We start from the raw sequence: 55,195 nt of genomic DNA on the forward strand, positions 1-55,195 counted from the left end.
GACCTGGGCAAGATCAAGACGCAGGACGACACCCCGGGTCTGGCTGTCTACGACCCCGGCTTCGTCAACACTGCGTCGTGTCGGAGTGCGATCACGTACATCGACGGCGAGAAGGGGATCCTGGAGTACCGCGGGTACCCGATCGAGCAGTTGGCTGAGAAGTCCAACTTCCTCGAGGTCGCCTACCTCCTCATCCATGGCGCACTCCCCTCCAAGGAGGAGTACGACAACTGGGTGCACGAGATCACGTACCACACGTTCGTCCACGAGAACGTGAAGAGCTTCATGCAGGGGTTCCGCTATGACGCGCACCCGATGGGCATGCTGATGGCCTCGGTCGGCGCACTGTCGACCTTCTACCCGGACGCGCGCGACATCAACAACCCCGAGAACCGGCACATGCAGATGGTCCGGATGATCGCCAAGATGCCGACCCTGGGGGCCTGGGCCTTCCGGCACGCGCAGGGCAAGCCCTACGTGTACCCGGACAACGACCTCGGCTACACCGCGAACTTCCTCTCGATGCTCTTCAAGATGAGCGAGCAGAAGTTCGAGGCGGACCCCCGCCTGGTCAAGGCTCTCGACGTGCTCTTCATCCTGCACGCCGACCACGAGCAGAACTGCTCGACCAACGCCGTGCGCTCGGTGGGCTCGTCGCAGGTCGACCCCTACTCCGCGGTCGCCGCCGGCGTCGGCGCCCTCTTCGGCCCGCTGCACGGCGGCGCCAACGAGGCCGTCCTGCGGATGCTGCGCCGCATCGGCTCCAAGTCGAACATCCCCGCCTTCATCGAGGGCGTGAAGAACGGCAACGAGCGCCTGATGGGCTTCGGTCACCGGGTCTACAAGAGCCACGACCCGCGCGCCCGGATCATCAAGAAGGCCTGCGACGACGTGTTCGAGGTGACCGGGGTCAACCCGCTCCTCGAGATCGCCCAGGAGCTCGAGAAGATCGCGCTGGAGGACGAGTACTTCGTCAAGCGGAAGCTCTACCCCAACGTGGACTTCTACTCCGGCCTGATCTACGAGGCCTTCCAGTTCCCGCCGGAGATGTTCACCGTGCTGTTCGCGATCGGCCGCACCCCCGGCTGGCTGGCCCAGTGGCTCGAGCTGGTCCAGGACAAGGAGCAGAAGATCGCGCGTCCCAAGCAGATCTACACCGGCGACCGGACCCTGGACTTCGTCCCGGCCTCCGAGCGTTGGGCGTGACTCGCCGCCCTGCGGCTTTCACGAGTTAACTCGTGAAACCCCCGCTTCCCACACGAAGGAACACGTGGGAAGCGGGGGTTTTGCGTGGGGAGTACGGCGCGGCCGGGCGCCGCGCCGTACGACCTCAGGCGGTGTCGTTGCCCGACGCGGCCGAGCGTCCGGCCTCCAGCAGGGCGACCGGGACGCGGTACGGCGAGCAGGACACGTAGTCCAGGCCCACCTCGTCGAAGAAGTGGATCGAGGCCGGGTCTCCCCCGTGCTCGCCACAGACCCCCAGGTGCAGGTCGGGCCGGGTCGCCCGGCCCCGCTCCACCGACATCCGCACCAGCTGCCCCACACCCTCGACGTCGAGGCTCTCGAAGGGCGAGACCCCGAAGATGCCCTTGTCGAGGTAGGTCCCGAAGAACGACGCCTCGACGTCGTCGCGTGAGAAGCCCCAGGTCATCTGGGTGAGGTCGTTGGTGCCGAAGGAGAAGAACTCCGCCGCCTTCGCGATCTCGCCGGAGGCCAGCGCCGCGCGCGGCAGCTCGATCATCGTGCCGACCTTGTAGTCCGGCGCGATCCCGGTCTCGGCGGCGATGTCCTCGGCCACCTTGACGATCTCCGCCTTGACCAGCTCCAGCTCCTGGGCGGTGGCCACCAGCGGGATCATGATCTCCGGGCGCGGGTCCCCGCCGGCCTTCCGGCGCAGCGCCGCGGCCTCCAGGATCGCCCGCGCCTGCATGGTGAACAGGCCCGGGATCACGATGCCCAGGCGCACCCCGCGCAGACCGAGCATCGGGTTCTGCTCGTGCAGGCGCCGGACGGCGTCGAGCAGCTTGTGGTGCTTGGTGTTCTGCTTGCCGTGGTCGTCCTCGATCGCCACCTGGACCGACAGGTCGGTGATGTCGGGGAGGAACTCGTGCAGCGGCGGGTCGATGAGGCGGATCGTCACCGGCAGCCCGTCCATCGCCTCGAGGATGCCGACGAAGTCGTCGCGCTGCATCGGCAGCAGGGCGTTCAGCGCGACGGCCTGCTCCTCGTCGTTCTCGGCGATGATGAGGTGCTCGACCAGCTCACGGCGATCCCCGAGGAACATGTGCTCGGTACGGCACAGCCCGATCCCCTGGGCGCCGAAGCGGCGGGCACGGGCGGCGTCCTCGGGGGTGTCGGCGTTCGCGCGCACCTGGAGGCGGCGCAGCCCGTCGGCCTGCTTCATGATCCGGTCGACCGCGCGGACGATGACGTCGTCGGCGCCGGAGGGATCGCCCTCGAAGTGGCGCACCACGAGCGAGTCCACCACCGGCACGGCGCCGGCGAAGACCTCCCCGGTCGACCCGTCGATCGAGATCACGTCCCCCTCCCGGACCACCACGTCGTCACGGCCGGTGAACTGGCGCCGCACCGGGTCCACCAGCAGCTCGTCGGCACCGCACACGCAGGTGCGGCCCATGCCGCGCGCCACGACCGCGGCGTGCGAGGTCTTGCCGCCGCGGCTGGTCAGGATGCCCTTGGCGGCGACCATGCCGACCAGGTCGTCGGGGTTGGTCTCGCGACGGACCAGGATGACGTCCTCGCCGCGCTCGGCCCACTCGGCGGCCCGGCGCGAGTCGAAGACCACCTTGCCCACGGCCGCCCCGGGCGAGGCGTTCATGCCCCTGCCGATCAGCTGCCGCTCGGCGTCGGCATCGAAGCGGGGGAACATCAGCTGGGCCAGCTGCGCGCCGGTGACCCTCTCGACAGCCTCGTCGAGGGTGATCAGGCCCTGGTCCACCAGCTCGCACGCGATCCGGAACGCCGCCTCCGCGGTGCGCTTGCCGACCCGGGTCTGCAGCATCCACAGCTTGCCCTGCTCGACGGTGAACTCGATGTCGCACAGGTCGCGGTAGTGCCCCTCCAGACGCTTCATGATCTCGAGCAGCTCGTCGAAGGCGCCCTTGTCGATCCGCTCGAGGTCGGCCAGGCCGATGGTGTTGCGGATGCCCGCGACCACGTCCTCGCCCTGCGCGTTCTCGAGGTAGTCGCCGTACACGCCCTGTGCCCCGGTGGCGGGGTCGCGGGTGAAGGCGACCCCGGTCCCGGAGTCGTCGCCGCCGTTGCCGAAGACCATCGAGCAGATGTTCACCGCAGTGCCCAGGTCGTGCGGGATCTGCTCCTGGCGCCGGTAGAGCGCGGCGCGCTCGGTGTTCCAGGACTCGAAGACGGCCAGCACGGCCATGTCGAGCTGGGTGCGCGGGTCCTGGGGGAACTCCCGGCCGCTGTGCTCGAGGACCAGGCCCTTGAAGGTCTCCACCAGTCCGCGCAGGTCCGCGGCGGTGAGCCCGAGGTCGTCGGTGGTGCCCCGCTCAGCCTTGAGGGCGTCCAGCGCGTCGTGGAAGACCGCCGCCTCGATGCCCAGGACCGTGCTGCCGAACATCTGCAGCAGCCGGCGGTAGGAGTCGTAGGCGAAGCGCTCGTCGCCCCCGGCCGTCGCGGCCAGGCCCTCGACCGAGCGGTCGTTGAGCCCGACGTTGAGGACCGTCTCCATCATCCCGGGCATGGAGAACTTCGCCCCCGAGCGCACCGAGACCAGCAGCGGGTCCTCCGGGTCGCCCAGACGCTTGCCGCGCAGCGCCTCCAGCATGGCCAGGTGCTCGCTCACCTCCTCGGCGAGCCCGTCGGGCGAGCGACCCTGCTTGAGGAAGGCGCGGCACGCGTCGGTGCTGATGATGAACCCCGGAGGCACCGGCAGACCGAGCCTCGTCATCTCCGCGAGGTTCGCCCCCTTGCCACCGAGCAGGTCCTTCTGGTCCTTGCCGCCCTCCGCGAAGGCGTACACGTACTTGGTCATGGCGTCATCCTGTCCCGCAGCGTGTTCGGTCCAACAGGGTCTGTGGTCCCCACCACAGCTCAGACGATCTTGCGGTCCCGGCCCTCCCAGTACGGCGCGCGCAGGTCGCGCTTGAGGATCTTCCCGGTGGGGTTGCGCGGCAGCGCCTCGAGGACGTCGACGGACTTGGGGCACTTGTAGTGCGCGAGCCGTCCGCGGCAGTAGTCGATCAGCTCGGCCTCGTCGGCGGCGGCTCCCGGCTTCAGCGCCACGACCGCCTTGACCGACTCCCCCCAGGTCTCGTCGGGGATGCCGATGATCGCCACCTCCATCACCGCCGGGTGCTCGGCCAGGACCCGCTCGATCTCGGGCGAGTAGATGTTCTCCCCGCCGGAGATGATCATGTCCTTGATCCGGTCCTGGACGTAGACGTAGCCGTCCTCGTCGACCTTGCCCATGTCGCCGGTGCGGAACCACCCGTCGGCGGTGATCACCTTGGCCGTCTCCTCGGGCTTGCCCAGGTAGCCCTTCATCAGCTGCGGGGTGCGCAGCCAGATCTCCCCGTGCTCGTCCGCGGGCAGGTCACGGAGGGTGGCCGGGTCGACGACGCGCACCTCGCACTGCGGCAGCGGCACGCCCGCCGAGACCAGCCGCTCGGGGTGCTCGGCGTCGCGGTGAGCCTCGGCGAGCAGGTGGGTGGCCACACCGGCCACCTCGGTGAGCCCGTAGACCTGGATGAAGTCGGTCTCGGGCCAGGCCTCCATCGCCGCGCGCAGCAGCGGCAGCGGCATCGGGGCGGCGCCGTAGGTGTAGGTCTTCAGGGCCCCGAAGAGGCGCACCGCGTCCGGTCCGGACTGGAGCACCTGGGCGAGCACCGCCGGCACCAGGAACGTGCGGTTGGCTCCGGCCATGATCGCGCCCGCCAGCGAGGCGGCGTCGGGCTCGCGGGTCATCACGCTGGCGATCCCGTCGTGGATCCCGAACAGCACGTAGGACGACCCCCCGACGTGGAACAGCGGCATCGCCACCATCGACTTGTCACCGGGCTCGAAGTCCCAGCCGTCGTGAGCCAGGACGGTGTGCGAGACCATGTTGGCGTGGGTGAGCATCACCCCCTTGGGCAGCCCGGTGGTACCCGAGGAGTACATCACCAGGCAGACGTCGCCCGGCTCGGTCTCGCCCGGACGGGCCAGCGGCTGCGAGTCGGCCAGCCACGCCTCGTACTCGTCGCCCTCCTCGCCCTCGGGGGTGACCTCGATGATCCTCTCCACCCCCGGGATGCGGTCGCGGATCGCCTCGATCGTCGCCCTCAGCTCGGAGCCGACCACCAGCACCTTCGCGCCCGAGTCGTTGACCGCGTAGTCGACCTCCTCCCCCGCCAGGCGCCAGTTCACGATCGCGTTCGCCGCGCCCAGCGAGCCGGCCGCGAGGCTGATCTCGACGCAGGCGGGGTGGTTCTTGTCGAGGAACCCGACCACGTCGCCACGCCGTACGCCGAGCGCGTGCAGGCCGCCCGCGGCGCGGCGCACCCGGTCGTCCCACTGCGCCCAGGTCCAGGTCCGCCCGCCGTAGGTCATCGCCTCCCCCTCGGGCAGGTGCTCGGCCCACCAGGAGAGGCGGTCGTCGATGAAGACCGGAGCAGGAGGCGTTGAGGTGGCGGCGGTCGGCGTGGTGGCGGTCATGGGGGTCCCTCCCTGGGAGCGGCGCGCTGGTGCGGTGATTGTGACCTAGGCCACACCGTCCGGCAAGGCGCCGATCCCGGGGACGGGACCCGGCGGACTCACCGGGGGCGGCGCACCCGCTCCTCGTCCCAGACCGGGCCGTCGGACTCGTAGACCTCGCCGTCGGCGCCGTAGACCAGGAACCGGTCGAAGCCGCGCGCGAACCACCGGTCGTGGGTCACCGCGACGACCGTGCCCTCGAACGCCTCCAGGGCCTCCTCCAGCGCCTCGGCCGACTGCACGTCGAGGTTGTCGGTGGGCTCGTCCAGCAGCAGCAGCGTCGCGCCGGAGAGCTCCAGGAGCAGGATCTGGAAGCGGGCCTGCTGACCGCCGGAGAGGGTCTCGAAGCGCTGCTCCCCGGCGTGCGCGAGCTCGTAGCGGTCCAGCACCCGGGCCGCCTGCTCGCGCCCCATCCCGCGCCGGTGCTCGTCGCCGCGGTGCAGGATCTCCAGCAGGGTCCGCCCGACCAGCTCGGGGTGCTCGTGGGTCTGCACGAACCAGCCCGGCCGCACCCGCGCCCCGAGCCGGGCCCGACCGAGGTGGCGCACCGGCTCCGGCGGCACCTCGCCGACCGGGCGGTGCTCGACGTCCGGGTCGCTGCCACCGGCGGCGAGCAGCCGCAGGAAGTGCGACTTGCCCGAGCCGTTCGACCCGAGCACCGCCACCCGCTCGCCGTACCAGACCTCGAGGTCGAAGGGCCGCATCAGCCCGCTCAGCTCGAGCTGTTCGCAGACCACCGCCCGCTTGCCGGTGCGCCCGCCGCGCAGCCGCATCGTCACCTGCTGCTCGCGTGGCTGCTCGGTGGGCGGGCCCGCCTCCTCGAACTTGCGCAGCCGGGTCTGCGCGGCGCGGTACTGCGAGGCCATGCCGTCGTTGAACTCCGACTTGATCCGGTAGCGCAGCACCAGCGCCTTGAGCTTGGCGTGCTCCTCGTCCCAGCGCCGACGCAGCTCCTCGAGCCGCGCGAAGCGGTCCCGGCGCGCCTGGTGGTACGACGTGAAGCCGCCGACGTGCGTCCAGACCGAGTTGCCGGCCGCGCCCAGCTCGAGGGTGACCACCCGCGTCGCGGTGTTGTCGAGGAGCTCGCGGTCGTGGGAGATGAACAGGATCGTCTTGGCCGACTCGCGGATCCGCTGCTCCAGCCAGATCTTGCCGGGCACGTCGAGGTAGTTGTCGGGCTCGTCGAGCAGCAGGACCTCGTCCGGGCCGCGCAGCAGGTACTCCAGCACGAGCCGCTTCTGCTCGCCCCCGGACAGCGAGCTCAGCTCGCGGTACTTCGCCCGGTCGAAGGAGGTGCCCATCGCCGCGGTCGTGCAGACGTCCCACAGCACCTCGACGTCGTACCCGCCGGCGTCGGCGAACTCGGCCAGCGCCGTGGCGTAGCGCATCTGGGTCGCCTCGTCGTCGGAGTCCATCAGCGCCCGCTCGCAGCGGTCCACCGCGGCGGCCGCCGCCCGGACCCGCTGCGGGGCCACCGAGAGGAGCAGGTCGGCGACCGTCGGCGCCTCGTCCGCGCCCTCCTCGGGCCGCGCCGCGGCCGGGTCCACGATCCCGTGGCCGACGAACTGTCGCATCACGCCGAGGCCCCCCGAGCGGGTGACCGCGCCGGCGTGCGGGACCAGGTCGCCGACGACGATGCGCAGCAGCGTCGTCTTCCCGGCCCCGTTGGCCCCGACCAGGGCCACCTTGGCCCCCTCGCCGACCCGGAACGAGACGTCGTCGAGCAGCACCCGCCCGTCCGGCAGCTCGTAGCGCACCCCGGCGACATCCACATGACCCACGCGGCGATTCTCGCGCACGGCGCGCGCGCCGCGAAACCGATAAGCCCATAGACTCGCCCCCGATGACCAGCGCCCCCGAAGAGCTCTCCCTGTCCCGACCCGACGCGGAGGCGAGCCCCCAGACGCGGCCCTGGGCCCGCGCCCTGGCGCTGGGTGTCTACGCGGTCGCGCTGCTGCTGTGGACGTTCGCCTTCGGCATCCCCAGCGACACCGTCCAGGTGTTCGGGTGGCTGTGGCTGGGCACCATCGCCTGGCAGATCGAGGCCCCGCCCCGCCAGCACCTCGGCTTCCTGCGCGACTGGTGGGTCCCGCTGGTGGGACTGATCGTCTACTTCTACAGCCGCGGCCTCGCCGACGAGCTGGGGTTCGCCCCGCACATCCAGATGCCCATCGACGTCGACCTGTGGCTGGGCGGCGGAACCCTGCCCACCGAGCGGCTCCAGGACGTGCTGTGCGGCGACCCGTGCCTCGCCTCGAGCGACCCGCGCTGGTACGACCTGCTGTTCACCAGCGTCTACACCTCGCACTTCGTGGTGGGGCTCACCCTCGCGGTGGTGCTCTGGCTGCGCAACCGCGGCGAGTGGCTGATGTGGATGCGGCGCTACCTGGCCATCAACTTCGGCGCCCTGGTCATCTACATCCTCTACCCGATGGCGCCGCCGTGGATGGCCGCGCGCGACGGCTACATCGCCGTCGACCTCCCGCGCCTCACCGGGCGGGGCTGGGCCGACGTCGGGCTGGAGCGCTTCCACCTGGTGCTGCAGGGGGTCGGCAACCCGGTGGCGGCGATGCCCTCACTGCACGCGGGCATCGCCTTCCTGGTCGCCCTCTACGCGATCCAGCGGCTGCGCAGCCCGCTGCGGTGGCTGGTGCTGGCCTACCCGCTGGTGATGTCGCTGGCGCTGGTGTACTACGCCGAGCACTACGTGATCGACATCGTGGCCGGGGCCGCGCTCGCGCTCGCGACGTTGGCGGCGTGCCGCCGCTGGGAGCTGAGCCGCGGCCGCTGAGCCGCGTCGTCGTCCGCGCCGTTGCGCGCGCGGATGTGCAGCTGCTCCATCCGGGCGTCGAGGTCCGCCGCGCTCTCGGCGGCCTCCCGCAGCTGGCGCGCCAGCTCGCCGGGGACCGCGGCCCGGTACTTGTAGTAGATCTTGTGCTCGAGGCTGGCCCAGAAGTCCATCGCGACCGTGCGGAACTGCACCTCGACCACCACCGGCACCACGCGGTCGGAGAGGTGCACGGGCACCTCGACCAGCACGTGCAGGCTGCGGTAGCCGTTGGGCTTCGGCTCGATGATGTAGTCCTCGACCTGGACGATGCGCAGGTCCGACTGGCTGCCAAGCAGGTCGAAGACCTGGTAGACGTCGGAGGTGAAGCTGCACGTCACCCGGATCCCGGCGATGTCGGTGATCTCGGCGCGGATGGCCTCCAGGGTCGGCTCGACCCCCCGCCGGCGCACCTTGGCCAGCAGGCTCTGCGGCGTCTTCAGCCGCTGCTGGACGTGCTCGATGGGGTTGTAGTCGTGCAGGTGGGCGAACTCCTCCTGCAGGATCGAGATCTTGGTCGCGACCTCCTCCATGCCGAACTTGAACTCCATCATGAAGCGGGTGAACTCTCCACGCAGCTCGAGCATCTCCTCGAGGTCGAAGTCGTCGGTCGCCAGGTCGGGCACCGATCCACCGTTCTGCGTCAATGCGTCCACCCGTCCACCGTACGTACCGATCCTTCACGTTGGCTGAGGGCCCGGCTCTCGACGAGACCTGACCCGGCCCCGACCCCGACCCAGATGTGTACCCCCGCCGCGCCTGCGGCATGCGCGACGCCGGCCCGCGCGGCGCCGGCTCAGCCGCGGTCCAGGCGCTCGGCGAGCCGGCGCGCGGCCACCTGCACGATCTCCCAGGCGGTGGCGAAGGGAGGCGCGTAGGACAGGTCCATCCAGGCGAGGTCGTCCACGCTCATCTCACCCCACAGCGCCGACGCCGCGGAGTCGATGCGCTTGCCCGCGCCGGGGCCGCCGACGATCTGAACCCCGAGCAGCCGGCGGCTGCCCGTCTCGGCGAGCACCTTGACCGCGATCGGGGCGGCCTCGGGCATGTAGCCGCTGGCGGTGCTGCCCTCGGTGACGAGACCACACGTGGGCAGCCCGGCGCTGTGCGCCTGGGCCTCGCTCAGCCCGGTGCGCGAGATCTCGACGTGCTGGTCCGCGTGCAGGAACCGGGTGATCGCGGTGCCGAGCACGCCGGCGAACTCCGCGCGCCCGCCACCGATGTTCGTGCCGGCGACCCGGCCCTGCTTGTTGGCATGGGTCCCCAGCGGCAGGTAGGTCCGCTCGCCGGTCAGGCGGTGCACCTGCTCGCAGCAGTCGCCGGCCGCCCAGACCCCGTCGGCGACGGACCCCGAGGGGTCCGGGAGCAGCCCTCCGGCGGCGCCCACCGCCAGGCCGGCGGCATTCACGAAGCCGGTCGCCGGGGCGACCCCGAAGGCGACCACCAGCAGATCGCACGGGACGCACCTGCCGTCGACGGTCTCGGCCTGGCGCACCCAGCCGTCCTCGCCCACGTGCACGCCCTCCACGGCGTCGTCCTCCACCACCTCCACCCCGCAGGCACGCAGCCGCTCCGCGATCCGCGCGCCCATGTCGGGGTCGAGGCTGCTCATCACCGTGGAGCGGGTCAGCACGGTGACGTGGAAGCCTCGGCGCAGGGCCGCCTCGGCCATCTCCACCCCGATGTAGCCCGCGCCGGCCACGACCACCGAGCCACGTGACCCGCCGGTCGCCGTGCGGTGCTCGCGCGCCATCCGGTCCAGCCAGAGCTGGCCGTCGTCGAGGTCCTTGACCGGCCCGATCCCGCCGTACGCCGCTCCGCTCTCGTCGCTGGCCCACGCCGGCAGCACCGGGCGCGCTCCGGTGGCGAGCATCAGCTGGTCGAACTCGAGCCTCGACTCCACCCCGTCGGCCGATCGACAGTCGACGGTGCGGGCGTCGAGGTCGAGCCCGTGGGCGCTCACCCCGGTGCGCAGGTCGATGCCCGCGGCGCGGTGCTGCTCGGGGGTGCGGGCCACCAGGTCGGCGCGCCGGCGTACGTCACCGGCGAGCCAGTACGGGAGGCCGCACGCCGAGTACGACGTGTCGCGGGTCCGCTCGAGCGCCACCACCTCGAGCCGGGTGTCCCGGCTGCGTGCGGTGCGCAGCGCCTGGTGTGCCGCGCTCATTCCGGCGGCGTCGGCTCCGATGACGACGAGTCGTTGGCGTTCCATCTCCCCACCCTGCCCCCCTGGGGCCAGCCGAAGCCTCCGGCGCGGGCTCTGCTCAGCCGGCAGCGTGCTCGTCGCCGGCGCGCCGGGACTCCAGCACGCGGAACCCCTTGGCGCTGGCCAGCCGCACGGTCGGGAAGCCCTGCTCGCCGAGCCAGCGCTGCAGGGAGTCGGCGCCCAGGTTCTTGCCGACCACCATCACCGCGCGCCCCCCGGGGGCCAGCCGCGGCAGCCAGGTCAGCAGCAGCTCGTGCAGGGCAGCCTTGCCGATCCGGATCGGCGGGTTCGACCAGATCTCGTCGTACGTCGCCGCGTCGTCCACCGCGTCCGGGGTGGCCGCGCGGTAGCGGTCGGCGACACCGAGCGCAGCGGCGTTCTCCCGGGCGAGCAGGAGCGCGCGCTCGTTGACGTCGACGGCGGTCACCACCGCCTCGGGCACGCAGGCCGCCACGGCCAGCCCGATCACGCCGTACCCGCAGCCGAGGTCGAGGATCCGGCCGGCCGAGGGCGGAGCGGTCTCCCGGAAGAGGATGGCGGTGCCGATGTCGAGACGGCCCTGGGCGAAGACCCCGGAGCCGCTGGTCAGCTCCAGGTCGACTCCCCAGACGTGGGCGCGCACCGGCATCCGCTTGAACGGGACCGAGGGGTCCGCGGAGAAGTAGTGCTCCTCGGGCTGGTCCGCCTGGACCGGGTCAGACGGCGGGATCAAGGGTCCGGATCCTCCTCGCATCGGTGGCCTGACGGGCCAGCTGGCCCTCGGCCGGGTAGCCGACCTCCTCGAGCGTGAGGCCGTGCGGGCGCACCACCGTCACACCGGAGTCGCGCACACCCGCCCGCAGGACGGCGTGGGCCCACGCGGGCTCGTGGCGGCGCTCCCCCACCGCGACCATCGCACCGACCAGCGCGCGCACCATGTTGTGGCAGAAGGCGTCGGCGCGCACGGTCGCGACGAGCAGCCCGGAGGCCTCACGCCGCCAGTGCAGGTCCAGCAGCGTCCGGATCGTGGTGGCACCCTCGCGCTTCTTGCAGAAGGCCGCGAAGTCGTGCTCGCCGAGCAGCAGGGCCGCCGCCTCGTTCATCGCCTCCACGTCGAGGGGCCGCGACCAGGCCAGCACGTGCGCGCGGGTCAGCGGGTCGACCGCCTCGGGGAGGTCGGCGATCCGGTAGGCGTAGCGGCGCCAGATCGCGGAGAAGCGCGCGTCGAAGCCGTCCGGGGCCGCCTCGACCCGGCGCACCCGGACGTCGGGCGGCAGGATCCCGTTGAGCCGCCGGCGCAGGGCGGGCAGCGGCGGGTCGCTCGAGCGGCCGGTGGAGGCCTCCAGCAGCGCCGGCGCGACGTCGAGGTGGACCACCTGGCCGCGGGCGTGGACACCAGCGTCGGTGCGCCCGGCGCAGGTCACCGCGGTGCCGGGAACCCTCAGCACGGTGGCCAGCGCCTGCTCCAGCTCCCCCTGGACCGTGCGCAGCCCGGGCTGGGTGGCCCAACCCTTGAAGTCGGTCCCGTCGTAGCCGAGGTCGATCCGTAGCCGGACCGTCGTTCGGGCCTCGGGCACGCTCACTGCGCGCTCACCTGCTGCCTCCTGCTCGGGGTCGATCGGCACGCCAGTCTACGGCGCGGGCCGCGGCGCGACGGCTGGGGCTAGGGTCCTCCCATGCACCTGCAGCCCCCCGACCCTGCCTCGGCGGTGCCACCCTTCGAGCAGCTGCGCACCCAGATCGCCCGGCGGGTTCGCGAGGGCGACCTGGCGCCGGGCACCCGGCTGCCCCCGGTCCGCTCGCTCGCCCAGGAGCTGGGTCTGGCCGCCAACACGGTCGCCCGGGTCTACCGGGAGCTGGAGGCCGACGGCGTCGTGGTCACCGAGGGGCGACGCGGCACGTTCGTTCGCTCCAGCCCGGCGGCCGACTCCCGGGACGTTCAGGACGCCTGCGCAGACTTCGTGCGGACCGCCCGGGGCGCCGGGCTCGCGATGACCGAGGCCGTCCGGCTGGTCGAGGAGGGCTGGGGCGCCTGACGAGCGGCGCCCGCCTGTGCAGGAGCGGGCCGTTGCCACGTCGCACTGTCCCCGGCGGCTGTCACGCTGGTCCCCGACGCCACCCCCCGCCCCCGGAGAGCCCATGACCGAGCCCCGCACCCCCACCGGCCAGGACCCGATGCTCGCGAAGGTCCGCAAGCTGCTCGCCAAGGCCGAGGACCCGGCCGCCACCGCGCACGAGTCGGAGATCTACACCGCCAAGGCCGCCCAGCTGATCGCCGACTACGGCATCGACCGGGCCCTGCTCGCGCAGGGCGACCCGGCCACGGACCCGGTCGGCGACTGCGTGGTGCTCGTGGACAACCCCTACGCGAGCGACAAGGTCGACCTGGTCGCGGCGGTGGCGCAGCAGATGCGCTGCACCGCGATCGCGCGGACCCGGTGGGTGGCCGGAGCCAAGGAGCGCTCGGTGCACCTGTTCGGGCACTCCAGCGACCTCGCTCGGGTGGAGGTCCTCTACACCAGCCTCCTGCTGCAGGCCGGCACCCAGCTGCTGCGCACGCCGGTGCCGCCCGGCGAGCACAAGGCGGCGTTCCGCCGCTCCTGGCTGGCCGGGTTCCGGATGGCGGTGACCCGCCGGCTCAGCGCGGCCGAGCACCGGGCCGAGCAGGACGCCGAGGCCCGCTTCGCGGCCGCCGGCACCTCGACAGGGCTGGTCCTGGCCGATCGCTCCGCGCAGGTGAGTGCCGCCGTGGCTGAGTCCTACCCGCACCTGCGCACCGCCCGGCCCCGCACGCTGTCCGGCTCGGGCGCCCCGCAGGGGTGGGCCGCCGGGGAGCGGGCCGACCTGGGGGGCCAGCGGGTCGGCCCCGGGCGGCGGCCCGCGTTGCGCTCCGGCTCCTGAGGACTGACCGGAGAAGCGCGAAGGCCCGCCACCCCCTGCGGGATGGCGGGCCTTGCACGGTGCGGCAGGTGGCCTGGATCAGGCCTTGTTCTCGCCCTCGGCGGGGTCCTCGGTGGGAGCCTCGTCGGCGGCGTTCACCTCGGCCGCGTCGGTGGTCTCGGCCTCGGCGGTCTCCACCTCGGTGACCTCGGTGTCGATCACCTCGCTGCGACCCTCCTCGACCTCGGCCTCGACCTCGGCGGGGACCGGGGCGGCCGCGGGGGCCTTCTCGGTCTTGACCGTCTGGGCCTTGGCCACGTAGGGCTCGGTGACGAGCTCGATCACGGCCATCGGCGCGTTGTCGCCCTTGCGGGGACCGATCTTGGTGATCCGGGTGTAGCCACCCGGACGCTCGGCGAAGCTGGGGCCGATCTCGGTGAAGAGGTGGTGCACGACCGACTTGTCGCGGATGGTCTTGAGGACCTCGCGGCGGTTGTGCAGGTCGCCCTTCTTGGCCTTGGTGATCAGCTTCTCCGCGTGCGGACGCAGCACGCGGGCCTTGGCCTCGGTGGTGGTGATCCGACCGTGCTCGAACAGCTGCGTGGCCAGGTTCGCGATGATCAGGCGCTGGTGAGCCGGGCTGCCGCCGAGGCGATAACCCTTCTTGGGGGTAGGCATAGCTTCTTCTCATTTCTCCCGAGCCGTACCAGGTACTCGAGTAGACGGGGTGGTGCCGATGTCGGGCCCGACGCGGCTGCGCCGGGCCCGAACGGGATCAGATCAGTACTGCTCGTCCTCGACGAAGGCATCGTCGTCGTCGTCGCCGTACGCAGCGAGGGCGGTGGCCGGGTCGAAGCCGGGCGCGCTGTCCTTGAGGGACAGGCCCATCTCGACCAGCTTGGCCTTGACCTCGTCGATCGACTTGGCGCCGAAGTTGCGGATGTCGAGCAGGTCCTGCTCCGAGCGCGAGATGAGCTCACCCACGGTGTGGATGCCCTCACGCTTGAGGCAGTTGTACGAGCGCACGGTCAGCTGCAGGTCCTCGACCGGGAGGGCGAGGTCGGCAGCCAGCTGCTCGTCGACGGGCGAGGGACCGATGTCGATGCCCTCGGCCTCCACGTTGAGCTCGCGCGCCAGGCCGAAGAGCTCGACCAGCGTCTTGCCCGCCGAGGCGATCGCGTCACGAGGACGGATCGACGGCTTGGTCTCGACGTCGATGACCAGCTTGTCGAAGTCGGTGCGCTGCTCGACACGGGTGGCCTCGACCTTGTAGGTCACCTTCAGCACGGGGCTGTAGATGGAGTCGACCGGGATCCGGCCGATCTCGTTGTCGGCACCCTTGTTCTGCACCGCGCTCACGTAGCCGCGGCCACGCTCGACGACCAGCTCCATCTCGAGCTTGCCCTTGTCGGACAGCGTCGCGAGCTTCAGGTCGGGGTTGTGCACCTCGACGCCGGCCGGCGGCGCGATGTCGGCCGCGGTCACGTCACCGGCACCCGACTTGCGCAGGTACATGGTCACGGGCTCGTCGTGCTCGGAGGAGACGACGAGGTGCTTGAGGTTGAGGATGACCTCGGTGAGGTCCTCCTTGACGCCTTCCACCGTGGAGAACTCGTGGAGGACGCTGTCCACCTTGATGCTCGTGACCGCCGCACCGGGGATCGACGAGAGGAGCGTACGACGCAGGCTGTTGCCGAGCGTGTAGCCAAAACCGGGCTCGAGGGGCTCGATCACGAACCGCGAACGGAACTCGTCGACGACCTCTTCCGACAGAGTCGGGCGCTGGGCGATTAGCACTTATTTCTTCCTTTCCGGGCCCACCCACCATTTGACGGGCCCGAACTGTGCACAGAGCGACTGGGAAAGGGGCACACGGGGGGTCCGAGGACCCCCCGTGTGTGGATCACTTCTTGGAGTAGAACTCCACGATCAGCTGCTCCTGGACCGGGAGGTCGATCTGGGCCCGGGTCGGGAGCTGGTGCACGAGGATGCGCATCCGGGTGGGGAGCGCCTCGAGCCACGCCGGGACGACGCGCTCGCCGTGGGTCTCGCGAGCCACGATGAAGGGCGTCATCTCGAGGCTCTTCTCCCGGACGTCGATGACGTCGTGGGCGGTCACCTGGAAGGAGGGGATGTTGACCTTCTTGCCGTTGACCTTGAAGTGCCCGTGGTTGACGAGCTGACGTGCGTGGCGACGCGTGCGGGCGAACCCGGCGCGGTAGACCACGTTGTCGAGGCGGCACTCGAGCAGCTGCAGCAGGTTGTCACCGGTCTTGCCGGCGCGCCGCGAAGCCTCGACGTAGTAGTTGTGGAACTGCTTCTCGAGAATGCCGTAGGTGATGCGCGCCTTCTGCTTCTCGTGCAGCTGCGTACGGAACTCGCTCTCCTTGACGCGCGCGCGGCCGTGCTGGCCGGGCGGGTAAGGGCGACGCTCGAACGCCGCGTCTCCACCAACGAGGTCGACACCGAGACGGCGCGACTTCTTGGTCATGGGGCCGGTGTAACGGGCCATAACTCAATGACTCCTTAAGTCTGTCTGGTCGGGGTGTCGGGGCTCAGACGCGACGGCGCTTGGGCGGCCGGCATCCGTTGTGGGGCGTGGGCGTGACGTCCTGGATGGTCCCGACCTCGAGGCCGATGGCACCCAGCGAGCGGATCGCCGTCTCGCGGCCCGAGCCCGGGCCCTTCACGAAGACGTCGATCTTCTTCATGCCGTGCTCCTGCGCCCGACGACCAGCAGCCTCGGCTGCCATCTGCGCGGCGAACGGGGTGGACTTGCGCGAGCCCTTGAAGCCGACGGTGCCGGCGGAGGCCCACGAGATCACCGCACCGGTGGGGTCGGTGATGGTGACGATGGTGTTGTTGAACGTGCTCTTGATGTGGGCTTCGCCCTGAGCGATGTTCTTCTTCTCCTTGCGACGCACCTTCTTGGCGCCGGCCGCGCTGCGGCTCTTGGGAGGCATTCAGTTTCTCCTGAGGTTGCTGGAAGCTGTGAGTTCGAGTGAAGTCGGCGTGGACGCCGTGTCCCTGGTCAGGGACAACGCGTCACTTGGCCTTCTTCTTGCCGGCGACCGTGCGCTTGGGACCCTTGCGGGTGCGGGCGTTGGTCTTGGTGCGCTGTCCACGCACGGGCAGGCCCATGCGGTGGCGGCGACCCTGGTAGCTGCCGATCTCGATCTTGCGACGGATGTCGGCCTGGACCTCACGACGGAGGTCACCCTCGATCTTGAAGTTGCCTTCGATCTCGTCGCGGAGCTTGACCAGCTCCTCGTCCCCCAGCGCGTGGACCCGGGTGTTGGGGTCGACGCCGGTGGCCGCGAGGACCTGCTGGGCGCGGGTACGGCCAATGCCGTAGATGTAGGTGAGTGCGATCTCGATGCGCTTGTCACGCGGGAGGTCAACACCAACGAGGCGTGCCATGTCTGGCGGTGTCCCTTCGGTTGTTCACAGAGGTCTCTGGTCGTGTCGCGTCCCGGGCGGGGAGCCCGGGCTCCGGCCTCTGTTCCGGAGGTGGTTTCGCCCGACTGGCCCAGAGGGCCGGCACGGGCAAGCGAGCACGTGGAAATTATTCAGTTGTGGCCGCGACGCCGGACGCGCCGGCGCGGAGCCCGGGACTCAGCCCTGGCGCTGCTTGTGGCGCGGGTTCTCGCAGATCACCATGACTCGGCCGTGGCGACGGATCACCTTGCACTTGTCACAGATCTTCTTGACGCTGGGCTTGACCTTCACGAGGAGGTCCTTTCAGTAATCGGCTGCTGTCACTTGTAGCGGTAGACGATCCGTCCCCGGGTGAGGTCGTACGGCGACAACTCCACCACCACGCGGTCCTCGGGGAGGATCCGGATGTAGTGCTGTCGCATCTTGCCGCTGATGTGGGCGAGGACCTTGTGGCCGTTGCTCAGCTCCACGCGGAACATCGCGTTCGGCAGAGCCTCGGTGATGGTGCCCTCGAGCTCGATCACGCCTTCTTTCTTCGGCATGTCCTCCGCAATCTCTCAGTGGGTTCGGGAAATGTGTCTACCGTGTTGCTCCGACCGGTGGACGAGCCACCGGACGGCCGGACCGGGAACCTCCCGCACGGGTGCGGGTGGACCTCGCGAAGCCGCTGCGTGGTCCTCTTCCCGGGCACGTCACAGGCCTGCTCTCTCGAGCACTTCTGCTGGTGGTCCGGGCAGCCGCGAGGCACCACGAAACAGACCCACGTTGGGCCGACGGTCCAGTCTAGTCGCAGCCCCTACCAAACCCCAACTCGCGAGCCGCCAGGGGGTGGGGGCGCCTGCCGCACCGCCCGGCCCGAGCACCTCGGGCCGGCGTCTCGAGCCACCGTCTCAGGCCAGCGCCTCGGCGAGCAGCCGGAGGGTCTCCTCGCGCGCGGGCGAGGCGGGGGCCGCGGTCCCGGACCGGGCGCCGGCCACCGGGTGCACCATCACCTCGTCCACGTCGTACGTCGCGGCGAGGGCGCGCAGCTCGGCGGCGGCCCGGTCGGGGGTGCCGATCACCCAGCGTCCGCGCATCGCCTCGAGCAGCCGGCGGTGCCCCTGCGAGAGCTCGACCTTCTCGGCCTCCTCGACCAGGCGCTGGGGCAGCATCGCTCCCCCGGTCTGCAGGGCCAGCATCGCGAGCAGCTGCGGCAGCGCCAACAGCTCTGCCTCCTCCTGGGTCGCCGCCACGACCACGTTCGCGGTGAGGAACGTGCGCGGCTCGGGGAGCTCCGGCGAGGGCTGGAAGCCGGTCCGGTACAGCTCCAGCGCCTCGGCGGTGCCCTTGCCGCTGAAGTGGTGGGCGAAGACGTAGGGCAGCCCGCGCGAGGCGGCCAGCCGGGCGGAGTAGTCCGAGGAGCCCAGCAGCCACACCGGCGGCACCGACGTGGCCCGCGGCGTCGCCCGCAGGGCGTGGGTGCGGCCCGCCACGGTGATCCCCACCCCGCCGCTGTCCATCATCGCGACCACGTTGTCCAGGTACTCGGGGAACCTGACGACCGCCTCGTCGCTGACCCCGCCGGCGCCGTGACGCAGGGCGTAGCCGGTGACCGGGTCGGTGCCCGGGGCCCGGCCGATGCCGAGGTCGATGCGACCGGGGTAGGCGGCCTCGAGCAGCGCGAACTGCTCGGCGACGACCAGCGGCGCATGGTTGGGCAGCATCACCCCGCCCGACCCGACCCGGATCTGCGCGGTGCCGCCCGCGACCAGGCCGATCAGCAGCGGCGGGTTGGTGGCGGCGACCGAGGGCATGTTGTGGTGCTCGGCCAGCCAGTAGCGGCGGAACCCGTGCGAGTCCGCGACGCGGGCCAGCGACAGGGTCGCGGCGAGGGCGTCACCCGTGCTCTGGTCACCGCGAACGGGCACCAGGTCGAGGACGGACAGGGCCAGCTTCGGTTCGCTCACGATCTTCGAACCAGCTGCCGGCGCCGGCTATTCCGTCCCCGGGGGCGGGCCGCCCCGGCTCACGCGCGGGCGCTGCGGCGCACCAGCAGGTAGGCCAGCAGCGCGGACAGCGCGCAGAGCACGCCCAGCACGGTCATGTTCGCGAGCCACTGGCTGGCCGAGGCGCTCCACAGCTGGTCCACGGTGGCCCCGGGGACGGCCTCGTCGGGGCGTCCCAGGTCCGCGGTCGCCGCGCACGCGGCGTACGCCCAGCGAGCCGGAGCCAGCCAGGACAGCTGCTCGAGCACCGGTCGCCCGGCGATCTGCACCAGGGCCCCGGAGAGCACCAGCTGGACCATCACCAGGCCGACCAGGGCGGGCATCGTCTGCTCCGAGCTGGTGACCACGGCGGAGACGGCCAGCCCGACCACGGCCATGGTCAGCGCCAGCGCGCCGATGGCGAGGGCGATCTCCAGGCCGCCGAGCCCGAGCGCTCCCCCGTCGTCCGGCCCGGGCAGCCCGACCAGCGCCAGCGCGGTGACCAGCACGCCCTGGCCGAAGCAGGCGGTGCCGAGGACCAGGATCTTGCTCAGCAGGTAGGCGCCCGGCGACAGCCCGACGGCGTACTCGCGCTGGAAGATCGCGCGTTCCTTGACCAGCTCGCGGATCGTGACGGCGGTGCCCATCAGCGAGGCGGCCACGATCAGGATGGTCAGCCGCTGGCCCGCCTCGCGGGCGTCGAGGAACCCGTCGGCGCCGACGGTCTCCAGCAGGGAGAGGCCGGCGCCGCCCTGCACCACCCGGCTGAGGGCGCCGAGCACCAGCGGCATCGCGAGCAGCATCGTCAGCAGCAGCCGGTCGGCCACCGTGACCGCAAGGGTCCGGCGCACCAGCGTCATCAGCTGGCGCACGTAGGACTGGCGCGGGGGCGGCGCCACCGGCCGGTTGGCCTGCGGCGCCCCCATCCCGGTCTCGCCCGCCCAGGACCCGCGGGGCGGGGGCGGGATGCGCTGCCAGAGGTCGGGCTCGTCGAGCAGGTCGAAGACCTGGGGGTAGTCCCGGCACCCGAAGTGCGCGAGGACCCCCGACGGCGGGCCGAAGTAGGCGACCCGGCCGCCGGGGGCGAGCACGACCACGTTGTCGCAGACGTCGAGGGCCAGCACGGAGTGGGTGACCACCATGACCACCCGTCCCTCGTCGGCGAGCGTGCGCAGCTGGTGCATCACGTCGCGGTCGAGGCCGGGGTCGAGTCCCGACGTGGGCTCGTCGAGGAAGAGCAGCGGCGGCGCGGTGAGCAGCTCGGTGGCGATCGAGACCCGCTTCTTCTGCCCCCCGGACAGCTGCGTGCCGATCCGGTTGTCGACCTGGCGCTCGAGCTGCATCTGTCCCACCACCTGCTGCACCCGGTGGGCGCGCTCGGCGGCGGTCGTGTCCGGGGGCAGGCGCAGCATCGCCGCGTAGGTGAGCCCCTGGCGCACGGTTAGCTGCGGGTGCTGGATGTCCTGCTGGGGCACCAGCCCGATCTGGAAGCGCAGCTGGTCGTAGTGGGTGTAGAGGTCGTGGCCCTGCCACACCACGTGGCCGTGGGTGGCGGGGGTGAGGCCGGTGAGCGCTCCGAGCAGGGTCGACTTCCCCGCTCCCGACGGGCCGATCACGGCCGTCAGCGTCGAGGGCTCGAGCTGGAAGGACACGGAGTCGAGCAGGCGGCGGTTGCCCCCGACGGTGGTCGTCAGCCCGTCCACGAAGAGCGTCATGTCGTGGCGGGTGAACCGGGCGATGAGCTGGCGCCCGTCCCAGTCGAAGGTCTGGTTGCCCAGGATCACCTCGGCCCCGGGCAGCAGCTCGACCGCGCCCACCACCCGGTTGCCGTTGACGAAGGTGCCGTTGAAGCTGCCGAGGTCGCGCAGGATCACCCGCGGCCCCAGCTCGAGGGTGGCGTGACACCGGGAGACGAGCGGGTCGTCCACGACGATGTCGCTGGTGCGGGTGCGCCCGATGGTGAGCACCCGCCCCGCCGGCCCCTCGGCCGGCATCACCGTCTGCCCGTGGGCGAGCTGGCCGGGTGGGGTGCGCGGTGCGGCGAGCACCTCCACGGACAGCTCGGGACCGCCGGCGGCGCCCAGCCCGAGCTGCACCGGGCGGCCCGGCACGAGCTGCTCGTGGGTGATCCGGCGCCCGGCCACGAAGGTGCCGTTGGTGCTGTCCAGGTCGACGACGAACCAGCCGGTGCCGCTGCGGCGCAGCTCGAGGTGGCGCCGCGAGACGTCGTCGTGCGACACCACCACGTCTGCGGCCGGGTCGCGCCCCACCATCACCGTGATCGTGTCGAACTCGCGCGTCGTCTGCGCGTGCGAGACCCGCAGCCTAGGCGCGACGGGCGGCTGGTGCGTCGTCATGGTCCCCCGTGACAGCTCTCAGAGATCGTTGTTGCGCGTCACCGTAGTCGACCCGCTCAGCCAGCTCACGATCTCCTCGCCGGCGCGGACTCCGGCGTGTCTGGTCACCGACAGCCCGTGCGGCGCCCAGCCCTGCTCGTGCAGCTCCCCGTGAGCCGGCCGGATGGCCCGGTCGGCGAAGCCGAGGATGCCGCGGTCGAGCAGCGAGTCGCCCGCCGCGAGCACCGTGGTGGCGCCGGTACGGCGTGCCAGCTCGGCGAGCGCGGCCTCCTTGGTGAGCCCGCGCGGGATGGCGTAGGCCTTGCGTCCCTGGACCGACACCACCCAGCCGAGCTGCTCGGCGACGGCCGCCAGCTCGGCGTACCAGGCCGGGTCGACCTCGGCGGGCTCGAAGACGGCGTAGACGAAGCGCTGCTCGGCGTCGCGGATCTTGCGCACCCAGGGCCGGTCCAGGACCGGCCCGAGGGCCGCCGCCGCCTGCGCGAACGAGGCGTCGGCGGCGAGGTTGGCCGCCACCTGGGCCTCCCACCGCGGGCAGGGGCGTCCCTCGTCGAGGATCACCGCCCCGTTGGTGGTGACGGCGTGGCGCGCCTGGACCCCGGGGATCCGGATCCGGGAGTACTGCGCCTGGGTGCGGGTGGTGACCGGGACGAAGACGGCGGTGCGACTGAGCTCGGCGAGCTCGGCGACCGCGCCGGCGCTCATGAAGCTGATCGGCGCGCCCTCGAAGACCTCCACGCAGACCGGGTCGGCCGACGGCTCGCCCAGCGCCATCGCGCTGGCCGAGTAGATCAGCGTGCGGTCGAGGTCGGAGGCGACCAGGACGGAGCCGGGGGTGGGGGTGGGGGTGCTCACGAGGAGTCCTTCTCGGTGGGACGGATCAGGCCGACGCAGCTGTAGGGCAGCCCCTCGACGGGGACCACCTCCACCCCGCGCTCGGCGGCCAGCATCTCGACGTGGCGCAGGTCGGCGCGCCGCTCGGGGTTGACCACGACCTTCCACGGCACCCGGCGCAGCAGCACCCGGGTGGTCTCGCCGACCCCGGGCTTGACCAGGTTGATGTGCGGCAGCCCGTGCTCGGCGCGGATCCGCTCGGCGGCCTGCCAGCCCACCCAGGTCGGCGTCCGGTCGGTGTCGAGCAGCCGGCTCGTCTGCGCGGCGACCTCCTCGGCGACCGCGTCGTACTCCGCGCTGACCCGGTCCAGGTAGAGCCCGGAGACGTCCTGGTCGGCCAGCTCGGCGTAGAACTTCGCCCCGTGGAAGTCCTCGGGGCCGATCAGGTCGCGGTTGAGCACCGTGCGGGAGACGAGCCCCGAGACCGTCGAGTTCAGGCACGCCGAGGGGATCAGGAAGTCCTCGCGGGTGCCGTAGAGCTCCACGCACTCGCCGGGGTCGGCGAGCACGGCGAGGTCGCTGTGGAAGCCGCCGCCCTCCCCGGCGCCGCCCAGCCCGAGCTCGGTGTTGGCGGTCTGCACCGCCTCGGCGAACTCCCGGGTGATGGCGCCCTTGCCGGTCCACCCGTCGACGAACAGGATCCGCGCGGGGTCGTAGCGGTCGGCGAGGTGACGCATCGCGACCAGGTCGATGCCGCGGTCGCGCACGATGCTGATCGTGTAGTGCGGCCAGTCCAACCCGCGGCGCGCGGCCCAGCGGCGCATCAGCACGCCGATCGGGGTGCCGGCGCGCGCCAGCGACACCAGCACCAGGTCCTCGCGCCCGCGGGTGGCGACCGCCAGTTCGCTGACCACGCCGACGGCCGTGGCGACCCGCGCCGCGACCTCGTCGAGCTGCTGGTGGAAGAGGCTGCGGTAGGACTCCTCGGGCTGGTACTCCACCGGCAGCGACTCCGCGTAGTGGGCCTCCCCGGCCTGGATGGCCCGCTCCCGGGTCGCGAGATCGGCCTCGAGCCGGACGTGGGAGAGGTCGGTGAGCAGCCAGGTCACCTCCTCGGGCGGGTAGGAGCCGAACTCCGGGCCGTGCAGCTCGCGCGGGCGGCCGGTCAGCACCGGCAGCACCACTGGCCGCACGGCACGCGCGTACGGCGCGAGCTCCGCGAGCAACCCGGCGACGCCGGCCGACCAGGTGGGCGCGTCGAGCACGACGACGATGTCGCTCCAGGGCTGGTCGGCCACGTTGTAGGCGAACCGGGCGCCGGTCTCGGCGTCGCGGTCGTGGGCGCCGAACGCGATCCCCGACCGCACCGCGTACCCGTCCTCGTCACGCACCTGGACCGGCGAGCGGGTGGTGCTGGAGAACCGGACGCTCGCCGTCTCCCGGTGGCGCTGGAGGGCGTCGGCGATCATCAGCGGGGCGTGCATCAGCTCCTCGGTGCCGAGCACCAGCACCCGCTCCCCCACCAGGGCCGCCAGCTCGCCGGCCACCGTGTCGGCCGCCGACTCCAGGGCCGCCTCGTCGCGGGGGGTGAAGCCGTGCCGGCCGCCTTCGCGCACACCGACCGGCCAGCCGCGCAGGGCGGGCGCGGCGGGCGGGCGGGGCTCCGCGGCGACGCCGGGGGCCGGCACGGCAGCGCCGGACACCGGCAGCTGCGCGACCCGCTCGACGGCGTCGCCGGGCACCACGACCTCCCCCGAGGCCAGCGCGACCACGTCGATGCTGACCCCGAGCTCGCCGGCGACGGCCGCCATCCGCTCGCGGTCGGCCTCGCGGCGCACGTCGACCAGCGCGGCGATCAGGTAGGCCCCGCGCGGGTGGAGGGCGTGCAGGGCCCGGATCGTGTTGAGGGCGGTACTCCCCGTGGACAGCTCGTCGTCGACGAGGATCACCGGCCCGGCGGACCGCAGCAGCTGCGGGTCGTCGGGCAGCACCAGGTGCTCGGTGGCGTGGGAGTGCGCCTCCTCGAAGTCCAGCGCCGGCAGGTGGCCGGTGACGTGGCGACGGGTGGAGTGGATCACCGGCAGCCGCAGCGCCCGGGCCACCAGGTGCCCCAGCCCGGTGGCGGTCTCGGCGTAGCCGAACACCAGCCCCGGCTCGGGCACCGCTGCGGCGGGGTCGGGCTCGGCGTCGACCTCACCCGCGGCAGCCTCGACCGCCGCCGCGAGCTTGACGACGTCGCCCTGCCCGCGCAGGACGTCGCCCAGCAGGCCGGGCAGCGCGTCGTCGACGTCGGCGCCACGCCCCAGGACGCGGGCGGCGCGCAGCCCCAGCAGCAGGCCGGCTGCCCGGACCACCCGCGGGTCGGTGGGCACGTGCTTGGCCAGCACCCGCGAGACCAGCAGATGCGGCCGCTTGGGGTTGACCCGCAGCGCGAGCCCCACCAGATCCTGCGCCGTCAGCCCCGGCAGCAGCCCGGCGTCGTGCACCCGCACGCCCACCCGCTCCTGCACCCAGTCACCGGTCCAGCTCACAGGGTCACGCTCGCTTCCAGCAGGTCGACGAAGGTGACGTCCTCGCGGGCCACCCCGAACGCGCGTGCCCGCAGCGCGATGCGCTCGGCCCAGGCCGAGTGCGGGCTCGCCTCGTTCATCTTGTTGCCGTACTGCGACGCGGAGACGCCGCCGGCACGGGTGGCGGCCACCACGTCGAGCGCGTCCACGTAATCCTCGTGGCTGACCACCGAGAGCGCGTGCACCGCGGGCACGTGGGTCGGGTGGATCACGGTCTTGCCGGTGATCGCGTTGGCCTGGTCGAGCGCGACCTCGCGCATCAGCCCGTCCAGGCCCTTGCTGATCAGGTTGCGGCGCAGCACCCGCACGGCGTGCGCCGTGAACGGCGTCTCGCGCAGCTGGGGCTTGAAGAGCCGCTCGCGGTTGTCGAAGTGCTCCCAGACCGGGCCGGTGATGATGTGCCCGGTCCCGTCGCGCCGCCCCAGCATGTTCACGATGTCACCGATCACCGCGGCCACCGGCACCACGTCGTACACGGTGATGTCGGGCTGGCGGCGCAGGCCGAGCAGGGAGCTGAGGTCGGTGGCGCCGATGCGGACCGCCAGCACCTCGGCGGGCGAGGCCGCGAGCGCCTCGCGGATGCCCTGCAGCGCGGCGACGCGGGTCTCGAGGTGGAAGACCTCCGGGGACTCGATCACCGGCATCACCCGCAGCGGGCGACCGATCACCTGCGAGGCGGCGGCGACGGCGGTGAGGAAGGGCGCCCCGGTGCCGGCGGTGAACTTGGGGATGACGATCCCGTCCAGGTGCCAGGCCAGGTCGCCCAGTGCGGCGACCAGGCGCTCGACCTGGCCGGGCTCGCGGACGCGCACGAAGACCAGCGGGCGCTCGCGGCCTGAGGCGAAGAGGCTGACCAGCTGCTGGGCCAGGTTCTTCTCGGCGACCTCGACGTCCGCGTCGGCGATGGCGTCCTCGAGGCACAGCACCACCGAGACCACCCCCCGGTGGTAGGCGGTCGGCAGGTCCTGCTCGATGGTCGGGCGGGTGGCCGGCGAGTAGAGCGTGGCCCCCAGGGCGACAGCCAGAAGATCGCGCTCGGTGTCGCGGCTGAACTCTTCGGGAGCGAGGTGGAACAGGCGCTGCGCCGTGTTCTGATCAAGGAAGTCGAAGTGGCGCAAGCGGGGGTCTCCCTGTCCAGTGCATACGGCGTCGGGGTTCCGGCCGTTCGACGAGAATACGTTCGTCCGTCCAACCGCGCAGGCCCTGGCGCGAACGTGTCCGGCGCGCAGTGCCCCGCGTCACGCCCCGTGCTCCCCCGGCCCGGGCCGGGGCGGGGTCACTGCGAGGAGCGGAAGTCGTCTACCAGGCGCCGGACGCGCTCCTGCAGCTGCTCCGCGCGGCGGTGCAGCGCGAGGTAGTCGGGGTGGGTCGGCTCCAGCAGCGACTCCATGGCGATCAGCTCCCGGGCGATCGCGTCGAGCCGGTCGCCCCAGGGCTGGGGCGCCACCTGGCGCCCGCGCATCACCAGGTAGCGGGCATCGCGCACGCTGAACCGGGCCCGCTCGAAGACGGCCTGGGGATCCTTGCGCACCGAGCGCAGCAGCTCCAGCCGCTCGCGCGGTCCGTCGACGAGCGCCTGCGTCTGCTCCAGGGTCTCCTCCAGCCGGGAGAGCGCCTCCAACGCCGCGGTGAGCTCCCCGGCGCGGTGCAGGCGACTCAGCTCCCGCAGCTGCTCGCGAGCGCGGGCGAGCCCGCCCTCGACCTCGCGCTCCTGGTCGGCGATGTCCTGCCAGTTGCCCAGCGAGAACTCGCGGCGCAGGTGGCCCATCGCGTCGGGCACCGAGGCGGCCCGGTTGCCCAGCGCCTCGATCCGGGTGGCGAGCGAAGGGATCCGGGTGGGCAGCGTCGCGGCCCGCTGCGGCAGGTCGGTGGCGAGCCGCTCGGCCTCGGCGGCGAGCCGCTCGACGGTGCGCGCCGGCTCCTCGGCCCGCTCGGGGGTGAGGTGCTCGGCGATCTCGGAGAGCTTGCGCGCGGCGAGCGCCGCGCGGGCCAGGGCCTCGTCGGCGACCGGGAATTCGTGGCCGGCCTCGCGCATCGCCCGCCAGGCCGTCTCCGCCCGCCCGGCCGCCGCGACCGCCTCGTCGACTCTGCGGCGGACCTGCGCCCGGGTCTCGCCCAGGCGGCGCAGCTCGGGCCCGAACCGCTCCAGGTAGCCCTCGAGCTCGTCGGCGAGGTGGCCCAGACGGGGCGTGAGCTCACCGAACGCCCGCGCCGCCTGCTGGATCTGCGGCAGCAGCGACTCCTCGAGGGGGTCGAACCGGTCGAGGGCCTCGAGGTAGGCCAGGATCCCCGCGTGCGCCTCCTCGTCGAGGCGCTCCCAGCCCGGGACGACCCCGGTCGTCCGCGCCCGGTCCGGGAGGAGCGCGGCGTAGGACTTCACGGTCGTGCCGATGTCACGCTGCAGCTGGTCGACGCGGTAGAACTGCTCCTGCAGCTGCGCGCGGGCCTCCTGGGCCGCCGCGAGCGGAGTGGGCGGGAGACGCCGCGATCCCTGTCTCCGCGTCCACTCGTTGCCCATGGCGCTCATCGTACGGAAGCGCTGGGGATGTCGGCGCCCGCTCCTGCGCTCAGTACCCGGCAGGCTCAGCCGATGTTGACGCCGTAGTCGCGGGCGATGCCCGCGAGTCCGCTGGCGTAACCCTGCCCGACCGCGCGGAACTTCCACTCGCCGTTGCGCCGGTAGAGCTCGCCGAAGACCATCGCGGTCTCCAGCGAGGCGTCCTCGGTGAGGTCGTAGCGGGCCAGCTCGCGCGAGTCCTCGGCGTTCACCACGCGGATGAAGGCGTTGACCACCTGCCCGAAGCTCTGACGCCGGGCGTCGGCCTCGTGGATGGACACGCAGAACACGATCCGCTGCACCGAGTGGGGCAGCTGCTCGAGGTCCACCTCGACGACCTCGTCGTCACCCTCGCCCTCACCGGTCAGGTTGTCGCCGGTGTGGCGCACGCTCTGGTCCGGTGAGGTGAGGTTGTTGTAGAAGACGAAGTGTCCGTCGCTGAGCACCTTGCCGTCCGCGCCCACCAGCAGGGCGGAGGCGTCGAGGTCGTAGTCGGCCCCCGTGGTCGAGCGCACGTCCCAGCCGAGGCCGACCGCGAGCCGGCGCAGCACGACTCCCCCGGACTCCTTGGCCAGGGAGACGTTGCCACCCTTCTGCAACGTGACTGCCATGCGCTTCACACCTCCGGGTCGAAAGGGACGGGCGGACCGCTCAGACGCCGACCTTGTGGATCTCTTCGGGGTGCCGCTTGTTGGCCCGGATGCTCCACCCCAGGGAGGCCAGGATGAAGGCGACGCCGATCAGGCCGGTGATGATCTCGGGGATCTCGTACTTCATCGTCACGAAGAGCAGCACCGCCAGGGCGCCGATGGCCCAGTGCGCCCCGTGCTCCAGGTAGCGGAACTCCGACAGGGTGCCCTTGCGGACCAGGAACACCGTCAGCGACCGGACGTACATGGCACCGACACCGAGGCCCAGCGCGATGATGATCGGGTCGGAGGTGATCGCGAACGCGCCGATCACGCCGTCGAAGGAGAAGCTCGCGTCGAGCACCTCGAGGTAGAGGAACATGAAGAACGCGGCCTTGCCGGTGGCCAGCACCAGGCTGCCCGCGGAGCCGTTGGCGACGGGCGCAGCGTTCCCGTCCTCGTCCTCCTCCATCAACCCGGAGCTCGCCGCGAACAGGTCGCCGAGTCCCTTGACCACCAGGTAGGTGAGCAGGCCGAGGATGCCCGCGGCCAGCACGCTGCCGAGGTCCTTGACGTCGAAGCCCCAGCCGATCAGCAGCAGCAGACCCAGCGACAGGATCACCGCGGCACCCTCGAGCGAGCCGAGGCTCGTCATCCGGCGCTCGATCGGCTCCAGCCAGTGGTGGTCCTTCTCCTGGTCGAAGAAGAAGTCCAGGAAGATCATCATCAGGAACATGCCGCCGAAGGCGGCGATCATCGGGTGCGCCTCATGCAGGATGTGGGCGTAGGTCTCCTGCCCCGGGGCGACGTCCTCGCCCTGCATGGCCAGGTCCCAGGCCTCCAGTGGCGCCAGGCCGGCGGTGGCCCAGACCACCACGAACGGGAACACCAACCGCATGCCGAAGACGGCGATCACGATGCCGACGGTGAGGAACATCTTCTGCCAGAACGGCGACATCTTCGCCAGCACCTTGGCGTTGATCACCGCGTTGTCGAAGGAGAGCGAGACCTCGAGGACGATCAGGATGGTGGCAATGGCCATGCCGGTGAGGCCGCCGTACCAGAAGGCAGCGGCGAGGCCGACGATCGTGATGCCGAACGACCAGCCAAAGGTCTTGAGGATCAACTGCATTCCTTGTCAGTGACGAGAGAGGGGGCGCGCAGGTCCACGAGACCCTGCGCCGGGGAAACCCTACCGCCCACCGAAAGGCACGCCGAGCGATCCGAGCATCTCCTCGCCGCCGTCCAACGCAGTCAGCACCCAGGTGCCGGTGGGGGTGAGGGTCATGGTGTGCTCGAAGTGCGCGGCCCACGAGCCGTCGGTGGTGACGACCGTCCAGTCGTCGTCGAGCAGGTCCGTCTCGTTGGTGCCGAGGGTGATCATCGGCTCCACGGCGAGAGCCAGTCCCTCGACGAGCTTGGGGCCGCGACCGGGGCGCCCGTAGTTCGGGACGTTCGGCGGCAGGTGCATCTCGGAGCCGATGCCGTGCCCGACGTAGTCCTCCAGGATCCCGTAGCTGCCGCGCGAGCGCACGTGGGACTCGACGGCGTGGGAGATGTCGGTGACTCGTCCGCCCAGCCTGGCCGCGGCGATGCCGCGCCACAGTGCCTGCTCGGTGACCTCCATCAGCTCGATCACCTCGGGGCCGACCTCTCCCACCGCCACCGTGATCGCGGCGTCACCGTGCCAGCCGTCGACGATGGCGCCGCAGTCGATGGAGATCACGTCGCCCTCGGCCAGCACCCGGGCGTCCGGGATGCCGTGCACGACCACGTCGTTGACCGAGGTGCAGATCGATGCGGGGAACCCGTGGTAGCCCTTGAACGACGGCGTCGCACCCGACGAGCGGATGTTGTCCTCGGCGATGGCGTCGAGCTCTGCGGTGCTGACCCCCGCCTTCGCCGAGCGACGCATCAGCTCGAGGGTCTCCCCCACCACGAGGCCGGCGCGACGCATCACGTCGATCTGCTCGGCGCTCTTGATCTCCACCCCGCGGTCGCGGAAGCCCATCGCCGCCAGCGCCCTAGGAGCCGAGCGCGTCGAGCGAGGCGAAGATGCGGCCGGTGACGTCGTCGACCTCGCCGATCCCGTCGACACGGACCAGCAGCCCGCGCGCGTCGTAGACCTCGATCAGGGGGGCGGTCTGCTTCTGGTAGATCGCCTGCCGGTGGCGCACGACCTCCTCGGTGTCGTCCGCACGCCCCTCGATGTGGGCGCGCTGCAGCAGCCGCTGCACGAGGTGCTCGTCGTCGACGGTCAGCACCAGGACCGCGTCGAGCTCGACGCCGGCGGCGCTGAGCATGCCGTCCAGCTCGTCGACCTGCGACAGCGTGCGCGGGTAGCCGTCGAGCAGGAAGCCCGGCTTGGTGTCGTCCTCGTCCAGTCGGGCGCGCACCATCGCGTTGGTGACCTCGTCGGGCACGTAGTCGCCGGCGTCCATGTAGCGCTTGGCCTCGACGCCCAGCGGCGTCCCCTCCGTGACGTTGGCACGGAAGATGTCGCCGGTGGAGATGGCGGGGATGCCGTAGCGACCGGCGATGATCTTCGCCTGCGTGCCCTTGCCGGCACCAGGCGGGCCCATGATGATCAGACGCATCAGCGGAGGAACCCTTCGTAGTTGCGCTGCTGGAGCTGGCTCTCGATCTGCTTCACCGTGTCCAGGGCGACGCCGACCATGATCAGGATCGAGGTGCCGCCGAACGGGAAGTTGGCGTTGGCCTCGATCAGCACGAGTGCGATCAGCGGGACCAACGAGATCAGACCGAGGTACAGGGCTCCCGGCAGCGTGATCCGGGACAGGACGTAGGACAGGTAGTCCTCGGTCGGCTTCCCCGCCCGGATCCCGGGGATGAAGCCGCCGTACTTCTTCATGTTGTCTGCGACCTCCGTGGGGTTGAAGGTGATCGAGACGTAGAAGTAGGTGAAGAAGATGATGAGGGCGAAGTAGACCGCCATGTAGTACGGGGAGTCGCCGTTGACGAAGTTGTCCTTCAGCCAGGTCACCACCGGGGAGGTGCTGGAGTCGTTGAACTGCACCGCCATCGAGGGCAGGTAGAGCAGCGACGAGGCGAAGATGACGGGGATGATGCCGGCCTGGTTCACCTTCAGTGGGATGTAGGTGGAGTTCCCACCGAACATCTTGCGGCCCACCATCCGCCGGGCGTACTGCACCGGGATCCGGCGCTGGGCCTGCTCGATGAAGATGACGGCGGCGATGAGGATCAGCCCGATCACCATGACGGCGATGAACGTGAACCAGCCCTGGCCCTTCTGGACCGCCCACAGCGAGGACGGGAAGGTCGCCACGACCTGGGTGAAGATCAGGATCGACATGCCGTTGCCGATGCCGCGCTCGGTGATCTGCTCACCGAGCCACATGATCACCGCGGTGCCGGCGGTCATGGTGATCACCATGACCAGGAAGGTCTGGGTGCCGTCGTCGTGCAGCAGCGGCTGCTCGCACGGCAGAAGCTGGTTGGAGCGGGCCAGCGCGACGATGCCGGTGGCCTGGAGGACGGCCAGGGCCAGCGTCAGGTACCGGGTGTACTGGGTGATCGCCGTCTGCCCCGACTGCCCCTCCTTCTTCAGCGCTTCGAGTCGTGGAATCACCACGACGAGCAGCTGCAGGATGATGCTGGCGGTGATGTAGGGCATGATCCCGAGCGCGAAGATCGTCAGCTGCAGGAGCGCCCCACCGGAGAACAGGTTGATCAGCCCGTAGACACCCTCGCTACTGGTGTTGTCCAGGCAGGTCTGCACGTTGCGCACGTGCACGCCCGGGGCCGGGACCTGGGAGCCGAGTCGGAAGATCACGATGACCCCAAGGACGAACAGCAGCTTGCGCCGCAGGTCCGGGGTTCTGAAAGCGTTGGCGAACGCGCCTAGCACGAGATCCTCTTTCTCCAGGCGAAGTGTGGCTCCAGCAATACGCCGCTGGGCCCGCGGAAGCCTAACAGGCTGGCCCGCATGGCCCACCATGCACGCCGGGGCGCAGCAGGCCGTCCTGTCGGACGGTCCCGCTGCGCCCCGGCGCTGGTGAAGTGCAAGCTCCTCAGAGCACCGTGGTGGTGCCGCCAGCAGCCTCGATCTTCTGCTTGGCCGAGGCGGAGAACGCCTGAGCGCTCACCTGGACGGCCACATCGATGTCGCCCTGGCCGAGAACCTTGACGGGGTGACCGGAGCGCACGGCGCCCCGGGCCACGAGGTCCTCGACGGTGACGGCGCCACCCTCGGGGAAGAGCTCCGTGAGGCGGTCGAGGTTGACCACCTGGAACTCGACCTTGAACGGGTTCTTGAAGCCCTTGAGCTTCGGCAGCCGCATGTGCAGCGGCATCTGGCCACCCTCGAAGGCGGCCGGCACCTGGTAGCGGGCCTTGGAGCCCTTGGTGCCTCGTCCTGAGGTCTTGCCCTTCGAGCCCTCACCACGACCCACGCGGGTCTTGGCGGTCTTGGCCCCGGGGGCAGGACGCAGGTGGTGCAGCTTCAGCGTCATCAGTCGACCTCCTCGACCGTCACAAGGTGACGGACGGTGTGGACCATGCCCCGGATCTCCGGACGGTCCTCCTTGACGACCACGTCGCCAATCCGCTTGAGACCGAGCGTGCGCAGGGTCTCGCGCTGGTTGGCCTTGCAGCCGATCTTGGACTTCTTCTGCTCGACCTTCAGGCGTGCCATCAGCTGGTCACCCCCGCCACGCCCTCGGCGCGCGCCTTGAGCAGCGCGGCCGGGGCGACGTCCTCGACACGCAGGCCGCGACGTGCGGCCACCGCCTCGGGCTCCTCGAGCATCTTGAGGGCCTCGACCGTCGCGTGGACGATGTTGATCTGGTTGGACGAGCCGAGCGACTTGCTCAGAACGTCGTGGATGCCGGCGCACTCGAGCACCGCACGCACCGGGCCACCGGCAATGACACCGGTACCGGGAGCGGCGGGACGGAGCAGGACGACACCCGCGGCCTTCTCACCCTGGACGGGGTGCGGGATGGTGCCCTGGATGCGGGGGACGCGGAAGAAGCTCTTCTTCGCCTCCTCGACACCCTTGGCGATCGCCGCGGGAACTTCCTTCGCCTTGCCGTAGCCGACGCCGACGAGTCCATCGCCATCGCCCACGATCACCAGGGCGGTGAAGCTGAAGCGACGACCACCCTTGACGACCTTGGCGACACGGTTGATCGCGACGACTCGCTCGATGTAGGCGGTCTTGTCGGCAGCCTGGCCGCGACGGTCGTCGCGATTGCCACGCCGCTCGCCACCGGCGCGTCCGCGCTGGGGTCCGCTCATGAGACTGTTCCTCTTCTCTCTCTTGCTGTCTTCGCGATCAGAAGGACAGGCCGCCCTCGCGGGCCCCGTCTGCCAGGGCCGCGATGCGTCCGTGGTACTTGTTGCCGGCCCGGTCGAAGACCACCGACTCCACGCCGTTGGCCTTGGCCCGCGCGGCGACGAGCTCGCCCACCCGCTTGGCCTTGGCCGTCTTGTCCCCGTCGAGGGAGCGCAGGTCGGCCTCCATCGTCGAGGCCGAGACCAGCGTCTTGCCGACCAGGTCGTCGACGACCTGGACGGTGATGTGCTTCGACGACCGGGTGACGACGAGACGCGGACGCTCGGCGGTACCGGAGATCTTCTTGCGTCCACGAACCTGTCGACGCAGGCGCGAGCGGACCCGCGAAGCGGTGTGCTTGTTGTTCTTCAGTGAGATCGCCATGATCACTTACCAGCCTTTCCGACCTTGCGGCGGATCTGCTCGCCGGCGTAACGCACGCCCTTGCCCTTGTAGGGCTCGGGCTTGCGGAGCTTGCGAATGTTCGCGGCGACCTCACCGACGAGCTGCTTGTCGATGCCCTGGACCCCGAGCTTCGTGGGCGACTCCACCGTGAAGGTGATGCCCTGCGGAGCGTCGAAGGTGATCGAGTGCGAGTAACCGAGCTGGAACTCCAGCTGGGTCGGACCCTTGGACAGGACGCGGTAACCCACGCCCACGATCTCGAGCTTCTTCTCGTAGCCCTCGGTCACGCCGGTCACCATGTTGGCGATCAGCGTGCGGGTCAGGCCGTGCAGCGAGCGGCTCTCGCGGTCGTCGTTGGGGCGCTTGACCTCGAGGACGCTGTCCTCGTTGCGCTCCACGACGATCGGGGCGGCCACGGTGTGCGACAAGGTGCCCTTGGGGCCCTTGACGGTCACGGTCTGGTGCGGGCCAGCGTCGATTGCGACGTCGACACCCGACGGGACCGTGATGGGGAGCCTGCCAATACGCGACATGCTGTACGTCTCCTTCTCGGTCTCGTCGTTACCAGACGTAGGCGAGGACTTCCCCACCCACGCCCTTCTTGTTGGCCTGGCGGTCGGTCAGCAGGCCCTGGCTCGTCGAGATGATCGCGACGCCCAGGCCGCCGAGCACCTTCGGGAGACCCGTGTGCTTGGCGTAGACCCGGAGCCCGGGCTTGCTGATCCGGCGAACGCCCGCGATGGAGCGCTCCCGGTTCCGGCCGTACTTGAGGGTGATGGTGAGCGTCTTGCCGACCTCGCCCTCGGCGGGCTCCGTCACGTCGTACGACGTGATGTAGCCCTCCTGCTGCAGGATGTCAGCGACACCCTGCTTGAGCTTGCTGTACGGCATCGACACCACATCGTGGTACGCCTGGTTGGCGTTGCGCAGACGCGTGAGCATGTCTGCGATCGGGTCAGTCATCGTCATGGCCGGATAGGCCCTTTCTCCACCGTGGTTTCGTCCCGCGTGCCGGGAACGACCTTCAGCGATCGTTGTGTTGTTCGGTGATCGAGCCTGTCGAGTTGACTCAGCCGGCTCGAAGAGGTCATTACCAGGAGGACTTGGTGACGCCCGGCAGCTCGCCGCGGTGCGCCATCTCCCGCAGGCAGATACGGCACAGACCGAACTTGCGGTAAACCGCCTTCGGTCGGCCGCAACGCTGGCAGCGGGTGTAACCGCGGACAGCGAACTTCGGCTTGCGGGCGGCCTTGACCTTCAGGGAAGTCTTCGCCATGTCAGTTCTCCTTGAACGGGAAGCCGAGCTGCTTGAGCAGCGCGCGGCCCTCGGCGTCGTTGGTGGCCGTGGTCACGACGGTGATGTCCATACCGCGCGACCGGTCGACCTTGTCCTGGTCGATCTCGTGGAACATGACCTGCTCGGTGAGACCGAAGGTGTAGTTGCCACGGCCGTCGAACTGGGTGCCGCTCAGACCGCGGAAGTCGCGGATGCGCGGCAGGGCCAGCGACAGCAGACGGTCCAGGAACTCCCACATCCGGTCGCCGCGCAGCGTGACGTGCGCACCGATCGGCATGCCCTCGCGCAGCTTGAACTGCGCGATGGACTTGCGAGCCTTGGTGACCTGCGGCTTCTGACCGGTGATCGCGGTCAGGTCCTTGATGGCGCCCTCGATCAGCTTCGAGTCGCGGGCCGCCTCGCCGACACCCATGTTCACGACCACCTTGGTGAGGCCGGGAACCTGCATGACGTTCTTGATGTCGAACTCGGACTGCAGCGCGGGGAGGATCTCCTCGCGGTAGCGGACCTTCAGACGGGGCATCGACGGAGCCTCGGTGGTGTTCGTCGTCATCAGATCTCCTCACCGGTCTTGCGCGAGATGCGCACACTGCGCTGGGCGGTGTAGGTGGACCCGTCGGGGCGACGCTTGGTGACCTCGTCACGGCGGAAGCCGATCCGGGTCACGCCGTCGCCCTCGACCAGCATCACGTTCGACACGTGGATCGGAGCCTCGGTGGTGATGATGCCGCCGGTGTTGCCCGCACCCTGGTTCACGACCTTGGTGTGCTTCTTGATCCGGTTGACACCCTCGACGATGACGCGGTCCTCGTCGCGGAAGACCGCGATGACCTTGCCCTCGGCGCCCTTGTCCTTGCCAGCGATCACCTTGACGGTGTCGCCCTTCTTGATGTTCATGTTCTTACCCATGACTCAGAGCACCTCCGGCGCGAGAGAGATGATCTTCATGAACTTCTTCTCGCGCAGCTCGCGGCCCACGGGGCCGAAGATGCGGGTGCCTCGGGGCTCGCCGTCGTTCTTGAGGATGACGGCGGCGTTCTCGTCGAAGCGGATGTACGAACCGTCCGGGCGGCGACGCTCCTTGACGGTGCGCACGATAACGGCCTTGACGACGTCACCCTTCTTCACGTTGCCGCCGGGGATCGCGTCCTTGACGGTGGCAACGATGACGTCGCCGATACCGGCGTAGCGCCGACCCGAGCCACCGAGAACACGGATGCAAAGGATTTCCTTCGCACCGGTGTTGTCGGCGACCTTGAGTCGCGACTCCTGCTGGATCATCAGTTTCTCCTGGTTGTCGCACCGGTTCTCGCGCTCTCAGCGGAGCGCGAGCCTGGCCGAACTAGTGGGTTTACTTAGCCTTTTCGAGGATCTCGATGACACGCCAGCGCTTGGTGGCCGAGAGCGGACGGGTCTCCATGATCAGGACCCGGTCGCCGATGCCGCACTGGTTCTGCTCGTCGTGCGCCTTGAGCTTGCTGCTGCGACGCAGCACCTTGCCGTAGAGGGCGTGCTTGACACGGTCCTCGACGGAGACGACGACGGTCTTGTCCATCTTGTCGCTGACGACGAGGCCCTCGCGGACCTTGCGGGCCGAGCGCTCGCTGGTGGTGATCTCGGTCTGCTCGCTCATGCGGCGCCGCCTTCCTGGGCATCCGTGCTGGTGCCCGGGGTGGACCGGATGCCGAGCTCGCGCTCACGCACCACGGTGTAGATCCGGGCGATGTCCTTCTTGACCGTCCGCAGACGGCCGTTGCTCTCCAGCTGGCCGGTGGCGGCCTGGAAGCGCAGGTTGAACAGCTCCTCCTTGGCCTCACGCAGCTTGGCCTCGAGGTCGACGTTCGTAAGCTCGTCGAGTTCGTGTGCGGTTGTAGCCATCAGAATTCACCTGCCTCGCGGGAGACGAAGCGGCACTTCATCGGGAGCTTGTGCATCGCGCGGCGCATGGCCTCGCGGGCGACTTCCTCCGAAACACCGGAAAGTTCGAACATGACGCGGCCGGGCTTCACGTTGGCGATCCACCACTCCGGGGAGCCCTTACCCGAACCCATGCGGGTCTCGGCGGGCTTCTTGGTCAGCGGACGGTCCGGGTAGATGTTGATCCACACCTTTCCGCCTCGCTTGATGTGGCGGGTCATCGCGATACGCGCCGACTCGATCTGGCGGTTGGTCACGTAGTGGCCCTCGACCGCCTGGATGCCGAAGTCGCCGAAGGCGATCTTCGTGCCACCCTTGGCCGCACCGGTCCGCTTGGGGTGGTGCTGCTTGCGGTGCTTGACACGACGGGGCATCAGCATGACGGTCAGCCCTCCTGCCCGGCGGGTGCCGGGGTCTCAGCAGCAACCGGGGCCGCAGCCTCGGGTGCCGCGGTGCTCTCGGCGGGGGCGCCGTCGCGACCCGAACGGGTCGGACGGTCGGCGCGCGAACCGCGGTTCGGACGCTCGCCGCCGCGGGCCGGCGGACGGCCACGGCCGGGCGCACCGGCCCGGGCAGCAGCCTGGGCCTCGCGCTCGGCGCGGGTGCCCGCAACCTCGCCCTTGTAGATCCAGACCTTCACGCCGATGCGGCCGAAGGTCGTCTTGGCCTCGTAGAAGCCGTAGTCGATGTCCGCACGCAGGGTGTGCAGCGGGACGCGACCCTCGCGGTAGAACTCCGTGCGCGACATCTCGGCACCGTTCAGACGACCCGAGCACTGGATCCGGATGCCCTTGGCACCCGAGCGCATCGAGGTCTGGATGGCCTTCTTCATCGCACGACGGAACTGCACGCGACCAGAGAGCTGCTCGGCGACGCCCTGGGCGACCAGCTGCGCGTCGACCTCGGGGTTCTTGACCTCGAGGATGTTCAGCTGCACCTGCTTGCCGGTGAGCTTCTCGAGCTCGCCACGGATCCGGTCGGCCTCGGCGCCACGGCGACCGATCACGATGCCGGGACGCGCGGTGTGGATGTCCACACGGACGCGGTCACGGGTGCGCTCGATCTCGACCTTGGCGATGCCGGCGCGCTCCATGCCCTTGGACAGGAGCTTGCGGATCGCCACGTCCTCGCCGACGTAGGCCTTGTACAGCTTCTCGGCGTACCAGCGGCTCTTGTGGTCGGTAGAGATACCGAGGCGGAAGCCGTTCGGGTTGATCTTCTGCCCCATCAGGCAGTCCGTCCCTTCTTCTTCGCCTGCTTGTTCACCGCGAGCACATCGGCCGGCTGAACCGCCAGCGTGATGTGGCTCGTGCGCTTGTTGATCCGCGTGGCGCGGCCCTGCGCACGCGGGCGCCAGCGCTTCATCGTCGGGCCCTCGTCGACGCGGGCGACGGAGACGACCAGGTTGCCGGCGTCGAGACCCTCAGTGGTCTCGGCGTTGGCAACGGCGCTCTCCAGCACCTTGTAGACGGTCTCGGACGCGGCCTGCGGTGCGAACTGCAGCAGCGCGAGGGCGTCCTCGACGGGCAGACCGCGGACCATGTCGACGACACGGCGGGCCTTCATCGGCGTGATCCGCACGAAGCGGGCGCTCGCGAAGGAGCCCGGCTGGTCGCCGAGCAGCGACTCGCGGCGGGCGCTGGTGCGCCTGCGCTCAGTAACGCTCATTGCTCGTAATCTCCAGTTTCTGGTCCCACCGCGTCAGCGGCGGCGACCCTTCCGGTCTTCCTTCACGTGCCCGCGGTAGGTGCGGGTGGGGGCGAACTCGCCCAGCTTGTGGCCGACCATCGAGTCGGTCACGAAGACGGGGACGTGCTTACGCCCGTCGTGCACGGCGATCGTGTGACCGATCATGTCCGGCACGATCATGGAGCGACGCGACCACGTCTTGATGACGTTGTGCGAGCCCTTGTCGTTCTCGGCATCCACCTTCTTCATGAGGTGGCCGTCCACGAAGGGACCCTTCTTCAGGCTGCGAGGCATCTCTCAGGTCCCTTCTCAGCGCTTCTTGCCGGACTTGCGGCGACGGATGATCTGCGAGTCGCTGGCCTTGCGCTTGCGCGTACGGCCCTCGGCCTTGCCCCAGGGCGAGACCGGGTGGCGACCACCGGAGGTCTTGCCCTCACCGCCACCGTGCGGGTGGTCGACCGGGTTCATGACGACACCGCGGACGGTCGGGCGCTTGCCCTTCCAGCGCATGCGGCCGGCCTTGCCCCAGTTGATGTTGGACTGCTCGGCGTTGCCGACCTCGCCGATGGTGGCGCGGCAGCGCACGTCGACGAAGCGCATCTCGCCCGACGGCAGACGCAGCGTGGCGCGGCTACCCTCACGGGCAACCAGCTGGGCGCTGATACCGGCGGAGCGGGCCATCTTGGCACCGCCGCCGGGACGCAGCTCCACGCAGTGGATCGTCGTACCGACCGGGATGTTGCGCAGCGGCAGGTTGTTGCCGGGCTTGATGTCGGCGTTGGGGCCGGACTCCACGGCGGTGCCCTGGGTCAGGTCCTTCGGCGCGATGATGTAGCGCTTCTCACCGTCGATGTAGTGCAGCAGCGCGATACGGGCGGTGCGGTTGGGGTCGTACTCGATGTGAGCGACCTTGGCCGGCACGCCGTCCTTGTCGTAGCGGCGGAAGTCGATGATGCGGTAGGCGCGCTTGTGGCCGCCACCCTGGTGCCGCGTGGTGATCCGGCCCTGGTTGTTGCGGCCGCCCTTCTTGGGCAGCGGACGCGTCAGCGACTTCTCCGGCGTGGTCCGGGTGATCTCGACGAAGTCGGCGACCGACGAGCCACGACGGCCCGGGGTAGTCGGCTTGTACTTACGGATAGCCATTAGTCAGATGTCCTCGTTGCTCTGTCTCTTGGGAGCCCGGTCAGGAGACCGGACCTCCGAAGATGTCGATGCGGTGGCCCTCGGCGAGGCTGACGATCGCCCGCTTCGTGTTGGCGCGCTTGCCCATGCCGAAGCGGGTGCGACGCGTCTTGCCCTGACGGTTGATCGTGTTGACCGACGTGACCTTGACGTTGAACACCTTCTCGACCGCGATCTTGATCTCGGTCTTGTTGGCGTCCGGCCGCACGATGAACGTGTACTTGTTCGCGTCGAGGAGGCTGTAGCTCTTCTCGGACACGACCGGTGCGATCAGGATGTCGCGCGGGTCCTTCTGCAGGGTGCTCACTTGGAGGCCTCCTCGGTCTCGGCGGCGGCCTCGGCGGAGGTGGCGACGGCCTTGGCGGACTTGCCCTTCGGCGCACCCGCCACGAGCGCGTCGTACGCGCCGCGGCTGAAGATCACGTCGTCGCTGGCCAGCACGTCGTAGGTGTTGAGCTGGTCGACCGCGACGATGTGCACGTCGGGGGCGTTACGCAGCGAGAGCCAGGTGAGGGTGTCGTTGCGCTCCAGCACGACGAGCGCGCGGCGACGGTTGCTGACCTGGGCGATCGCGGCGAGCGCGGCCTTGGTCGACGGCTTGTCGCCGGAGACCAGGGCGTCGACGACGTGCACGCGGTCGTTGCGGGCCCGGTCGGAGAGGGCGCCACGAAGAGCGGCGGCCTTCATCTTCTTGGGGGTCCGCTGGTCGTAGTCGCGCGGCTTGGGGCCGTGCACCACGCCACCACCGGTGAACTGCGGTGCGCGGGTCGAGCCCTGACGGGCGCGGCCGGTGCCCTTCTGCTTGTGCGGCTTGCGGCCACCACCGCGAACCTCGCCGCGACGCTTGGTGGAGTGCGTGCCCTGACGGGCAGCGGCCTGCTGGGCCACGACCACCTGGTGGATCAGGGGGATGTTGACCTGGACGTCGAAGATCTCGGCCGGGAGGTCGACCTTGGCCTTCTTCACTTCGGTGCTCACTGAGCAACTCCCTCACTCTTGGCTGCCGAGCGGAGGACCACGAGGCCACCCTTCGGACCGGGGACCGCACCCTTGAGCAGGATCAGGCCGCGCTCGACGTCCACACCGTGAACGGTGACGTTCTGGGTGGTGACGGCGTCGTGACCCATCCGGCCGGACATGCGGGTGCCCTTGAAGACGCGACCCGGGGTGGCGCAGGCGCCGATCGATCCCGGCTTGCGGTGGTTCTTGTGCGCACCGTGGGAGGCCCCGACACCGTGGAAGCCGTGACGCTTCATCGTGCCGGCGAAGCCCTTGCCCTTGCTGGTGCCGGTGACGTCGATCTGCTCGCCGGCGGCGAAGAGCTCGGGAGAGAGCTCCTGCCCGACGTTGTACGACGCGGCATCAGCGGTGCGGATCTCGACCAGGTGGCGACGCGGGGTCACCCCGGCCTTGTCGAAGTGACCGGCCTGCGGCTTGTTGACCTTGCGGCCCTCGATCTCGCCGAAGCCGACCTGGATGGCGTTGTAGCCATCGGTGGCGGGCTGGCGGACCTGGGTGACCACGTTGGTGCTCGCGGCGATCACAGTCAGGGGGACGATGCGGTTGTTCTCGTCCCAGGTCTGGGTCATGCCGAGCTTCGTGCCCAGCAGGCCCTTCACGTTTCGTTCGAAAGTCATCTCGGCAGACCTCAGAGCTTGATCTCGATGTCGACACCAGCAGGCAGATCGAGGCGCATCAGCGAGTCGACCGTCTTCGGCGTCGGGTCGATGATGTCGATGAGGCGCTTGTGCGTGCGCATCTCGAAGTGCTCGCGGGAGTCCTTGTACTTGTGGGGCGAGCGGATGACGCAGTACACGTTCTTCTCGGTCGGCAGCGGCACCGGGCCGGCGACCTTGGCACCCGTACGGGTGACGGTGTCCACGATCTTGCGCGCCGAGGTGTCGATCACCTCGTGGTCATAGGCCTTGAGCCTGATGCGGATCTTCTGTCCCGCCATAGGTCTCTCTCGTCCTTATCTTCGGTACCGCGTGCTGGTCACGACACAACCTCGGGTGAGGCCGTCCCGCCCGTGCTCCACCACCTGATCCGCCGACCCCCGCGGTCGGGCGTGTCGCGCACTCTTCTCGCGACACGAGACCGGGGTCTCGCTGTATTCAGTGGCACCCGACGGGTTCGTCGGGCTGATCGGGTCCCCAGATCGGTGCGGCCGCACGCCAGAGCACCGATCGATCCACAGGGAGACGCGATTCAGTAATCAAGGTGTGTGACACGCACCCCGGCGACCCGCCGGAGCAACCGGACTATCTTGGCAGAGTCCCACACGGAAACAAAATCCGCGCGAGGGGTCCGCCACCGGCTCTGCCACCCGCCGCACGGACCAGCCGAACGGACCGGCGCAGCGCCGGAACAGGAGCCTGACAAGATGGCCGCGGGAAGGGGCTCTCGCACTCTCCCGGACCGACAAGCTACTGCCACTCAGCACCATACAGGGGGGAACGATGGCGCCCGACAACGGCGACCAGTCCACGGAGGGCGCCTGGCCCGCCCCGCCGCCGGGCTACGCGGCGGTTGCGCCCGGCCCCGCGCGCTACACGCCGCCCCCTCCCCCGGCGTACCCCTGGCCGGCGGCCGGCCCCGGACCACTCGGCCCCGGACCCGGACCACTGAGCCCCGGCGGCCCCGGTCTGCCTGCGCTGGCCGCCGCCCACAAGCCGGGTGCCATCCCGCTGCGGCCCTTGCGCCTGAGTGACATCTACGACGGCGCCTTCAAGATCATCCGACGCAACCCCGGCGCGACCGTCGGCTCGGCCACCTTCGTCTCGGCGCTGACGCTGGCGATCCCGGTGCTGGTGGTCGCGGTGCTCACCCAGATCCTCGACCTGAGCATGGTCTCGCAGTCCTTCCTGTTCGAGGACCTGCTCGCCGACCCGGCGCCCGGGTCCGACGATCCCGCGACGGCCGGCGAGGTGGCCGGGCTGGTGCTGACGGCCGTGTCCCTGCTGGTCGGCCTGGTGCTGCAGGCGGCCGGCATCGTGCTGGTCACCGGGATGGTCGCGCACGTGACGATGGCGGCGGCGCTCGGAGGGCGGCTGACGCTGAGCCAGGCCTGGGCGGCGACGCGCGGGAAGCGCTGGCGGCTGCTGGGGCTGGCCGCGCTGCTGAGCACGGCCGTGCTGGTCGTCCTGGCCGGCTACGCGCTCAGCTGGGTCCCGGTGGCGGCGTACGGCGACACGCTCGCCGTCGTCGGCTACCTGCTGGTCAGCCTGCCCGTGCTGGCGGCGTTGCTGGTGTGGGGCTGGGTGCGGGTGCAGTACTACGCGGTCCCCGCGCTGATGCTCGAGCCGGTGGGGGTCCTCGGTGCGCTGCGCCGCTCGCTGGCGCTGAGCCGCGGCCAGTTCTGGCGCACGCTCGGGATCGCCCTGCTCACCGCCCTGGTGACCGGGATCGCCGGCAGCGTGCTCACGACGCCGGTCAGCCTCGTCGGTCAGGTCTTCACGTTCCTCCTCGACTCCCCCGAGGCCGTCCTGCTCGTCACGCTGCTCGTCTTCGCCGCCAGCACCACGATCCAGTACGCGTTCACCACGCCGTTCACCAGCACCGTCGCGGCCCTGCAGTACCTCGACCAGCGCATCCGCAAGGAGGCGTACGACGTGGAGCTGGTCGCACGCACCGGCGGGTTCCTGCGGTGAGGCTCGAGCCGCCCCTGCACCCGGACGGGGAGGAGGGCCGCGCCCGGCTGCGCCGCGAGCTCCTCGGCCCGGAGTACCAGGACAGCGAGATCCTCGACCGGCTGCTCACCTGGATCCGCCGCCGCTTCGAGCAGGGCGCCGCGGTCGCGACCGACTCACCCGCGCTGACCACCTTCGCCGCGATGGCGCTCGGCCTGGCTCTGCTGCTGGCCCTGGGCTGGCTGCTCTCCCGGGCCCGGCGCGACCCGGCAGCCGGCCGCCCGGCCGGTCCGGTGCTCACCGGGGAGCCGCTCAGCGCCGCGCAGCTGCGCGAGCGCGCGCAGGACGCCCTCGAGCGGGGCGACCACGCGCTCGCCCTCGTCGAGGCCTTCCGCGCCCTCACCGCCCACCAGGTCGAGCGTGGGGTGGTGCTCGACGCGCCGGGAGCCACCGCGCACGAGGTCGCCCTGGTCGCGGCGCAGGCCCACCCACGCGCCGAGGGCGCCCTGCACGACGCCGCCGACAGCTTCGACCGGGTGCTCTACGGAGGCCGTGCGGCCACGGCGGCGCAGGCGCGGACGATGCTGTCCCTGGACGACGAGCTGGCGGGTGTCCGGTGACCCGCTGGCGCGGGCGCCGCTCCGCCCTGGTCGTCGGGGGGACCGTGCTGGCGGCGCTCGCCGCGACCGTCCTGCTCGGCGGCTCGCCGCAGACGCACGGGGGCGCCCTGGACCCGGAGAACCCGCGGCGCAGCGGCGCGCAGGCCCTCGCCCGGGTGCTGTCCGAGGAGGGCGTGCAGGTCAGCGTGGCCCGCGGCGCCGACGCCCTGGACGACGCCGAGGTCGACACCTCGACCTCGGTGGTGGTGACCTCCACCGACCAGCTCGGGCCGAGCACCTCGCGCCGCCTCCTCGAGCAGGACGCGAGCCGGCTGATCGTGGTCGAGCCGGACCCGCTCGCCCTCGACTCCCTGGGGATGGACGCCACCGTCGCGTCGGTCTCCGTCGGGTTGGCGCGCTCGGCGTCGTGCGCCGGCGAGCTCGACGCCCTGATCCCCGGCGAGCTGTCGCTCGAGGTCGACCGGGCCCGTGCCTACGGCGAGACGGGCTGCTTCTCCGCCGACGGCGGCTCCCTGCTGGTGCAGCCCCGCCCGGGTCTCCTCGTGCTCGGCGCAGGCGAGGCGCTGTCCAACGACCAGGTGCTCCGCGCCGACAACGCCGCGGTGGCGCTGCGGCTGCTGGGCCAGGACCGGCGGCTGGTCTGGTACGTCCCCGACGCCGAGGACCTCGTCGCCGGGGACGCGGTCGACCTGCCCGACCTGCTCCCCCGCTGGCTCGGCCCCGGGCTGGCGATCGTCAGCCTCGCCGTGGTCGGTCTGCTGCTGTGGCGCGGACGACGGCTCGGCGCGCTGGTCACCGAGCCGCTGCCGGTGGTGGTCAGGGCCGTGGAGACCACGCAGAGCCGGGGCCTGCTCTACCGCAAGGCCGGCGACCGGGGCCACGCGGCGCGGGTGCTGCGCCGTGCCAGCCGACGCCGCGCTGCCGAGCGGCTCCGGCTCCCTGCCACCACCCCGCCCGCCGTACTCGTCGAGGAGGTGGCGCGCCACCTGCGCCGGCCTCCCGCCGAGGTGTGGGCGCTGCTGAGCCCGGAGGCTCCCGCACCGACCGATGACCACGCCCTGCTCACCCTGGCCAGCGACCTGGCCGCACTCGAGGAAGAGGTACGCCGCCGATGAGCGACGACGCACAGCACCGCCGGGATCTTCGCGACCCGTTCCGGAAGGAGGGGTCTGCGCCGGACACCGGGCCGGACGGCGCGACGCTCCCGGTTGCCTCCCCGAACCCGGCAGAGGCGGACTCCGCGGCGCAGGCCCGGGCACGCCTCGCGGCGGTGCGTGAGGAGGTGGCGAAGGGCGTCGTCGGCCAGGACGCCGCGGTGTCGGGGCTCCTGGTTGCCCTGCTGTGCGGCGGGCACGTGCTGATGGAGGGCGTGCCCGGGGTCGCCAAGACGCTGCTGGTGCGGACCCTCGCGGCGGCGCTGTCCATCGACTCGCGGCGGGTGCAGTTCACGCCCGACCTGATGCCCGGCGACATCACCGGATCGATGGTGATCGACAGTCACCGCGGCGAGCTCAGCTTCCGCGAGGGCCCCGTCTTCACCCACCTGCTGCTCGCCGACGAGATCAACCGGACGCCACCCAAGACCCAGTCCGCGCTGCTGGAGGCGATGGAGGAGGGCCAGGTGTCGGTCGACGGCGTCTCGCACCTGCTGCCGCGCCCCTTCCTGGTGGCCGCCACCCAGAACCCGGTCGAGTACGAGGGCACCTATCCGCTGCCCGAGGCGCAGCTCGACCGGTTCCTGCTCAAGGTCGTGCTGCCGGTCCCCGATCGCGACGCCGAGCTGGAGATCCTGCGCCGTCACGCCGCGGGATTCGACCCGCGCGACGTCGCCGGCGCCGGGGTGCGCGCGGTGGCCGGCCCCGAGGACATCGCCGCCGGGCAGCGCGCCGTGCGCCGGGTCCAGGTGGCTCCCGAGGTGGCCGGCTACATCGTCGACGTCGCGCGCGCCACCCGGGAGTCGCCGTCGCTGAGCCTGGGTGTCAGCCCGCGCGGGGCGACCGCGCTGATGCACGCCGCCCGCGCCTGGGCCTGGCTCAACGACCGCGACTTCGTCACCCCGGACGACGTCAAGGCGCTCGCCCACGCGACCCTGGTGCACCGCCTCGGGCTGCGCCCCGAGGCCGAGCTCGAGGGGGTCGACGTCGCCCAGGTGCTGGGCTCGGCACTCGCCTCGGTGCCGGTCCCGCGCTGATGGCGCTCACCGGCCGGGTCCCGCTGCTGGTCCTGCTGGGCCTGGTCCCGGTGGTACTGCGTCCGGTCGCGGGCACCGTGTGGTTGTGGCTGCTCGCGGTCCTGCTGCTGGTGGCGGCGGACTGGCTGCTGGCGCCGCGACCGGCTCGCCTCGACGTCGTACGCCGCGAGCCCGGGTCCGTCCGGCTCGGGGAGTCGGCGCACAGCCTCCTGGTGGTGGGCAACCCCTCCTCACGCACCGTCCGGGCCTGGGTGCGAGACGCCTGGCAGCCGAGCGCCGGGGCCGGAGCCAACCGGCACCGCGTGCACCTCTCCCCCGGCGATCGGGTCCTGCTCGACACCAGCCTGCACCCGCGCCGGCGCGGCGACCTGCACGCCGCCGGGGTGACCGTGCGCAGCTACGGCCCGCTGGGGTTGGCCGGGCGGCAGCGGACCCTGGAGGTGCCCGGCACCGTGCGGGCCCTGCCTGCGTTCGAGTCGCGCCGGCACCTGCCCAGCCGCCTGGCCCGCCTGCGCGAGCTGGACGGCCGCGCGGCCGTGCGGGTGCGCGGCCAGGGCACCGAGTTCGACTCGCTGCGCGAGTACGTGCGCGGGGACGACGTGCGCGCCATCGACTGGCGGGCCTCCGCGCGCAACCGCAACGTCGTGGTGCGCACCTGGCAGCCCGAGCGGGACCGTCGCGTGGTGATCGTGCTGGACACCTCGCGTACCTCGGCCGGGCGCGTCGAGGACGTGCCCCGCCTCGACTCCGCGATGGACGCCGCCCTCCTGCTGGGGGCGCTGGCCTCACGGGCCGGGGACCGGGTCGACTTCGTCGCCGCGGACCGGCGGGTGCGCACCCGGATGCGCTTCTCGGGCCGGCGCGACGTCGCCGCCCGGATGCAGGACGCGATGGCCGACCTGGCGCCGGTCATCGCCGAGGCGGACTGGGCGAGCATCGCCGGCGCCGTCACCGGCCTGGGACGCCAGCGCGCGCTCGTCGTACTGCTCACGCCACTGGAGCCGGCCGCGGTCGAGGAGGGCCTGCTCCCCGTCCTGGCCTCCCTGGTGCGCCACCACCGGGTCGTCCTCGCCTCGGTGAAGGACCCGGCCCTCGAGCGCATGGCCCACGCCCGCGACGGCATCGGCGACGTCTACGCCGCCGCGGCCGCCGAGCAGGCCCTGCTCCGCCGACGCCACACCGCCGACCTGCTCCAGACCCTCGGCGTCGACGTCCTCGACGCAGACGCCGACGACCTCCCCCCGGCCCTGGCCGACCACTACCTGGCCCTCAAAGCGCGCGGGCTGCTCTGACGCCCCCGCCGTGCGCCGTCTCACCCCCACCGTTTGGTCCCCAACGGATGCCATACGGCGTCAGAACATGCCGTCTCTGACCAATCGACGCACCACCCACGCCCTCCCCCGCCGAACCGCGCCCATACCCCCACCGTTTGGTCCCCAACGGATGCCAAACGGCGTCAGAACATGCCGTCTCTGACCATTCGGCGCACCCCGCCGCCCCGCCCCCCGCCGCCCCGACCACCGCCGACCCGACCACCGCCGCCCCGCGACAGCCGACCTCATGCGGCGGTAGCGGCGCGGTCCTCCAGCAGGGACGCGTCGACGTCGCCGGTGTGCCCGCGCAGGTACGCCGCGCGGCCGAGCACGAACACGTAGCCGAAGAACACCGCCTCCGCCAGGATGCCGATGCCGAGCCGGGCCCAGGTGGGCAGCCCCGACGGGGTCACGAAGGCCTCGATGAGCCCGCTCACGAAGAGCACCCCGACCAGGCCCAACGCCACGGTGCCGGCGGTGCGCCCCTCGCGGGCCACGGACTGCGAGCGGCTCAGCGCGCCCGGTTCGACCCAGGACCAGAAGAGCCGGAACCCGACGCCCGCGGCCACGAAGACGGCGGTGAGCTCGAGCAGCCCGTGCGGGAGCAGCAGGCCGAAGAAGTGGGCGCCGTGGTCGTGCCGGATCATGATCGACCCGATGATCGCGAGGTTGGCGATGTTGGTGAAGAGCAGGTAGACGACCGGCACCCCGAGGATGCCCAGTCCCAGGCAGAGGGCCGTCACCCAGGCGTTGTTGACCCAGACCTGGGCGGCGAAGTGCGAGGCGGCGTGCTCGCTGTAGTAGCCCTCGAAGTCCTCCTCCACCAGCTGGTCGACCTCGTCGGCCGACAGCAGCGTCTGCTCGACCTCGCCGTGCCCGAGCAGCCACCAGATCATCACCGCCGCCACCACCACGTTGGCGCCCATCGTGGCCAGCCACCACCAGCGCAGCCGGTACAGGGCGGCGGGGAAGCGCTCGGTCACGAACGACGCGACGGCGCCCCAGGTGGTCACCCGGCTGCCGGAGGAGCGGGTGCGCGCCCGCGCCAGCACCGAGGACAGGTAGGCGACCACCGACGCGTCGGGAGCCGAGGTACGCACCACCGAGAGGTGTGTGGCGGCGCGCTGGTAGAGCTCCACGAGCTCATCGCTCTCGGCCCCGCTCAGCCGGCGCCGCCGGGTCAGTTCCTCGAGGCGTCGCCACTCCAGGTGGTGCGCGAGCACGTAGGCGTCCAGATCCACGCCCCGAGCCTAGGCGCTGACCCCTATGCTGGCGGCGATGTCCTCCACGTCCGCGCGCGCCCCGGAGTTCGCCACCCTCACCGAAGACGACCTGGTCACCGGCGAGGCCGTCGCCCTCGACCTGCCCCCGGCGGGCCTGGGCACCCGGATCGCCTCCGGACTCATCGACGTCGCCGCCACCCTCGTCCTGCTGATCGCAATGATGTTGGTCGCGCTGGTCGCGGCCCTCGACACCGACGAGGCGCTGCTGTGGGTCGCCTACATCGCCACGATGATCACCGCGTTCCTGGTCTGGCCGACCGCCATCGAGACGCTGACCCGCGGCCGCTCCCTGGGCAAGCTCGCGCTCGGGCTGCGCACGGTGCGCGACGACGCCGGCCCGATCACGTTCCAGCACGCGTTCGTGCGGGCGCTGGTCGGGTTCGTGGAGATCTACGCCTTCACCGGGGCGCCCGCCTTCTTCTCCGCCCTGCTCAGCAGCAAGGGCAAGCGGCTCGGCGACTACGCGGCCGGCACCTACGTCGTCCGGGACCGGATGCCCCTGCGCCTGGCGCCGCCGCCGCCGATGCCGCCTCCGCTGGCCAGTTGGGCGGCCACCGCCGACATCGCGAGCCTGCCCGTCCCGCTCGCGCTGGGCGTGCGCCAGTTCCTCTCCCGCGCCCCCCACCTCGATCCCCGCTCGCGCCACGATCTGGGCGTGCGTCTGGCCGTCGAGGTCAGCCAGTACGTCGCGCCCGCCCCGCCGCCCGGCACCCCGCCCGAGCCCTACCTCGCCGCGGTGATCGCCGGGCGCCGCGAGCGCGACGCGGCCCGTCTGCGACGCGAGGAGCAGCTGCGGCGCCGGCTCGGCGTCGGGCGCCGCCGATGAGCACGTCCGCCGATCTCGCCGAGGTCGTCCGCCGTGAGCGGCTGCTGCTCGACCCCACCCTGCGGGTGTGCCGCGAGGACCTCGAGCGCCTGCTGCACCCCGACTTCGTCGAGTACGGCGCGTCCGGGCGCGTGTGGGACCGCGAGACCCTGATCGCCGCGCTGAGCACCGACGCCGAGGTGTCCGGACAGGCGGAGGGCTTCACGGCGGTCCCGCTGGGCCCCGGAGTGGTCCTGGTGACCTACCGGATCTCCGGCTCGTCCGGCTCGTTGCGCAGCTCCGTGTGGGTCGACGAGGCGCCCGAGGGCTGGCGGCTGCGCTTCCACCAGGGCACCCGCTCACCGGACACGGCGCCCGGCCACCCCTGACGGCGCCCGGCAACCCCTGACGGCCCGGCCACCACTGACGGCGCCCGCCGTCCTCACAGCAGCGGCAGCACCGTGTCGCGGACCCTCTCGTCGGCGCAGACCAGCACCGGCAGGTCGATGTCGGTGGGCAGGTAGTCGGAGCCGTCGGGATGGGTCACGCTGCCGCCGACCTCGCGGGTGAGCAGGGTGCCGGGCACGTGGTCCCAGGGCTTCGTCATCCCGTAGAGCACGTAGTCGGTGGCGCCGGTGACCAGCTGGGGGAAGTCCACCCCGCAGCACACCCAGGACAGCTCCATCGGGTCCAGGGCGCCCAGCGAGGTGCCGACCCGGCCCCGCATCGAGGTCACCCCGCGCGGACGCCGCGGATCCGCGGGCGTCGGCTGGCGAAGCCGCACTCCGTCGGCCCAGGCCCCGGCGCCACGCTCGGCGACGTAGGCGCGCGCGTGCGCGGGCTGCCAGATCCAGCTGCGCACGATCTCCCCACCGCGGACCTCACCGACCATCACGGCGTGGTCGGGCGAGCCGTGCACGAAGTTCTTGGTCCCGTCGATCGGGTCCACGCAGAACCAGTGCTCCACGCGGTCGAGCCCGTGCAGCAGCGAGGGGTCCGCCGAGACCGCCTCCTCGCCGACGATCAGCGCGTCGGGGTAGGCCGCCTGCAGCCGCCGGGTGATGGCCACCTCGGCCTCGCGGTCGGCGACGGTGACCAGGTCACCGGGGTTCTTCTCCATCACCTCGTGCTCGGCCAGGGCGCGGAAGCGCGGCTCGACGAGCTCCGCGGCGACCTCCTGCAGCAGTGCGAGCACGGCGTCGCTGTCCATGGCCGCCACTATGCCAAAACCCGCCCGCCCCGCCGGGAGGGGGCTGGGGCCCGTCCCGGCTCAGTCGGTACGTCGGTAGGCCAGATCGGTGATCGAGCGGCCGGCGGCCAGGCCTTTACGCTCGAACCTGGTGACCGGGCGCGGCGCCCAGCGCTCGACCACGCCGCCGACCAGGCGGGGCTCGGCGTCGAGGACCTCCACCATCTGCTCGGCGTACTCCGCCCAGTCCGTGGCCAGGCGCCACACCGCCCCGGGCGTGAGCCGCGAGGCCGCCCGCGCGACGAATTCCGGGTTGACCAGGCGCCGCTTGTGGTGACGCTTCTTGTGCCACGGGTCGGGGAAGAAGGTCCACAGCTCAGCCAGCGCGCCGGGGGCGAGCAGGTGCTCCAGGGACCAGACCGCGTCCACCGAGCAGAACCGCACGTTCGTGGCGCCCGCCTCGGCGACCCGGCCCAGGCCCTCGGCCACTCCGGGGCGCCACACCTCGAAGGCCAGCACGTTAACGTCGGGTCGCGCCGCGGCCAGGGCGGCGGTCGCCTCGCCGACCCCCGAGCCGATCTCCACCACCAGCGGCGCCGGGCGCGCGAAGCTCCCCGCCAGGGTGAAGCCCGGGTCGTCGACCGCCTCGTCGGGGATCACCCACTCCCCCGCGTGCGCCTCCCAGGCCTCGCGCTGGCGGTCGGTGAACCGGCTGCCGCGCCGCGAGTAGGTCAGCACCTCGCGCACCCGGCGTCCGTCCTCGGTGAGCCGGTGGTGCGGGCGCGCCGGGCGTACGCCGCGCTGGTCCGCGTCGTCGCCGGACTGCGGGACGGCGGGAGGCTCGGCGGGCGGGCCGGAGGTCTCGGGCGAGAGGGGCACGGCGTTCTCCTGCGCGGGTCAGGGGGAGACGGGAGGAAAGGACTGGCTGAAAAAAGGCGAACGGCCCCGGACCGCGAGGTCCGGGGCCGTTCGGTGCTGCTGGTGAGGCTAGATCACTTGGTGATCTTGGTGACCCGGCCGGCGCCGACGGTGCGGCCACCCTCGCGGATCGCGAACTTCAGGCCCTCGTCCATCGCGATGGGCTGGATGAGCTCGACCGACATCTCGGTGTTGTCACCCGGCATGACCATCTCGGTGCCCTCGGGAAGGGTCACGACGCCCGTAACGTCCGTGGTACGGAAGTAGAACTGCGGGCGGTAGTTGTTGAAGAACGGCGTGTGACGGCCGCCCTCCTCCTTCGAGAGGATGTAGACCGACGCGTCGAAGTTGGTGTGCGGCGTCGTGGTGCCCGGCTTGATGACGACCATGCCGCGCTCGACGTCCTCGCGCTTGGTGCCACGAAGCAGCAGACCGACGTTCTCACCGGCCTGGCCCTCGTCGAGCAGCTTGCGGAACATCTCGACACCGGTGACGGTCGACTTCATCGCGCCCTCGCGGATGCCGACGATCTCGACCTCCTCGTTGACCTTGATGATGCCGCGCTCGATACGGCCGGTGATGACCGTGCCGCGACCGGTGATCGTGAAGACGTCCTCGACGGGCATGAGGAAGGGCTTCTCGGTCTCACGCTCGGGGGTCGGGATGGCCTCGTCGACCGCCGCCATGAGCTCGAGGATCGACTTGCCCCACTTCTCGTCGCCCTGCAGCGCCGGGAAGGCAGCCACGCGGACCACGGGGATGTCGTCGCCGTCGTACTCGTACTCGGAGAGGAGCTCGCGCACCTCCATCTCGACGAGCTCGATGAGCTCCTCGTCGTCGACCATGTCGCACTTGTTCAGGGCGACAACCAGGGCGGGAACGCCGACCTGGCGGGCGAGCAGGACGTGCTCGCGGGTCTGCGGCATGGGGCCGTCGGTGGCCGCGACCACCAGGATGGCGCCGTCCATCTGCGCCGCGCCGGTGATCATGTTCTTGATGTAGTCGGCGTGACCGGGGCAGTCGACGTGCGCGTAGTGACGGCTCTCCGTCTGGTACTCCACGTGCGCGATCGAGATCGTGATGCCGCGCTGACGCTCCTCGGGAGCCTTGTCGATCTCGTCGAACGCCGAAGCGGCGTTCAGGTTCGGGTACGCGTCGTGCAGCACCTTGGTAATCGCCGCGGTCAGCGTCGTCTTACCGTGGTCGATGTGACCGATGGTGCCGATGTTGACGTGCGGCTTGGTCCGCTCGAACTTCGCCTTAGCCACTGGGGCTCCTCCTGGTGTGGGTTGTTACTTGACTCGTACTGGGGTGATGCCGAGGTCCGGACGAGATTACTCGCCGCGAACCTTCTTGATGATCTCGTCGGCGACGTTCTGAGGAACCTCGGCGTACGAGTCGAACTCCATCGAGTACGAAGCCTGGCCGGAGGTCTTGGACCTCAGGTCGCCAACGTACCCGAACATCTCTGACAGCGGCACAAGGGCGTTGACGACGCGGTCGCCGTGACGGTCCTCCATGCTGCTGACCTGGCCGCGCCGCGAGTTGATGTCACCGATCACGTCTCCAAGGAAGGAGTCGGGAGTGGTGACCTCGACCGCGAACACGGGCTCGAGCAGGACCGGCTTCGCCATCCGTGCGGCCTCCTTGAAGGCCGCGATGCCGGCGATCTTGAAGGCGAGCTCGGAGGAGTCGACGTCGTGGTAGGCGCCGTCCTCGAGCGAGACCTTCACGTCGACCATCGGGTAGCCGGCGAGGACGCCGAACTCCATGGCCTCCTGGGCACCGTGGTCGACCGAGGGGATGTACTCCCGCGGGATGCGACCACCGGACACGTTGTTGGCGAACTCGTAGCCGGCACCGTGACCGGTCTCGGGGTCGGTGTTCGGCTCGATCGAGATGACGATCTTGGCGAACTGACCCGAGCCACCGGTCTGCTTCTTGTGGGTGTAGCTGTGGTTCGAGACCTTGCGGCGGATCGTCTCGCGGTAGGCCACCTGCGGCTTGCCGACGGTCGCCTCGACGCGGAACTCGCGACGCATGCGGTCGACCAGCACGTCGAGGTGCAGCTCGCCCATGCCGGCGATGATCGTCTGGCCGGTCTCCTCGTCGGTCTTGACGGTGAAGGTGGGGTCCTCCTCCGACAGCCGCTGGATGGCCGTGCCCAGCTTCTCCTGGTCGCTCTTGGTCTTGGGCTCGATCGCGACCTCGATCACCGGGGCCGGGAACGTCATCGACTCCAGGACGACCGGCTTCTGCACGTCGCAGAGCGTCTCGCCGGTGGTGGTGTCCTTGAGACCCATCACCGCGACGATCTGGCCGGCGCCGACCGAGGCGATCTCCTCACGCTTGTTGGCGTGCATCTGGTAGACCTTGCCGATCCGCTCCTTGCGGCCCTTGACCGAGTTGAGCACGGTCGCGCCCGCCTCGAGCTTGCCCGAGTAGACGCGGACGAAGGTCAGCTTGCCCAGGTGCGGGTCGGAGGCGATCTTGAACGCCAGGCCGGCGAACGGCTCGTCGTCGGCGGGACGACGCTTGATGATCGTCTCCTCGTCGTTGACCTTGTGACCCTCGACGGCCTCGATGTCGAGCGGCGAGGGCAGGTACTTGACGACCGCGTCGAGCAGGGGCTGGACGCCCTTGTTCTTGAACGCGGTGCCGCACAGGATCGGGTTGACCTTGTCGGCCAGCGTGGCGCGACGGATGGCCGCCTCGAGCTCCTCGACGGTGAACTCCTCACCCTCCAGGTACTTCTCCATGATGGCGTCGTCGGCGTCCGCGATCGTCTCGAGGAGCTTCACGCGGTACTCCGCGGCCTGCTCGGCGAGCTCGGCGGGGATCTCCTCGACCTCGTAGTCCTCACCGATCGTGGTCTCGCCGCGCCAGGTCAGGGCACGCATGCCGACGAGGTCCACGACACCGATGAAGTCGCCCTCGGCGCCGATCGGGAGCTGCAGGACCAGCGGGGTGGAGTTCAGCCGCTCGATGATCATGTCGACGCAGCGGAAGAAGTCCGCGCCGGTGCGGTCCAGCTTGTTCACGAAGCACATCCGGGGCACGGAGTACTTGTTGGCCTGGCGCCACACCGTCATCGTCTGCGGCTCGACACCGGCAACACCGTCGAACACCGCGACGGCACCGTCGAGGACGCGCAGCGAACGCTCGACCTCGACCGTGAAGTCGACGTGTCCGGGGGTATCGATGATGTTGATCTGGTGCTTCTTCCACCAGCAGGTCGTCGCGGCGGACGTGATGGTGATGCCGCGCTCCTGCTCCTGCTCCATCCAGTCCATCGTGGCGGCGCCCTCGTGGACCTCACCGATCTTGTACGTGATGCCCGTGTAGAACAGGATCCGCTCGGTGGTGGTGGTCTTGCCGGCGTCGATGTGCGCCATGATGCCGATGTTGCGGACCTGGTTGAGGTCCGTGGTGATGTCGACAGCCACTTAAGTGTCGTCCCCTCGGAGAAGTCGGGAGGTGGATC

General features: G+C 70.9%; 62 protein-coding genes. 11 read left to right on the forward strand and 51 right to left on the reverse strand.

Annotated elements, in window-relative coordinates:
• A partial coding sequence (locus tag AC6EH9_RS15550; RefSeq protein ID WP_498424378.1) for a citrate synthase occupies positions 1–1,206 on the forward strand: 1,206 nt, incomplete at its 5' end.
• A 124-nt stretch (positions 1,207–1,330) separates the two neighbouring features.
• Here the strand turns inward: AC6EH9_RS15550 and ppdK are convergent.
• From ppdK to AC6EH9_RS15565, 3 genes are all read right to left on the reverse strand, one after another.
• The gene (gene ppdK / locus AC6EH9_RS15555; protein WP_498424379.1) at positions 1,331–4,015 is read right to left on the reverse strand and encodes a pyruvate, phosphate dikinase; all 2,685 of its coding nucleotides are present in this window, start codon (positions 4,013–4,015) and stop codon (positions 1,331–1,333) included.
• Between the two features lie 59 nt (positions 4,016–4,074).
• Positions 4,075–5,676, reverse strand: a complete 1,602-nt coding sequence (locus AC6EH9_RS15560; protein WP_498424380.1) for a long-chain-fatty-acid--CoA ligase — start codon at positions 5,674–5,676, stop codon at positions 4,075–4,077.
• A 98-nt stretch (positions 5,677–5,774) separates the two neighbouring features.
• Positions 5,775–7,496: an ABC-F family ATP-binding cassette domain-containing protein gene (locus AC6EH9_RS15565; RefSeq protein WP_498424381.1), complete on the reverse strand. Its 1,722-nt coding sequence runs from the start codon at positions 7,494–7,496 to the stop codon at positions 5,775–5,777.
• Between the two features lie 62 nt (positions 7,497–7,558).
• Here AC6EH9_RS15565 and AC6EH9_RS15570 point away from each other — a divergent pair, with 62 nt between their 5' ends.
• Positions 7,559–8,506, forward strand: a complete 948-nt coding sequence (locus tag AC6EH9_RS15570) for a phosphatase PAP2 family protein (RefSeq protein WP_498424382.1) — start codon at positions 7,559–7,561, stop codon at positions 8,504–8,506.
• On the opposite strand, the gene AC6EH9_RS15575 is transcribed toward AC6EH9_RS15570, so the two are convergent.
• The 4 genes from AC6EH9_RS15575 to truA all read right to left on the reverse strand — a co-directional run bounded on the left by AC6EH9_RS15575 (position 8,419) and on the right by truA (position 12,304).
• On the reverse strand, positions 8,419–9,198 hold the full coding sequence (locus AC6EH9_RS15575) for a GTP pyrophosphokinase (protein WP_498424383.1): 780 nt from the start codon (positions 9,196–9,198) through the stop codon (positions 8,419–8,421). The genes AC6EH9_RS15570 and AC6EH9_RS15575 overlap by 88 nt on opposite strands.
• 140 nt (positions 9,199–9,338) lie before the next feature.
• Positions 9,339–10,754 (reverse strand): FAD-dependent oxidoreductase, encoded by a 1,416-nt coding sequence (locus AC6EH9_RS15580; RefSeq protein WP_498424384.1) that lies wholly within the window; start codon positions 10,752–10,754, stop codon positions 9,339–9,341.
• Between the two features lie 52 nt (positions 10,755–10,806).
• The gene (locus AC6EH9_RS15585) at positions 10,807–11,376 is read right to left on the reverse strand and encodes a class I SAM-dependent methyltransferase (RefSeq protein ID WP_498424503.1); all 570 of its coding nucleotides are present in this window, start codon (positions 11,374–11,376) and stop codon (positions 10,807–10,809) included.
• A gap of 67 nt (positions 11,377–11,443) precedes the next feature.
• Entirely contained in the window at positions 11,444–12,304 is an 861-nt protein-coding gene (gene truA, locus AC6EH9_RS15590) for a tRNA pseudouridine(38-40) synthase TruA (protein WP_498424504.1), read from the reverse strand.
• A gap of 99 nt (positions 12,305–12,403) precedes the next feature.
• Between truA and AC6EH9_RS15595 the strand changes: the two genes are divergently transcribed.
• The gene (locus AC6EH9_RS15595; protein ID WP_498424385.1) at positions 12,404–12,763 is read left to right on the forward strand and encodes a GntR family transcriptional regulator; all 360 of its coding nucleotides are present in this window, start codon (positions 12,404–12,406) and stop codon (positions 12,761–12,763) included.
• Positions 12,764–12,866: 103 nt separating this feature from the next.
• A complete protein-coding gene (locus tag AC6EH9_RS15600; protein WP_498424386.1) occupies positions 12,867–13,628 on the forward strand; it encodes a DUF2786 domain-containing protein in 762 nt (253 codons plus the stop codon).
• 78 nt (positions 13,629–13,706) lie between these two features.
• On the opposite strand, the gene rplQ is transcribed toward AC6EH9_RS15600, so the two are convergent.
• The 39 genes from rplQ to rpsJ all read right to left on the reverse strand — a co-directional run bounded on the left by rplQ (position 13,707) and on the right by rpsJ (position 41,720).
• Positions 13,707–14,285: a 50S ribosomal protein L17 gene (gene rplQ / locus AC6EH9_RS15605; RefSeq protein WP_498424388.1), complete on the reverse strand. Its 579-nt coding sequence runs from the start codon at positions 14,283–14,285 to the stop codon at positions 13,707–13,709.
• 102 nt (positions 14,286–14,387) lie between these two features.
• The gene (locus tag AC6EH9_RS15610) at positions 14,388–15,404 is read right to left on the reverse strand and encodes a DNA-directed RNA polymerase subunit alpha (RefSeq protein WP_460800350.1); all 1,017 of its coding nucleotides are present in this window, start codon (positions 15,402–15,404) and stop codon (positions 14,388–14,390) included.
• A gap of 106 nt (positions 15,405–15,510) precedes the next feature.
• Positions 15,511–16,119 carry a 30S ribosomal protein S4 gene (gene rpsD / locus AC6EH9_RS15615; protein WP_498424389.1) on the reverse strand — a complete coding sequence of 203 codons (609 nt, stop codon included), beginning with the start codon at positions 16,117–16,119 and terminating at the stop codon, positions 15,511–15,513.
• Between the two features lie 43 nt (positions 16,120–16,162).
• Positions 16,163–16,570: a 30S ribosomal protein S11 gene (gene rpsK, locus AC6EH9_RS15620; protein ID WP_460800348.1), complete on the reverse strand. Its 408-nt coding sequence runs from the start codon at positions 16,568–16,570 to the stop codon at positions 16,163–16,165.
• Between the two features lie 82 nt (positions 16,571–16,652).
• Entirely contained in the window at positions 16,653–17,027 is a 375-nt protein-coding gene (gene rpsM, locus AC6EH9_RS15625) for a 30S ribosomal protein S13 (protein WP_498424390.1), read from the reverse strand.
• A 195-nt stretch (positions 17,028–17,222) separates the two neighbouring features.
• Positions 17,223–17,336 carry a 50S ribosomal protein L36 gene (gene rpmJ, locus AC6EH9_RS15630; RefSeq protein WP_009199219.1) on the reverse strand — a complete coding sequence of 38 codons (114 nt, stop codon included), beginning with the start codon at positions 17,334–17,336 and terminating at the stop codon, positions 17,223–17,225.
• Between the two features lie 29 nt (positions 17,337–17,365).
• Entirely contained in the window at positions 17,366–17,587 is a 222-nt protein-coding gene (gene infA, locus AC6EH9_RS15635) for a translation initiation factor IF-1 (protein WP_026145687.1), read from the reverse strand.
• 348 nt (positions 17,588–17,935) lie between these two features.
• On the reverse strand, positions 17,936–18,991 hold the full coding sequence (locus AC6EH9_RS15640; RefSeq protein WP_498424391.1) for an LLM class flavin-dependent oxidoreductase: 1,056 nt from the start codon (positions 18,989–18,991) through the stop codon (positions 17,936–17,938).
• Between the two features lie 59 nt (positions 18,992–19,050).
• Complete coding sequence (locus AC6EH9_RS15645; protein WP_498424392.1) at positions 19,051–21,366, reverse strand: FHA domain-containing protein; 2,316 nt, start codon at positions 21,364–21,366, stop codon at positions 19,051–19,053.
• 18 nt (positions 21,367–21,384) lie between these two features.
• Entirely contained in the window at positions 21,385–22,221 is an 837-nt protein-coding gene (locus AC6EH9_RS15650; protein WP_498424393.1) for an HAD family hydrolase, read from the reverse strand.
• Positions 22,218–24,731, reverse strand: a complete 2,514-nt coding sequence (locus AC6EH9_RS15655) for a phosphoribosyltransferase (RefSeq protein ID WP_498424395.1) — start codon at positions 24,729–24,731, stop codon at positions 22,218–22,220. Before AC6EH9_RS15655 ends, AC6EH9_RS15650 begins: the two co-directional genes overlap by 4 nt.
• Positions 24,728–25,888: an HpcH/HpaI aldolase/citrate lyase family protein gene (locus AC6EH9_RS15660; RefSeq protein WP_498424396.1), complete on the reverse strand. Its 1,161-nt coding sequence runs from the start codon at positions 25,886–25,888 to the stop codon at positions 24,728–24,730. The genes AC6EH9_RS15655 and AC6EH9_RS15660 overlap by 4 nt, the downstream gene beginning before the upstream one ends.
• Positions 25,889–26,046: 158 nt before the next feature.
• The gene (locus tag AC6EH9_RS15665; protein ID WP_498424397.1) at positions 26,047–27,288 is read right to left on the reverse strand and encodes a hypothetical protein; all 1,242 of its coding nucleotides are present in this window, start codon (positions 27,286–27,288) and stop codon (positions 26,047–26,049) included.
• Between the two features lie 65 nt (positions 27,289–27,353).
• Positions 27,354–27,938 carry a TerD family protein gene (locus tag AC6EH9_RS15670; RefSeq protein WP_498424398.1) on the reverse strand — a complete coding sequence of 195 codons (585 nt, stop codon included), beginning with the start codon at positions 27,936–27,938 and terminating at the stop codon, positions 27,354–27,356.
• 40 nt (positions 27,939–27,978) lie between these two features.
• The gene (locus tag AC6EH9_RS15675; protein WP_498424399.1) at positions 27,979–29,082 is read right to left on the reverse strand and encodes a DUF475 domain-containing protein; all 1,104 of its coding nucleotides are present in this window, start codon (positions 29,080–29,082) and stop codon (positions 27,979–27,981) included.
• 66 nt (positions 29,083–29,148) lie between these two features.
• Positions 29,149–29,967, reverse strand: coding sequence for a type I methionyl aminopeptidase (gene map / locus AC6EH9_RS15680; RefSeq protein WP_498424400.1), 819 nt, complete (start codon positions 29,965–29,967; stop codon positions 29,149–29,151).
• Between the two features lie 13 nt (positions 29,968–29,980).
• On the reverse strand, positions 29,981–30,553 hold the full coding sequence (locus tag AC6EH9_RS15685) for an adenylate kinase (RefSeq protein ID WP_498424401.1): 573 nt from the start codon (positions 30,551–30,553) through the stop codon (positions 29,981–29,983).
• Positions 30,553–31,845, reverse strand: coding sequence for a preprotein translocase subunit SecY (secY, locus tag AC6EH9_RS15690; RefSeq protein ID WP_498424402.1), 1,293 nt, complete (start codon positions 31,843–31,845; stop codon positions 30,553–30,555). Before secY ends, AC6EH9_RS15685 begins: the two co-directional genes overlap by 1 nt.
• 163 nt (positions 31,846–32,008) lie before the next feature.
• Positions 32,009–32,449: a 50S ribosomal protein L15 gene (gene rplO, locus AC6EH9_RS15695; protein WP_498424403.1), complete on the reverse strand. Its 441-nt coding sequence runs from the start codon at positions 32,447–32,449 to the stop codon at positions 32,009–32,011.
• Positions 32,449–32,631 (reverse strand): 50S ribosomal protein L30, encoded by a 183-nt coding sequence (gene rpmD / locus AC6EH9_RS15700; RefSeq protein WP_460800328.1) that lies wholly within the window; start codon positions 32,629–32,631, stop codon positions 32,449–32,451. The genes rplO and rpmD overlap by 1 nt, the downstream gene beginning before the upstream one ends.
• A complete protein-coding gene (gene rpsE / locus AC6EH9_RS15705) occupies positions 32,631–33,236 on the reverse strand; it encodes a 30S ribosomal protein S5 (protein ID WP_498424404.1) in 606 nt (201 codons plus the stop codon). The genes rpmD and rpsE overlap by 1 nt, the downstream gene beginning before the upstream one ends.
• A 37-nt stretch (positions 33,237–33,273) precedes the next feature.
• Positions 33,274–33,657, reverse strand: coding sequence for a 50S ribosomal protein L18 (gene rplR, locus AC6EH9_RS15710; RefSeq protein ID WP_498424405.1), 384 nt, complete (start codon positions 33,655–33,657; stop codon positions 33,274–33,276).
• 2 nt (positions 33,658–33,659) lie between these two features.
• On the reverse strand, positions 33,660–34,211 hold the full coding sequence (rplF, locus tag AC6EH9_RS15715) for a 50S ribosomal protein L6 (RefSeq protein WP_498424407.1): 552 nt from the start codon (positions 34,209–34,211) through the stop codon (positions 33,660–33,662).
• Between the two features lie 28 nt (positions 34,212–34,239).
• On the reverse strand, positions 34,240–34,647 hold the full coding sequence (rpsH, locus tag AC6EH9_RS15720; protein WP_498424408.1) for a 30S ribosomal protein S8: 408 nt from the start codon (positions 34,645–34,647) through the stop codon (positions 34,240–34,242).
• A 121-nt stretch (positions 34,648–34,768) separates the two neighbouring features.
• Entirely contained in the window at positions 34,769–34,954 is a 186-nt protein-coding gene (locus AC6EH9_RS15725; RefSeq protein WP_010831721.1) for a type Z 30S ribosomal protein S14, read from the reverse strand.
• Position 34,955: 1 nt separating this feature from the next.
• Positions 34,956–35,528, reverse strand: coding sequence for a 50S ribosomal protein L5 (rplE, locus tag AC6EH9_RS15730; RefSeq protein ID WP_498424409.1), 573 nt, complete (start codon positions 35,526–35,528; stop codon positions 34,956–34,958).
• Complete coding sequence (rplX, locus tag AC6EH9_RS15735) at positions 35,528–35,884, reverse strand: 50S ribosomal protein L24 (RefSeq protein ID WP_498424411.1); 357 nt, start codon at positions 35,882–35,884, stop codon at positions 35,528–35,530. The genes rplE and rplX overlap by 1 nt, the downstream gene beginning before the upstream one ends.
• 3 nt (positions 35,885–35,887) lie before the next feature.
• The gene (gene rplN / locus AC6EH9_RS15740; protein ID WP_017932847.1) at positions 35,888–36,256 is read right to left on the reverse strand and encodes a 50S ribosomal protein L14; all 369 of its coding nucleotides are present in this window, start codon (positions 36,254–36,256) and stop codon (positions 35,888–35,890) included.
• A gap of 70 nt (positions 36,257–36,326) precedes the next feature.
• On the reverse strand, positions 36,327–36,608 hold the full coding sequence (rpsQ, locus tag AC6EH9_RS15745) for a 30S ribosomal protein S17 (protein WP_498424412.1): 282 nt from the start codon (positions 36,606–36,608) through the stop codon (positions 36,327–36,329).
• Complete coding sequence (gene rpmC, locus AC6EH9_RS15750; protein ID WP_498424505.1) at positions 36,605–36,856, reverse strand: 50S ribosomal protein L29; 252 nt, start codon at positions 36,854–36,856, stop codon at positions 36,605–36,607. The genes rpsQ and rpmC overlap by 4 nt, the downstream gene beginning before the upstream one ends.
• The gene (rplP, locus tag AC6EH9_RS15755) at positions 36,853–37,272 is read right to left on the reverse strand and encodes a 50S ribosomal protein L16 (protein WP_498424413.1); all 420 of its coding nucleotides are present in this window, start codon (positions 37,270–37,272) and stop codon (positions 36,853–36,855) included. The genes rpmC and rplP overlap by 4 nt, the downstream gene beginning before the upstream one ends.
• 5 nt (positions 37,273–37,277) lie before the next feature.
• Positions 37,278–38,120 (reverse strand): 30S ribosomal protein S3, encoded by an 843-nt coding sequence (gene rpsC / locus AC6EH9_RS15760; protein ID WP_498424414.1) that lies wholly within the window; start codon positions 38,118–38,120, stop codon positions 37,278–37,280.
• The gene (gene rplV, locus AC6EH9_RS15765) at positions 38,120–38,560 is read right to left on the reverse strand and encodes a 50S ribosomal protein L22 (RefSeq protein ID WP_498424415.1); all 441 of its coding nucleotides are present in this window, start codon (positions 38,558–38,560) and stop codon (positions 38,120–38,122) included. Before rplV ends, rpsC begins: the two co-directional genes overlap by 1 nt.
• A gap of 33 nt (positions 38,561–38,593) precedes the next feature.
• A complete protein-coding gene (rpsS, locus tag AC6EH9_RS15770) occupies positions 38,594–38,875 on the reverse strand; it encodes a 30S ribosomal protein S19 (protein ID WP_498424416.1) in 282 nt (93 codons plus the stop codon).
• A 15-nt stretch (positions 38,876–38,890) separates the two neighbouring features.
• Positions 38,891–39,724, reverse strand: a complete 834-nt coding sequence (gene rplB, locus AC6EH9_RS15775; RefSeq protein WP_498424418.1) for a 50S ribosomal protein L2 — start codon at positions 39,722–39,724, stop codon at positions 38,891–38,893.
• A 40-nt stretch (positions 39,725–39,764) separates the two neighbouring features.
• Positions 39,765–40,070, reverse strand: coding sequence for a 50S ribosomal protein L23 (gene rplW / locus AC6EH9_RS15780; RefSeq protein WP_460800315.1), 306 nt, complete (start codon positions 40,068–40,070; stop codon positions 39,765–39,767).
• Positions 40,067–40,741: a 50S ribosomal protein L4 gene (rplD, locus tag AC6EH9_RS15785; RefSeq protein ID WP_498424420.1), complete on the reverse strand. Its 675-nt coding sequence runs from the start codon at positions 40,739–40,741 to the stop codon at positions 40,067–40,069. The genes rplW and rplD overlap by 4 nt, the downstream gene beginning before the upstream one ends.
• Complete coding sequence (rplC, locus tag AC6EH9_RS15790; RefSeq protein ID WP_498424422.1) at positions 40,738–41,400, reverse strand: 50S ribosomal protein L3; 663 nt, start codon at positions 41,398–41,400, stop codon at positions 40,738–40,740. The genes rplD and rplC overlap by 4 nt, the downstream gene beginning before the upstream one ends.
• A gap of 11 nt (positions 41,401–41,411) precedes the next feature.
• Positions 41,412–41,720: a 30S ribosomal protein S10 gene (gene rpsJ / locus AC6EH9_RS15795; protein ID WP_008360994.1), complete on the reverse strand. Its 309-nt coding sequence runs from the start codon at positions 41,718–41,720 to the stop codon at positions 41,412–41,414.
• Positions 41,721–42,222: 502 nt separating this feature from the next.
• On the opposite strand from rpsJ, the gene AC6EH9_RS15800 reads away from it, so the two are divergent.
• From AC6EH9_RS15800 to AC6EH9_RS15820, 5 genes are read left to right on the forward strand one after another with little or no spacing between them, the layout of a single operon-like run.
• A complete protein-coding gene (locus tag AC6EH9_RS15800) occupies positions 42,223–43,413 on the forward strand; it encodes a hypothetical protein (RefSeq protein WP_498424424.1) in 1,191 nt (396 codons plus the stop codon).
• Positions 43,410–44,012 carry a DUF4129 domain-containing protein gene (locus AC6EH9_RS15805; protein ID WP_498424425.1) on the forward strand — a complete coding sequence of 201 codons (603 nt, stop codon included), beginning with the start codon at positions 43,410–43,412 and terminating at the stop codon, positions 44,010–44,012. Before AC6EH9_RS15800 ends, AC6EH9_RS15805 begins: the two co-directional genes overlap by 4 nt.
• Positions 44,009–45,127 (forward strand): DUF4350 domain-containing protein, encoded by a 1,119-nt coding sequence (locus tag AC6EH9_RS15810; RefSeq protein WP_498424426.1) that lies wholly within the window; start codon positions 44,009–44,011, stop codon positions 45,125–45,127. Before AC6EH9_RS15805 ends, AC6EH9_RS15810 begins: the two co-directional genes overlap by 4 nt.
• Positions 45,124–46,203 (forward strand): AAA family ATPase, encoded by a 1,080-nt coding sequence (locus AC6EH9_RS15815; RefSeq protein ID WP_498424427.1) that lies wholly within the window; start codon positions 45,124–45,126, stop codon positions 46,201–46,203. The genes AC6EH9_RS15810 and AC6EH9_RS15815 overlap by 4 nt, the downstream gene beginning before the upstream one ends.
• Positions 46,203–47,495 (forward strand): DUF58 domain-containing protein, encoded by a 1,293-nt coding sequence (locus AC6EH9_RS15820; RefSeq protein ID WP_498424430.1) that lies wholly within the window; start codon positions 46,203–46,205, stop codon positions 47,493–47,495. The genes AC6EH9_RS15815 and AC6EH9_RS15820 overlap by 1 nt, the downstream gene beginning before the upstream one ends.
• Positions 47,496–47,761: 266 nt before the next feature.
• Here the strand turns inward: AC6EH9_RS15820 and AC6EH9_RS15825 are convergent, their stop codons facing one another.
• Positions 47,762–48,757 (reverse strand): stage II sporulation protein M, encoded by a 996-nt coding sequence (locus AC6EH9_RS15825; protein ID WP_498424431.1) that lies wholly within the window; start codon positions 48,755–48,757, stop codon positions 47,762–47,764.
• 37 nt (positions 48,758–48,794) lie between these two features.
• On the opposite strand from AC6EH9_RS15825, the gene AC6EH9_RS15830 reads away from it, so the two are divergent.
• Together AC6EH9_RS15830 and AC6EH9_RS15835 are read left to right on the forward strand one after the other, a co-directional pair.
• Entirely contained in the window at positions 48,795–49,625 is an 831-nt protein-coding gene (locus AC6EH9_RS15830) for an RDD family protein (RefSeq protein WP_498424432.1), read from the forward strand.
• Positions 49,622–49,993, forward strand: coding sequence for a nuclear transport factor 2 family protein (locus AC6EH9_RS15835; RefSeq protein WP_498424434.1), 372 nt, complete (start codon positions 49,622–49,624; stop codon positions 49,991–49,993). Before AC6EH9_RS15830 ends, AC6EH9_RS15835 begins: the two co-directional genes overlap by 4 nt.
• A 53-nt stretch (positions 49,994–50,046) precedes the next feature.
• Here the strand turns inward: AC6EH9_RS15835 and AC6EH9_RS15840 are convergent, their stop codons facing one another.
• From AC6EH9_RS15840 to fusA, 4 genes are all read right to left on the reverse strand, one after another.
• Entirely contained in the window at positions 50,047–50,814 is a 768-nt protein-coding gene (locus AC6EH9_RS15840; RefSeq protein ID WP_498424436.1) for an inositol monophosphatase family protein, read from the reverse strand.
• Positions 50,815–50,874: 60 nt separating this feature from the next.
• On the reverse strand, positions 50,875–51,672 hold the full coding sequence (gene trmB, locus AC6EH9_RS15845) for a tRNA (guanosine(46)-N7)-methyltransferase TrmB (protein WP_498424437.1): 798 nt from the start codon (positions 51,670–51,672) through the stop codon (positions 50,875–50,877).
• A 113-nt stretch (positions 51,673–51,785) separates the two neighbouring features.
• Positions 51,786–52,979, reverse strand: a complete 1,194-nt coding sequence (gene tuf / locus AC6EH9_RS15850) for an elongation factor Tu (RefSeq protein ID WP_498424439.1) — start codon at positions 52,977–52,979, stop codon at positions 51,786–51,788.
• A gap of 66 nt (positions 52,980–53,045) precedes the next feature.
• Positions 53,046–55,157, reverse strand: coding sequence for an elongation factor G (fusA, locus tag AC6EH9_RS15855; protein ID WP_498424440.1), 2,112 nt, complete (start codon positions 55,155–55,157; stop codon positions 53,046–53,048).
• Positions 55,158–55,195: the final 38 nt, after the last annotated feature.

This window comes from Nocardioides sp. Z21_20, assembly GCF_059766585.1.

Coding starts and splice junctions, on each gene's coding strand:
- ppdK (WP_498424379.1), bottom strand. CDS start 4,015: ATGACCAAGTACGTGTACGCCTTCGCGGAGGGCGGCAAGGACCAGAAG.
- AC6EH9_RS15560 (WP_498424380.1), bottom strand. CDS start 5,676: ATGACCGCCACCACGCCGACCGCCGCCACCTCAACGCCTCCTGCTCCG.
- AC6EH9_RS15570 (WP_498424382.1), top strand. CDS start 7,559: ATGACCAGCGCCCCCGAAGAGCTCTCCCTGTCCCGACCCGACGCGGAG.
- AC6EH9_RS15580 (WP_498424384.1), bottom strand. CDS start 10,754: ATGGAACGCCAACGACTCGTCGTCATCGGAGCCGACGCCGCCGGAATG.
- AC6EH9_RS15585 (WP_498424503.1), bottom strand. CDS start 11,376: ATGCCGGTGCGCGCCCACGTCTGGGGAGTCGACCTGGAGCTGACCAGC.
- AC6EH9_RS15595 (WP_498424385.1), top strand. CDS start 12,404: ATGCACCTGCAGCCCCCCGACCCTGCCTCGGCGGTGCCACCCTTCGAG.
- AC6EH9_RS15600 (WP_498424386.1), top strand. CDS start 12,867: ATGACCGAGCCCCGCACCCCCACCGGCCAGGACCCGATGCTCGCGAAG.
- rplQ (WP_498424388.1), bottom strand. CDS start 14,285: ATGCCTACCCCCAAGAAGGGTTATCGCCTCGGCGGCAGCCCGGCTCAC.
- rpsD (WP_498424389.1), bottom strand. CDS start 16,119: ATGGCCCGTTACACCGGCCCCATGACCAAGAAGTCGCGCCGTCTCGGT.
- rpsK (WP_460800348.1), bottom strand. CDS start 16,570: ATGCCTCCCAAGAGCCGCAGCGCGGCCGGCGCCAAGAAGGTGCGTCGC.
- rpsM (WP_498424390.1), bottom strand. CDS start 17,027: ATGGCACGCCTCGTTGGTGTTGACCTCCCGCGTGACAAGCGCATCGAG.
- infA (WP_026145687.1), bottom strand. CDS start 17,587: ATGCCGAAGAAAGAAGGCGTGATCGAGCTCGAGGGCACCATCACCGAG.
- AC6EH9_RS15645 (WP_498424392.1), bottom strand. CDS start 21,366: ATGACGACGCACCAGCCGCCCGTCGCGCCTAGGCTGCGGGTCTCGCAC.
- AC6EH9_RS15665 (WP_498424397.1), bottom strand. CDS start 27,288: ATGGGCAACGAGTGGACGCGGAGACAGGGATCGCGGCGTCTCCCGCCC.
- AC6EH9_RS15670 (WP_498424398.1), bottom strand. CDS start 27,938: ATGGCAGTCACGTTGCAGAAGGGTGGCAACGTCTCCCTGGCCAAGGAG.
- map (WP_498424400.1), bottom strand. CDS start 29,967: ATGGGCTTCCGCGACCGCGGGGTGGAGATCAAGAGCGCCGAGCAGATC.
- AC6EH9_RS15685 (WP_498424401.1), bottom strand. CDS start 30,553: ATGCGTCTGATCATCATGGGCCCGCCTGGTGCCGGCAAGGGCACGCAG.
- rplO (WP_498424403.1), bottom strand. CDS start 32,449: ATGACGCTGAAGCTGCACCACCTGCGTCCTGCCCCCGGGGCCAAGACC.
- rpmD (WP_460800328.1), bottom strand. CDS start 32,631: ATGGCACGCCTGAAGGTCGAGCAGAAGAAGTCCAAGATCGGCTGCAAG.
- rpsE (WP_498424404.1), bottom strand. CDS start 33,236: ATGAGCGGACCCCAGCGCGGACGCGCCGGTGGCGAGCGGCGTGGCAAT.
- rplR (WP_498424405.1), bottom strand. CDS start 33,657: ATGGCGATCTCACTGAAGAACAACAAGCACACCGCTTCGCGGGTCCGC.
- rplF (WP_498424407.1), bottom strand. CDS start 34,211: ATGTCGCGTATTGGCAGGCTCCCCATCACGGTCCCGTCGGGTGTCGAC.
- rpsH (WP_498424408.1), bottom strand. CDS start 34,647: ATGACGATGACTGACCCGATCGCAGACATGCTCACGCGTCTGCGCAAC.
- AC6EH9_RS15725 (WP_010831721.1), bottom strand. CDS start 34,954: ATGGCGAAGACTTCCCTGAAGGTCAAGGCCGCCCGCAAGCCGAAGTTC.
- rplE (WP_498424409.1), bottom strand. CDS start 35,528: ATGACGACGAACACCACCGAGGCTCCGTCGATGCCCCGTCTGAAGGTC.
- rplX (WP_498424411.1), bottom strand. CDS start 35,884: ATGGGTAAGAACATGAACATCAAGAAGGGCGACACCGTCAAGGTGATC.
- rplN (WP_017932847.1), bottom strand. CDS start 36,256: ATGATCCAGCAGGAGTCGCGACTCAAGGTCGCCGACAACACCGGTGCG.
- rpsQ (WP_498424412.1), bottom strand. CDS start 36,608: ATGAGCGAGCAGACCGAGATCACCACCAGCGAGCGCTCGGCCCGCAAG.
- rplP (WP_498424413.1), bottom strand. CDS start 37,272: ATGCTGATGCCCCGTCGTGTCAAGCACCGCAAGCAGCACCACCCCAAG.
- rpsC (WP_498424414.1), bottom strand. CDS start 38,120: ATGGGGCAGAAGATCAACCCGAACGGCTTCCGCCTCGGTATCTCTACC.
- rplV (WP_498424415.1), bottom strand. CDS start 38,560: ATGAGCGTTACTGAGCGCAGGCGCACCAGCGCCCGCCGCGAGTCGCTG.
- rpsS (WP_498424416.1), bottom strand. CDS start 38,875: ATGCCTCGCAGCCTGAAGAAGGGTCCCTTCGTGGACGGCCACCTCATG.
- rplB (WP_498424418.1), bottom strand. CDS start 39,724: ATGGCTATCCGTAAGTACAAGCCGACTACCCCGGGCCGTCGTGGCTCG.
- rplC (WP_498424422.1), bottom strand. CDS start 41,400: ATGACTTTCGAACGAAACGTGAAGGGCCTGCTGGGCACGAAGCTCGGC.
- rpsJ (WP_008360994.1), bottom strand. CDS start 41,720: ATGGCGGGACAGAAGATCCGCATCAGGCTCAAGGCCTATGACCACGAG.
- AC6EH9_RS15800 (WP_498424424.1), top strand. CDS start 42,223: ATGGCGCCCGACAACGGCGACCAGTCCACGGAGGGCGCCTGGCCCGCC.
- AC6EH9_RS15815 (WP_498424427.1), top strand. CDS start 45,124: ATGAGCGACGACGCACAGCACCGCCGGGATCTTCGCGACCCGTTCCGG.
- AC6EH9_RS15820 (WP_498424430.1), top strand. CDS start 46,203: ATGGCGCTCACCGGCCGGGTCCCGCTGCTGGTCCTGCTGGGCCTGGTC.
- AC6EH9_RS15830 (WP_498424432.1), top strand. CDS start 48,795: ATGTCCTCCACGTCCGCGCGCGCCCCGGAGTTCGCCACCCTCACCGAA.
- AC6EH9_RS15835 (WP_498424434.1), top strand. CDS start 49,622: ATGAGCACGTCCGCCGATCTCGCCGAGGTCGTCCGCCGTGAGCGGCTG.
- AC6EH9_RS15840 (WP_498424436.1), bottom strand. CDS start 50,814: ATGGACAGCGACGCCGTGCTCGCACTGCTGCAGGAGGTCGCCGCGGAG.